Origin of the sequence: Streptomyces sp. NPDC056503, from assembly GCF_042794995.1 — a bacterium.
Lineage (GTDB): Bacteria > Actinomycetota > Actinomycetes > Streptomycetales > Streptomycetaceae > Streptomyces.
The window spans coordinates 1-53,028 of sequence record NZ_JBHTST010000008.1 but is presented as its reverse complement, the minus strand read 5'-3'; the positions used below and the strand labels follow the sequence as shown (position 1 = coordinate 53,028).

The 53,028-nt window shown below is 71.2% G+C and carries 67 protein-coding genes (1 of these 67 only partly in view); 13 read left to right on the top strand and 54 right to left on the bottom strand.

What is annotated here, in order from left to right:
• Positions 1-221 carry the 5' end (the start) of a tRNA (adenosine(37)-N6)-threonylcarbamoyltransferase complex dimerization subunit type 1 TsaB gene (tsaB, locus tag ACFQ8C_RS04270; RefSeq protein WP_383452087.1) on the bottom strand. 439 nt of this gene lie to the left of the window's left edge, so 221 of the gene's 660 nt are visible here — the first part of the coding sequence; its start codon is at positions 219-221; its stop codon lies off the left edge, out of view.
• 145 nt (positions 222-366) lie between these two features.
• Here tsaB and ACFQ8C_RS04265 point away from each other — a divergent pair, with 145 nt between their 5' ends.
• Positions 367-909 (top strand): hypothetical protein, encoded by a 543-nt coding sequence (locus ACFQ8C_RS04265; protein ID WP_383452172.1) that lies wholly within the window; start codon positions 367-369, stop codon positions 907-909.
• Positions 910-930: 21 nt separating this feature from the next.
• Here the strand turns inward: ACFQ8C_RS04265 and ACFQ8C_RS04260 are convergent, their stop codons facing one another.
• From ACFQ8C_RS04260 to ACFQ8C_RS04235, 6 genes are all read right to left on the bottom strand, one after another.
• Positions 931-1,101 carry a hypothetical protein gene (locus tag ACFQ8C_RS04260; protein WP_383452085.1) on the bottom strand — a complete coding sequence of 57 codons (171 nt, stop codon included), beginning with the start codon at positions 1,099-1,101 and terminating at the stop codon, positions 931-933.
• 111 nt (positions 1,102-1,212) lie between these two features.
• The gene (gene tsaE, locus ACFQ8C_RS04255) at positions 1,213-1,713 is read right to left on the bottom strand and encodes a tRNA (adenosine(37)-N6)-threonylcarbamoyltransferase complex ATPase subunit type 1 TsaE (RefSeq protein WP_383452083.1); all 501 of its coding nucleotides are present in this window, start codon (positions 1,711-1,713) and stop codon (positions 1,213-1,215) included.
• A gap of 10 nt (positions 1,714-1,723) precedes the next feature.
• A complete protein-coding gene (locus ACFQ8C_RS04250; RefSeq protein ID WP_383452081.1) occupies positions 1,724-2,860 on the bottom strand; it encodes an alpha/beta fold hydrolase in 1,137 nt (378 codons plus the stop codon).
• A gap of 6 nt (positions 2,861-2,866) precedes the next feature.
• A complete protein-coding gene (alr, locus tag ACFQ8C_RS04245) occupies positions 2,867-4,018 on the bottom strand; it encodes an alanine racemase (protein ID WP_383452079.1) in 1,152 nt (383 codons plus the stop codon).
• Between the two features lie 21 nt (positions 4,019-4,039).
• On the bottom strand, positions 4,040-4,891 hold the full coding sequence (locus ACFQ8C_RS04240) for a L,D-transpeptidase family protein (RefSeq protein ID WP_383452077.1): 852 nt from the start codon (positions 4,889-4,891) through the stop codon (positions 4,040-4,042).
• An 89-nt stretch (positions 4,892-4,980) separates the two neighbouring features.
• Positions 4,981-6,432, bottom strand: a complete 1,452-nt coding sequence (locus tag ACFQ8C_RS04235; RefSeq protein ID WP_383452075.1) for an NAD(P)H-hydrate dehydratase — start codon at positions 6,430-6,432, stop codon at positions 4,981-4,983.
• Between the two features lie 155 nt (positions 6,433-6,587).
• On the opposite strand from ACFQ8C_RS04235, the gene ACFQ8C_RS04230 reads away from it, so the two are divergent.
• Both ACFQ8C_RS04230 and ACFQ8C_RS04225 read left to right on the top strand, forming a co-directional pair.
• Positions 6,588-7,157 (top strand): hypothetical protein, encoded by a 570-nt coding sequence (locus tag ACFQ8C_RS04230; protein WP_383452073.1) that lies wholly within the window; start codon positions 6,588-6,590, stop codon positions 7,155-7,157.
• Complete coding sequence (locus ACFQ8C_RS04225; protein ID WP_383452071.1) at positions 7,154-8,680, top strand: YncE family protein; 1,527 nt, start codon at positions 7,154-7,156, stop codon at positions 8,678-8,680. The genes ACFQ8C_RS04230 and ACFQ8C_RS04225 overlap by 4 nt, the downstream gene beginning before the upstream one ends.
• Before the next feature lie 123 nt (positions 8,681-8,803).
• Here the strand turns inward: ACFQ8C_RS04225 and ACFQ8C_RS04220 are convergent, their stop codons facing one another.
• On the bottom strand, positions 8,804-9,172 hold the full coding sequence (locus ACFQ8C_RS04220; RefSeq protein ID WP_383452069.1) for a holo-ACP synthase: 369 nt from the start codon (positions 9,170-9,172) through the stop codon (positions 8,804-8,806).
• Between the two features lie 8 nt (positions 9,173-9,180).
• The gene (glmS, locus tag ACFQ8C_RS04215) at positions 9,181-11,028 is read right to left on the bottom strand and encodes a glutamine--fructose-6-phosphate transaminase (isomerizing) (RefSeq protein WP_383452067.1); all 1,848 of its coding nucleotides are present in this window, start codon (positions 11,026-11,028) and stop codon (positions 9,181-9,183) included.
• A gap of 130 nt (positions 11,029-11,158) precedes the next feature.
• On the opposite strand from glmS, the gene coaA reads away from it, so the two are divergent.
• Together coaA and ACFQ8C_RS04205 are read left to right on the top strand one after the other, a co-directional pair.
• On the top strand, positions 11,159-12,178 hold the full coding sequence (gene coaA / locus ACFQ8C_RS04210) for a type I pantothenate kinase (protein ID WP_383452065.1): 1,020 nt from the start codon (positions 11,159-11,161) through the stop codon (positions 12,176-12,178).
• Positions 12,179-12,197: 19 nt separating this feature from the next.
• Positions 12,198-13,148 carry a DUF389 domain-containing protein gene (locus ACFQ8C_RS04205; protein ID WP_383452063.1) on the top strand — a complete coding sequence of 317 codons (951 nt, stop codon included), beginning with the start codon at positions 12,198-12,200 and terminating at the stop codon, positions 13,146-13,148.
• Positions 13,149-13,217: 69 nt separating this feature from the next.
• On the opposite strand, the gene glmM is transcribed toward ACFQ8C_RS04205, so the two are convergent.
• The 4 genes from glmM to ACFQ8C_RS04185 all read right to left on the bottom strand — a co-directional run bounded on the left by glmM (position 13,218) and on the right by ACFQ8C_RS04185 (position 16,324).
• Positions 13,218-14,576: a phosphoglucosamine mutase gene (glmM, locus tag ACFQ8C_RS04200; RefSeq protein WP_383452061.1), complete on the bottom strand. Its 1,359-nt coding sequence runs from the start codon at positions 14,574-14,576 to the stop codon at positions 13,218-13,220.
• Between the two features lie 118 nt (positions 14,577-14,694).
• Positions 14,695-15,207, bottom strand: coding sequence for a 30S ribosomal protein S9 (rpsI, locus tag ACFQ8C_RS04195; RefSeq protein WP_030750225.1), 513 nt, complete (start codon positions 15,205-15,207; stop codon positions 14,695-14,697).
• Between the two features lie 44 nt (positions 15,208-15,251).
• Entirely contained in the window at positions 15,252-15,695 is a 444-nt protein-coding gene (gene rplM / locus ACFQ8C_RS04190; protein ID WP_383452059.1) for a 50S ribosomal protein L13, read from the bottom strand.
• A gap of 233 nt (positions 15,696-15,928) precedes the next feature.
• Complete coding sequence (locus tag ACFQ8C_RS04185) at positions 15,929-16,324, bottom strand: winged helix-turn-helix transcriptional regulator (protein WP_383452058.1); 396 nt, start codon at positions 16,322-16,324, stop codon at positions 15,929-15,931.
• A 117-nt stretch (positions 16,325-16,441) separates the two neighbouring features.
• Between ACFQ8C_RS04185 and ACFQ8C_RS04180 the strand changes: the two genes are divergently transcribed.
• On the top strand, positions 16,442-17,380 hold the full coding sequence (locus ACFQ8C_RS04180; RefSeq protein ID WP_383452056.1) for an NADP-dependent oxidoreductase: 939 nt from the start codon (positions 16,442-16,444) through the stop codon (positions 17,378-17,380).
• 84 nt (positions 17,381-17,464) lie between these two features.
• Here ACFQ8C_RS04180 and ACFQ8C_RS04175 read toward each other — a convergent pair whose 3' ends face one another.
• Positions 17,465-19,087 carry an ABC-F family ATP-binding cassette domain-containing protein gene (locus ACFQ8C_RS04175; RefSeq protein ID WP_383452054.1) on the bottom strand — a complete coding sequence of 541 codons (1,623 nt, stop codon included), beginning with the start codon at positions 19,085-19,087 and terminating at the stop codon, positions 17,465-17,467.
• Between the two features lie 56 nt (positions 19,088-19,143).
• Here ACFQ8C_RS04175 and ACFQ8C_RS04170 point away from each other — a divergent pair, with 56 nt between their 5' ends.
• The gene (locus ACFQ8C_RS04170) at positions 19,144-20,196 is read left to right on the top strand and encodes a hypothetical protein (RefSeq protein WP_383452052.1); all 1,053 of its coding nucleotides are present in this window, start codon (positions 19,144-19,146) and stop codon (positions 20,194-20,196) included.
• 12 nt (positions 20,197-20,208) lie between these two features.
• Here the strand turns inward: ACFQ8C_RS04170 and truA are convergent, their stop codons facing one another.
• The 34 genes from truA to gdhA all read right to left on the bottom strand — a co-directional run bounded on the left by truA (position 20,209) and on the right by gdhA (position 40,934).
• A complete protein-coding gene (gene truA / locus ACFQ8C_RS04165) occupies positions 20,209-21,066 on the bottom strand; it encodes a tRNA pseudouridine(38-40) synthase TruA (protein ID WP_383452050.1) in 858 nt (285 codons plus the stop codon).
• Between the two features lie 82 nt (positions 21,067-21,148).
• On the bottom strand, positions 21,149-21,619 hold the full coding sequence (gene rplQ, locus ACFQ8C_RS04160; protein WP_383452048.1) for a 50S ribosomal protein L17: 471 nt from the start codon (positions 21,617-21,619) through the stop codon (positions 21,149-21,151).
• Between the two features lie 170 nt (positions 21,620-21,789).
• Positions 21,790-22,812 carry a DNA-directed RNA polymerase subunit alpha gene (locus ACFQ8C_RS04155; protein ID WP_004946635.1) on the bottom strand — a complete coding sequence of 341 codons (1,023 nt, stop codon included), beginning with the start codon at positions 22,810-22,812 and terminating at the stop codon, positions 21,790-21,792.
• A gap of 154 nt (positions 22,813-22,966) precedes the next feature.
• Positions 22,967-23,371, bottom strand: a complete 405-nt coding sequence (gene rpsK, locus ACFQ8C_RS04150; RefSeq protein ID WP_003956432.1) for a 30S ribosomal protein S11 — start codon at positions 23,369-23,371, stop codon at positions 22,967-22,969.
• Between the two features lie 66 nt (positions 23,372-23,437).
• Positions 23,438-23,818, bottom strand: coding sequence for a 30S ribosomal protein S13 (gene rpsM, locus ACFQ8C_RS04145; RefSeq protein ID WP_030214048.1), 381 nt, complete (start codon positions 23,816-23,818; stop codon positions 23,438-23,440).
• 188 nt (positions 23,819-24,006) lie between these two features.
• A complete protein-coding gene (gene rpmJ, locus ACFQ8C_RS04140; protein WP_003956441.1) occupies positions 24,007-24,120 on the bottom strand; it encodes a 50S ribosomal protein L36 in 114 nt (37 codons plus the stop codon).
• Positions 24,121-24,184: 64 nt separating this feature from the next.
• On the bottom strand, positions 24,185-24,406 hold the full coding sequence (infA, locus tag ACFQ8C_RS04135) for a translation initiation factor IF-1 (RefSeq protein ID WP_003956442.1): 222 nt from the start codon (positions 24,404-24,406) through the stop codon (positions 24,185-24,187).
• Between the two features lie 198 nt (positions 24,407-24,604).
• The gene (gene map, locus ACFQ8C_RS04130) at positions 24,605-25,456 is read right to left on the bottom strand and encodes a type I methionyl aminopeptidase (RefSeq protein WP_383452045.1); all 852 of its coding nucleotides are present in this window, start codon (positions 25,454-25,456) and stop codon (positions 24,605-24,607) included.
• Positions 25,457-25,553: 97 nt separating this feature from the next.
• On the bottom strand, positions 25,554-26,201 hold the full coding sequence (locus tag ACFQ8C_RS04125) for an adenylate kinase (RefSeq protein ID WP_169088492.1): 648 nt from the start codon (positions 26,199-26,201) through the stop codon (positions 25,554-25,556).
• Entirely contained in the window at positions 26,201-27,520 is a 1,320-nt protein-coding gene (gene secY, locus ACFQ8C_RS04120) for a preprotein translocase subunit SecY (protein ID WP_383452043.1), read from the bottom strand. Before secY ends, ACFQ8C_RS04125 begins: the two co-directional genes overlap by 1 nt.
• Positions 27,521-27,735: 215 nt before the next feature.
• On the bottom strand, positions 27,736-28,191 hold the full coding sequence (gene rplO, locus ACFQ8C_RS04115; RefSeq protein ID WP_030494264.1) for a 50S ribosomal protein L15: 456 nt from the start codon (positions 28,189-28,191) through the stop codon (positions 27,736-27,738).
• 2 nt (positions 28,192-28,193) lie between these two features.
• Positions 28,194-28,376 (bottom strand): 50S ribosomal protein L30, encoded by a 183-nt coding sequence (rpmD, locus tag ACFQ8C_RS04110; RefSeq protein WP_005313525.1) that lies wholly within the window; start codon positions 28,374-28,376, stop codon positions 28,194-28,196.
• On the bottom strand, positions 28,376-28,981 hold the full coding sequence (rpsE, locus tag ACFQ8C_RS04105) for a 30S ribosomal protein S5 (RefSeq protein ID WP_030201551.1): 606 nt from the start codon (positions 28,979-28,981) through the stop codon (positions 28,376-28,378). The genes rpmD and rpsE overlap by 1 nt, the downstream gene beginning before the upstream one ends.
• Before the next feature lie 45 nt (positions 28,982-29,026).
• Entirely contained in the window at positions 29,027-29,410 is a 384-nt protein-coding gene (gene rplR, locus ACFQ8C_RS04100) for a 50S ribosomal protein L18 (RefSeq protein ID WP_383452040.1), read from the bottom strand.
• A gap of 3 nt (positions 29,411-29,413) precedes the next feature.
• On the bottom strand, positions 29,414-29,953 hold the full coding sequence (rplF, locus tag ACFQ8C_RS04095; protein WP_383452038.1) for a 50S ribosomal protein L6: 540 nt from the start codon (positions 29,951-29,953) through the stop codon (positions 29,414-29,416).
• Between the two features lie 20 nt (positions 29,954-29,973).
• Entirely contained in the window at positions 29,974-30,372 is a 399-nt protein-coding gene (gene rpsH, locus ACFQ8C_RS04090) for a 30S ribosomal protein S8 (RefSeq protein WP_030759363.1), read from the bottom strand.
• Between the two features lie 223 nt (positions 30,373-30,595).
• Positions 30,596-30,781: a type Z 30S ribosomal protein S14 gene (locus tag ACFQ8C_RS04085; protein WP_003956452.1), complete on the bottom strand. Its 186-nt coding sequence runs from the start codon at positions 30,779-30,781 to the stop codon at positions 30,596-30,598.
• A gap of 5 nt (positions 30,782-30,786) precedes the next feature.
• Positions 30,787-31,344: a 50S ribosomal protein L5 gene (gene rplE / locus ACFQ8C_RS04080; protein WP_383452170.1), complete on the bottom strand. Its 558-nt coding sequence runs from the start codon at positions 31,342-31,344 to the stop codon at positions 30,787-30,789.
• The gene (gene rplX / locus ACFQ8C_RS04075) at positions 31,341-31,652 is read right to left on the bottom strand and encodes a 50S ribosomal protein L24 (RefSeq protein WP_383452036.1); all 312 of its coding nucleotides are present in this window, start codon (positions 31,650-31,652) and stop codon (positions 31,341-31,343) included. The genes rplE and rplX overlap by 4 nt, the downstream gene beginning before the upstream one ends.
• 2 nt (positions 31,653-31,654) lie before the next feature.
• Positions 31,655-32,023 carry a 50S ribosomal protein L14 gene (gene rplN, locus ACFQ8C_RS04070; RefSeq protein WP_003956455.1) on the bottom strand — a complete coding sequence of 123 codons (369 nt, stop codon included), beginning with the start codon at positions 32,021-32,023 and terminating at the stop codon, positions 31,655-31,657.
• 105 nt (positions 32,024-32,128) lie between these two features.
• Positions 32,129-32,410: a 30S ribosomal protein S17 gene (rpsQ, locus tag ACFQ8C_RS04065; protein WP_024755411.1), complete on the bottom strand. Its 282-nt coding sequence runs from the start codon at positions 32,408-32,410 to the stop codon at positions 32,129-32,131.
• Entirely contained in the window at positions 32,410-32,634 is a 225-nt protein-coding gene (gene rpmC, locus ACFQ8C_RS04060) for a 50S ribosomal protein L29 (protein WP_030494258.1), read from the bottom strand. Before rpmC ends, rpsQ begins: the two co-directional genes overlap by 1 nt.
• Positions 32,634-33,053 carry a 50S ribosomal protein L16 gene (gene rplP, locus ACFQ8C_RS04055; protein ID WP_015035580.1) on the bottom strand — a complete coding sequence of 140 codons (420 nt, stop codon included), beginning with the start codon at positions 33,051-33,053 and terminating at the stop codon, positions 32,634-32,636. Before rplP ends, rpmC begins: the two co-directional genes overlap by 1 nt.
• A gap of 5 nt (positions 33,054-33,058) precedes the next feature.
• On the bottom strand, positions 33,059-33,889 hold the full coding sequence (gene rpsC / locus ACFQ8C_RS04050; protein WP_030759375.1) for a 30S ribosomal protein S3: 831 nt from the start codon (positions 33,887-33,889) through the stop codon (positions 33,059-33,061).
• Positions 33,889-34,236: a 50S ribosomal protein L22 gene (rplV, locus tag ACFQ8C_RS04045; RefSeq protein ID WP_004571827.1), complete on the bottom strand. Its 348-nt coding sequence runs from the start codon at positions 34,234-34,236 to the stop codon at positions 33,889-33,891. The genes rpsC and rplV overlap by 1 nt, the downstream gene beginning before the upstream one ends.
• A 44-nt stretch (positions 34,237-34,280) precedes the next feature.
• Entirely contained in the window at positions 34,281-34,562 is a 282-nt protein-coding gene (gene rpsS, locus ACFQ8C_RS04040) for a 30S ribosomal protein S19 (RefSeq protein WP_043230274.1), read from the bottom strand.
• 12 nt (positions 34,563-34,574) lie between these two features.
• The gene (gene rplB, locus ACFQ8C_RS04035) at positions 34,575-35,411 is read right to left on the bottom strand and encodes a 50S ribosomal protein L2 (RefSeq protein ID WP_030318653.1); all 837 of its coding nucleotides are present in this window, start codon (positions 35,409-35,411) and stop codon (positions 34,575-34,577) included.
• 39 nt (positions 35,412-35,450) lie between these two features.
• A complete protein-coding gene (gene rplW, locus ACFQ8C_RS04030; RefSeq protein ID WP_383452033.1) occupies positions 35,451-35,768 on the bottom strand; it encodes a 50S ribosomal protein L23 in 318 nt (105 codons plus the stop codon).
• Complete coding sequence (gene rplD, locus ACFQ8C_RS04025) at positions 35,768-36,418, bottom strand: 50S ribosomal protein L4 (RefSeq protein WP_383452031.1); 651 nt, start codon at positions 36,416-36,418, stop codon at positions 35,768-35,770. The genes rplW and rplD overlap by 1 nt, the downstream gene beginning before the upstream one ends.
• 4 nt (positions 36,419-36,422) lie before the next feature.
• The gene (rplC, locus tag ACFQ8C_RS04020; RefSeq protein ID WP_043230269.1) at positions 36,423-37,067 is read right to left on the bottom strand and encodes a 50S ribosomal protein L3; all 645 of its coding nucleotides are present in this window, start codon (positions 37,065-37,067) and stop codon (positions 36,423-36,425) included.
• A gap of 11 nt (positions 37,068-37,078) precedes the next feature.
• Positions 37,079-37,387 (bottom strand): 30S ribosomal protein S10, encoded by a 309-nt coding sequence (gene rpsJ / locus ACFQ8C_RS04015; protein WP_003948644.1) that lies wholly within the window; start codon positions 37,385-37,387, stop codon positions 37,079-37,081.
• A gap of 435 nt (positions 37,388-37,822) precedes the next feature.
• Entirely contained in the window at positions 37,823-39,067 is a 1,245-nt protein-coding gene (locus tag ACFQ8C_RS04010; protein ID WP_383452028.1) for an RNA polymerase sigma factor, read from the bottom strand.
• Positions 39,064-39,426, bottom strand: coding sequence for a YciI family protein (locus ACFQ8C_RS04005; protein WP_383452026.1), 363 nt, complete (start codon positions 39,424-39,426; stop codon positions 39,064-39,066). Before ACFQ8C_RS04005 ends, ACFQ8C_RS04010 begins: the two co-directional genes overlap by 4 nt.
• A gap of 134 nt (positions 39,427-39,560) precedes the next feature.
• Positions 39,561-40,934 (bottom strand): NADP-specific glutamate dehydrogenase, encoded by a 1,374-nt coding sequence (gdhA, locus tag ACFQ8C_RS04000; RefSeq protein WP_383452024.1) that lies wholly within the window; start codon positions 40,932-40,934, stop codon positions 39,561-39,563.
• Positions 40,935-41,430: 496 nt separating this feature from the next.
• Here gdhA and ACFQ8C_RS03995 point away from each other — a divergent pair, with 496 nt between their 5' ends.
• Positions 41,431-43,368 (top strand): PIG-L family deacetylase, encoded by a 1,938-nt coding sequence (locus ACFQ8C_RS03995; protein ID WP_383452022.1) that lies wholly within the window; start codon positions 41,431-41,433, stop codon positions 43,366-43,368.
• Positions 43,369-43,500: 132 nt separating this feature from the next.
• Here ACFQ8C_RS03995 and tuf read toward each other — a convergent pair whose 3' ends face one another.
• The 5 genes from tuf to ACFQ8C_RS03970 all read right to left on the bottom strand — a co-directional run bounded on the left by tuf (position 43,501) and on the right by ACFQ8C_RS03970 (position 48,967).
• Positions 43,501-44,694 carry an elongation factor Tu gene (gene tuf, locus ACFQ8C_RS03990; protein ID WP_376603358.1) on the bottom strand — a complete coding sequence of 398 codons (1,194 nt, stop codon included), beginning with the start codon at positions 44,692-44,694 and terminating at the stop codon, positions 43,501-43,503.
• 161 nt (positions 44,695-44,855) lie between these two features.
• The gene (gene fusA, locus ACFQ8C_RS03985) at positions 44,856-46,982 is read right to left on the bottom strand and encodes an elongation factor G (RefSeq protein ID WP_189847040.1); all 2,127 of its coding nucleotides are present in this window, start codon (positions 46,980-46,982) and stop codon (positions 44,856-44,858) included.
• Between the two features lie 39 nt (positions 46,983-47,021).
• Complete coding sequence (rpsG, locus tag ACFQ8C_RS03980; RefSeq protein ID WP_030494244.1) at positions 47,022-47,492, bottom strand: 30S ribosomal protein S7; 471 nt, start codon at positions 47,490-47,492, stop codon at positions 47,022-47,024.
• Positions 47,493-47,494: 2 nt separating this feature from the next.
• Positions 47,495-47,866, bottom strand: a complete 372-nt coding sequence (gene rpsL, locus ACFQ8C_RS03975) for a 30S ribosomal protein S12 (protein ID WP_003948652.1) — start codon at positions 47,864-47,866, stop codon at positions 47,495-47,497.
• 651 nt (positions 47,867-48,517) lie between these two features.
• The gene (locus tag ACFQ8C_RS03970) at positions 48,518-48,967 is read right to left on the bottom strand and encodes a helix-turn-helix domain-containing protein (RefSeq protein ID WP_383452018.1); all 450 of its coding nucleotides are present in this window, start codon (positions 48,965-48,967) and stop codon (positions 48,518-48,520) included.
• Between the two features lie 242 nt (positions 48,968-49,209).
• On the opposite strand from ACFQ8C_RS03970, the gene ACFQ8C_RS03965 reads away from it, so the two are divergent.
• From ACFQ8C_RS03965 to ACFQ8C_RS03955, 3 genes are read left to right on the top strand one after another with little or no spacing between them, the layout of a single operon-like run.
• Entirely contained in the window at positions 49,210-49,638 is a 429-nt protein-coding gene (locus ACFQ8C_RS03965) for a WhiB family transcriptional regulator (RefSeq protein ID WP_383452016.1), read from the top strand.
• On the top strand, positions 49,631-50,374 hold the full coding sequence (locus ACFQ8C_RS03960) for a hypothetical protein (RefSeq protein WP_383452014.1): 744 nt from the start codon (positions 49,631-49,633) through the stop codon (positions 50,372-50,374). The genes ACFQ8C_RS03965 and ACFQ8C_RS03960 overlap by 8 nt, the downstream gene beginning before the upstream one ends.
• Positions 50,368-50,571: a hypothetical protein gene (locus tag ACFQ8C_RS03955; protein ID WP_383452012.1), complete on the top strand. Its 204-nt coding sequence runs from the start codon at positions 50,368-50,370 to the stop codon at positions 50,569-50,571. The genes ACFQ8C_RS03960 and ACFQ8C_RS03955 overlap by 7 nt, the downstream gene beginning before the upstream one ends.
• 59 nt (positions 50,572-50,630) lie before the next feature.
• Here ACFQ8C_RS03955 and ACFQ8C_RS03950 read toward each other — a convergent pair whose 3' ends face one another.
• Positions 50,631-51,464, bottom strand: a complete 834-nt coding sequence (locus ACFQ8C_RS03950) for a hypothetical protein (RefSeq protein WP_383452010.1) — start codon at positions 51,462-51,464, stop codon at positions 50,631-50,633.
• Between the two features lie 307 nt (positions 51,465-51,771).
• Between ACFQ8C_RS03950 and ACFQ8C_RS03945 the strand changes: the two genes are divergently transcribed.
• Together ACFQ8C_RS03945 and ACFQ8C_RS03940 are read left to right on the top strand one after the other, a co-directional pair.
• Positions 51,772-52,182, top strand: a complete 411-nt coding sequence (locus ACFQ8C_RS03945; protein WP_383452008.1) for a hypothetical protein — start codon at positions 51,772-51,774, stop codon at positions 52,180-52,182.
• 124 nt (positions 52,183-52,306) lie between these two features.
• Positions 52,307-52,912 (top strand): phage tail protein, encoded by a 606-nt coding sequence (locus ACFQ8C_RS03940; protein ID WP_383452006.1) that lies wholly within the window; start codon positions 52,307-52,309, stop codon positions 52,910-52,912.
• Positions 52,913-53,028 lie beyond the last annotated feature (116 nt).

Genomic DNA, 53,028 nt, shown 5'->3' with positions numbered 1-53,028 from the left:
ACCCGCAGTCCGGTGTACGGGCCGGGGCCGACCCCGACCACGATCCCGGTCACCGCGTCGAGCGCGGCCCCGGCCTCCTTGAGCACCCGGTCGACAGCGGGGAGCAACAGCTCCCCGTGGCGGCGGGCGTCGACTCGGGTCGACTCGGCGACGACGGCCGTGCCGTCGTGCAGGGCGACGGTGACGGCGGGGGTGGCGGTATCCATGGCGAGCAACAGCACGCGAACAGCCTACGGCGCCATGGGCGGGCGATGCGGCGCGCGGCCGCCCGGGGGCCCGGCTGCTACCGTCAGGCGCGACAGCTCGTCAGGCTCGGCACGTACGTACGAAGAGGTGGAGACGGTGGCAAGGAGCAGCTCGGGATTCGTGGCCGGGCTCACCGCGGCGGCCGTCGCCGCGGTCGCCTTCCTCGCCTACCAGGCGTCGGCGAGCGTGCCCGCGGACCTCGCGGAGCCCTCGCGGACCCCCGGCTCGGTCGCCCCGTCGGCCTCGGCGTCGGCCGGGGCGAAGAAGCCGGCGAAGAACCCGCTGACGGTGCCGGGGGCCTCGGGCACGGGCGAGCGCGTGGTGTACGCGCTGAAGGACCGCCGGGTGTGGCTGGTCGACGAGAAGAACAAGGCCGTCCGTACGTTCACGGTGGCGCCGAGCTCGGTGAGCCCGGAGCCGGGGGCGTACGCGGTGACCTCGCGGTCCGGTTCGGTGCGCGGCTCCGACGGGGTGCAGATCGAGCACGTGGTCCGCTTCGCGACGGTCCAGGACGTGACGGTCGGCTTCAGCGCCGCGGTGGACGGCTCGATGCCCGCGCCCGACCCGTCGAGGAAGACCGGCGGCATCCGGATGAAGCGGGCGGACGGCGACGCGATGTGGACCTTCGCGTCGATCGGCGCGAAGGTCGTCGTCGTCTCCTGACGCCCGCCCCACCCGTACGGATTACGCGGCCTCGTCCCTGAGGTCCGGTTCCGGCTGCTCCGCCGCGGGCGCGAGCTCGCGTCCCGGCGGCGTCGAGACGGCGGTGGCCGCGGCGCAGGAGGCCAGCAGCTCGCTCATCGAGACGCGCTCCTCGGCGGTGCGGTCGTCGCGCTCCGGCATCTGCGTCGCCATGCATGCCTCCCGTAGGTTAGGTTCACCTAACCAGCTCGTGCATCCATGTCACCACGGCACGCGGCGGCGGCGCAACATTTTCCCGACATGCTGTCGGAACCTACGTATCCCTCACAGCGAGCCGAGGTCCTCCCCGGTCCATCGCCCGCCGATCCCGCGCAGCACGACCGTGCGCCGGTCGTCGTCGGTGTCGCCGGTGACGCGGTGGATGAGGACGTGCAGCCGGTCGTCGGTCAGCTCCTCGACCTTGCCGTCGCCCCACTCCACGACCACCACGGACTCGGGCAGCGAGACGTCGAGGTCCAGGTCCTCCATCTCGTCGAGCCCGCCGCCGAGCCGGTAGGCGTCCACGTGGACCAGGGCCGGGCCGCCGACGAGCGAGGGGTGGACGCGGGCGATGACGAAGGTCGGCGAGGTGACCGCGCCGCGCACGCCCAGGCCCTCGCCGAGGCCGCGGGTCATCGTGGTCTTCCCGGCGCCCAGCTCGCCGGTGAGCATGACGAGGTCGCCGGGGCGGAGGAGTTTCGCGAGCCGGCGGCCGAGCTCCTGCATGCGCTCGGGGGAGTCGACGGAGACGGTGGCGCCGGAGACGGGCGGGTGCGGTGCTTCCATGCCCGCCAACCTATCCGTTGTCCGGGTCCTCCCCGGAGTCCGACGGGACCGCCCCGGCCCGCGCCAGGAGGCGGACGAGCGCGCCGGTGACGGCGGCGGGCCGCTCCAGCATCACCAGGTGGCCGGCGTCGGGGACGACGACGGCTTCGGCGCCGGGCAGCTCGGCGGCGATGGCCTCGGTGTGCGAGGCGGGGGTGACGAGGTCCCGGTCGCCGGCGAGGGCCAGCGCCGGCAGCCCGCGGAAGACGGCGAGTGCCTCCCGTTTGTCGTGCTCGCCGAAGGCCGGGTAGAACGAGGCGACCACGTCGACGGGGGTCGACTCGATCATCCGCTCGGCGAAGCGCACGACGGCCGGATCGACGTCCCCGGAGGCGAAGGAGTACTTCTTCACCAGCCCGGCGAAGAGGTCGGCGGTGGCCCGCCGCCCCTTCTCGACCAGCTCCGTCTGCGAGCCGAGCGCCCGCAGCACCCCGGGCAGGACCTTGCGGACCGCGTTGACGCCGGCGAGCGGCAGCCCGTACGAGACCTCCTCCAGCCGTCCCGAGGAGGTGCCGACGAGGGCGATGCCGACGACCCGGTCCCGGACCAGCTCCGGATACCGCTCGGCGAGCGCCATCACCGTCATCCCGCCCATCGAGTGCCCGACGAGCACGAGCGGCCCCTCGGGCGCGGCGGCGTCGATGACGGCCTTGAGGTCACGGCCGAGCAGGTCGATGGTGACCGGCCCGTCCTCGCCGCGCCCCGAACGGCCGTGCCCCCGCTGGTCCCAGAAGACGGTGCGGACCCGGCCGCGCAGCGCGGCCCGCTGGTAGTGCCAGGAGTCCTGGTTCAGGCAGAAGCCGTGCGAGAAGACGACGGTGACGGCCCCGGGGCCCCCGGTGGTCCCGTCCGTCTCACCCGCCTCGTCCGTCTCGTCCGTCTCGTACGCGAGGGTCGTGCCGTCGTCGGCGAGCGCCCGGTCCGGCGTGCCGCGCAGGGCGCCGTACGGGCCGGTGGCGTCCAGGGCGAGCCGGGCCTTCCGGCGTACCGAGCGGCTCACGGTCAGCCGCTCCACGGCCACGCCCGCCGCCGCGCCCGCCGCGAGCACGCCCAGCGCGGCCCCGGCCAGGCCGGCGCGCCGCCAGCCGCCCCCGGTCCCCTCCCCCACGGCCGGCTACTCCCCCACGTAGACGCGCGGCACCCGCGCGCCGATCCGGGTGACGATCTCGTACGCGATGGTGTCGGCGGCCTCCGCCCAGTCCTGGGCCGTCGGCTCGCCGTGCTCGCCGGAACCGAAGAGGACGGCCTCGGTGCCGGGCGCGGGCCGGTCGCCGCCGAGGTCGACCACGAACTGGTCCATGGCGACCCGCCCGGCGACCGTGCGGATCTTGCCGTCGACGAGGACCGGCCCCCTGCCCGAGGCGTGCCGGGGGACGCCGTCGGCGTAGCCCACCGGGACCAGGCCGAGGGTGGTCTCGCCGCCGGTGACGTAGTGGTGCCCGTAGGAGACGCCGTGGCCGGCCGGGACCTCCTTCACCAGGGCGACGCTCGCCTTCAGCGACATCACCGGGCGCAGGCCCAGCTCGGCGGAGGTGCCCAGCTCGGGCGCGGGCGAGACGCCGTACATCGCGATGCCGGGCCGGACCAGGTCGAAGTGGGTCTCGGGCAGGGTGAGGGTGGCCGGCGAGTTGGCGAGGTGCCGGACCTCGGGCTCGATCCCCGCCTTCTCCGCGTAGTCGAGCATCGAGCGGAAGACGTCGAGCTGGGCGGCGATGGAGGGGTGGCCCGGTTCGTCCGCGCAGGCGAGGTGCGACCAGAGGCCGGTGACCTTGACCAGCCCCTCCTTCTCGGCCTTCAGGGCCTCGGCGACGAGCGCCGGCCAGTCGGCGGGCTGGCAGCCGTTGCGGCCGAGGCCGGTGTCGGCCTTGAGCTGGACGCGGGCCGTGCCGCCGGTGCGGCGGGCGGCGGCGGTGACCTCGTCGAGGGCCCACCGGCCGCTCACCGCCATGTCGAGCCCGGCCTCGATGCCGGCGTCCCACGGGTCGCCGGGCGTCCACAGCCAGCACAGCACCGGGACGCCGGTGATCCCGGCGGCACGCAGCGCCAGCGCCTCCTGCGGGGTGGCCGTGCCGAGCCACTCCGCGCCCGCGTCGAGGGCGGCGCGGGCGCAGCGCACGGCGCCGTGTCCGTACGCGTCGGCCTTGACCACGGCCATGACCCGGACGTGGGGGGCGACGCGGGCGCGCAGCGCGCGGACGTTGGCGCGCAGCGCCCCGAGGTCGATCTCGGCGCGGGCTCGGCGGGGCGGGAGTGCTGTCTCAGTCATCGCGCCCAGTCTCTCAGGTGGTCACCGCCCCGGCCGCTTGCCCCAGATGTAGACCCGGTCACCCTTGCGGAGGACGGACCACAGCCTCTCCGCGTTCCGGTAGCTCAGGTTCACGCAGCCCCGGCTTCCGGTGGGGGTGGCGATGGCCCCGTAGACGCCGTGGAAGGCCTGGCCGCCGTCGAAGAACTGGGAGAACGGCATCGGCGTGTCGTAGATGGTCGACCAGTGGTCCTTGTGGCGCCAGTAGACGGAGTGCCAGCCGGTGCGGGTGCGGTAGCCGGCCCGGCCGCTGCGGACGTTGACCACGGCGTACGTGATCTTCTTCCCCTTCTGCACCCACATCAGCTCGCGGTCCAGGTCGACGCAGGCGACCGGGTAGGAGCGGACGGGGCACTTCCGGGCGGCGTTGGGGTTCTTGCGGGCGGCGAGGAGTTCGGCGCGGGCCCAGGTGACGGGGCCGGCGTAGCCGCTGGCCGGCTTGATCTTCTGCTGGGTCTGGAAGGCGCGGATGGCCCTGCAGTCGGCGGCGGACTGCTTCCCGTCGGCCTTCAGCCCCAGCAGCCGCTCGACCCGCCGCTGGTACGTCCCCGTCCGGGAGGTGCAGGCGGCCTTGGTGGCGTTGCGCGGGAGGTACTCGACGAGTTCGTCGACCTCCTCCTCCGGTTCGGGGACGGGGATGTCGCCGTCGGGGGCGACCGGCGGCAGGACCTGGTCGAGGGTGTCCATCGGGTACTCGGGGCGGCCGGCACCGGCGATCCCGGGGACGAGGACCTCGGACTCGGGTTCCTCCGCGGACGAGGACGCGGGGGCGGCGGCGGCCAGCAGGGCGGCGGCGAGCAGCGGCGGCAGGATGCGGTTTCTCCATCGGATCACCCGCCCATCCGACCCGTCCGGGACCGGCCCGGCACGCGCTGACCCCCGCCCGGAGCAACGGGGTTGGGCCGACCGGCGGCGCGCCGGGGTCAGGGTTCCCGCACGTCCCGCCAGGCGGCCGGGAGCGCCCCGGCCACCTCCGTCGCGGTGATCGGGCCGCTGCCGCCCGCCGCCCGGCGGGCGGCGAGTCCGTGCAGGTAGGCGGCGCAGGAGGCGGCGTCGACGGCGTCGAGACCGGCGGCGAGGAGGGAGCCGGCCAGACCGGAGAGGACGTCGCCGGAGCCGGCGGTGGCGAGCCAGGGGGTGCCGGTCGGGTTGACCCGGACCGGGCCGGTGCCGCCGGGCCCGCAGACCAGGGTGGTGGAGCCCTTCAGGAGGACGGTGGCGCCGTAGCGGGCGGCGAGTTCGCGGACCGCGGCGAGCCGCCGGGCCTCCACGTCCGCCCGGTCGGTGCCGAGCAGGGCCGCCGCCTCGCCGGCGTGCGGGGTGAGCAGGGTGGGCGCGGACCGCTCCCGTACGGCGTCGGGGTCGAGGGCGCGCAGTCCGTCGGCGTCGACGAGGACGGGCACCCCGGAGGCGAGGGCCCCGGCGACGGCGACCCCGGTGCCGGGCCCGTCGCCGAGGCCGGGGCCGACGACCCAGGCCTGGACGCGGCCGGCCTTGTCCGGCGGCCCCGCGTGCACCAGGGTCTCCGGGTGGGCGGCGATCACCGCCTCGCGCGCGGGGCCCACGTACCGCACGGCCCCGGCGCCGCCGCGCAGGGCGCCCGCGACGGCGAGGACGGCGGCGCCGGGGTAGCGGGCGGAGCCGGCGACGACACCGAGGACGCCCCGCCGGTACTTGTCGCTCTCCGCGCCGGGTTCGGGCAGCATCCGGGCCACGTCCCGGTGCTGGAGCGCCTCGGCGTCGGGCACGGACGGGAGGGTGGCGGCGAGGCCGATGTCCACCAGCCGCAGCGCGCCCGCGTACTCCCGCGCCGGGTCGACGAGCAGCCCGGGCTTGTACGTGCCGAAGGTGACGGTCGCGTCGGCGCGCAGGGCCTCCCCGGCGACCTCGCCGGTGTCGGCGTCGACGCCGCTGGGCAGGTCGACGGCGACGACGACCGCGTCGGAGCCGCGGGCGGCACGGGCGACGGGCACGGCGTCGGGGCGCAGTCCGCCGAGCCCGCCGATGCCGGTGATGCCGTCGAGGACCAGGTCGGCGGCGGCCAGCGCCTCGTACGGGTCCTCGGTGACCCGGCCGCCGGCCGCCCGGAGCGCGGCGAGTCCGGCGCCGTGGGCGCGGGCGCCGAGCAGCACGGCGGTGACCCCGGCGCCGCGCCGGGCGAGCCGGGCGCCGGCGTAGAGGGCGTCGCCGCCGTTGTCGCCGCTGCCGACGAGGAGGACGACCCGGGACCCGTACACCCGTCCCCCGCCCAGCAGCGAGCAGCAGGCGGCGGCGAGTCCGGCGGCGGCCCGCTGCATCAGCGCGCCCTCGGGCAGCCGCGCCATCAGCTCGGCCTCGGCGGCCCGGACGGTCTCCACGTGGTGAGCGGTACGCATGGGCAGCAGTCTGCCCCAGGAACGGGGACCCCGCCCGGAGGGCCGGGCGCGCCGCCTCCCAAGCTCCGTCCGGAAGGCGCGGGTTGACGCCCCCTCACCCTCCAACTTAGGTTTGCCTTACCTAACCAACCCTGCCTCGGAAGGCCGGCTTCGCCATGCGCACCCGCACCCGTACCGCCCTCACCTCCGCCCTCGCCCTCGCCTCCGCGAGCGCCCTCACCCTCGGTCTCGCCTCCTCGGCCTCCGCCGCGACCGCCGGCCGCACCGTGACCGACGGCACCCGCTCCTACACCCTCTCCCTCACCGCCCCCGGCACCGCCGCGGCGACCGGCGCCAACGTCACGGTCACCGGCTCCGGCTACAACCCCGACCAGGGCGTCTACGTCGGCCTCTGCGCCATACCCGCGGGGGTGAACACGGCCGACCCGGCCACCTGGAACAGCAAGCCCACCCCCTGCCTCGGCGGCCAGGACGAGACCGGCACCACCGGCGCCTCCCACTGGGTGAACAGCGACTGGTACTGGATGTCCCCGTCCAACTCCTCCCCCTTCACCGAGGCCGGCGGCCTCGGCTCCTTCTCCGTCCAGATCCACGTCAAGGCGCAGCTCTCCTCCACCGTCACCTGCGGCCAGTCGGGCGTGACCTGCGCGATCGTCACCCGCGCCGACCACTTCGACAGCTCCGACCGCAAGTACGACGTCTACGTCCCGGTGACCTTCCAGTGAGAACGGCCCTTCTGACGGCCGCCGCCGCGCTCGCCCTCACGGGCACGGCGGCGGCCGCCCCCGCCCCCACGGGGCCCCGCCACGAGACGCTCCGCACGATCACCCCGCCGACCGGCGCCGCCCTCGACGCCGAGGTCGACCCGGCCGCCGACCGCCTCTACGTGAGCAGCAGCGACGGCACCGCGCACCACCTCACCGTGTACGACACGGCCACCGGCGCGCCCGTCGGCGACCCGGTGCCGCTGCCCGCCCCGGCGACCGTCCTCGCGCTCGGCCCCGGCGGCGTCCTCCACCTCGGGCTCTCCACCCGGATCGCCGCCTACGACCCGGCGACCCGCACCCTCACCGACGACCGCATCCCGGTCGGCGGCAGCGTCACCCTCCTCGCCGCCGACCCCTCCCAGGGCCGGCTGTACGTCGGCGACCAGGCCGCGAAATCGGTGACGGTCTACTCCACGGCCACCGGCGCGGCCGTCGGCGACCCGGTCGTCCTCCCCTTCCACCCGGCCGGACTCGCCGTGGACACCACCCACCACACCGGTTACGCCACCTACGTCGGCGGCGCCGTGGAGAACGGCACGGTCGTCTACAAGAACGTGCTCAACGCCGTCGACGGCACCACCGGCCGCCTCACCGGCACCATCGGCCTCGGCACCACCGCCCTCGGCTCCATGGGCGTCACCGTCGACCCGACCACCCGCACCGGCTACGTCGCCAACCTGGCGGCCGGCACGGTCTCGGTCGTCGACCTGGCGGCGGAACGCGTCACCGGCACGCTCCCGGTCCCCGGCAACCCGAAAGCCCTGGCGTACGACCCCGGCACCGCCACCCTCTACGCGGCACAGACCGGCACCTCGTCGGTCGCCGTCGTCACCCCGGCGGAGGCCGGGGTCACCGAGACCATCCCGACCGGCGAACGCCCGTCCGCCCTCGCCCTGGACGCCGAGGACCACACGCTCTACACCGTGGCGGGCGGCACGGTCGCCCAGACGGTACGCCGCCCCCCGCCCGAGCCCACCCCGACACCGACACCGACACCGACACCGACCCCTACGCCGACACCGACCGGCGAACCGACCGGGGAGCCCACGGGCGAACCGACCGGAGAACCCACGGGCGAGCCCACCGGACAACCGACCGAAGAGCCCACCGGCCCGCCCTCGCCCACCCCGACCGGCACGTCGGAACCGACCCCGGTCCCGACCGGCACCCCGACCGGCACGGACCCGACCGGGACCGCCTCCCCGACGGCGGCCCCGGAGCCGGACGAGGGCCCGGGGGGCGAGGGCTCCGTCCAGGGCGCCGGAACGGCCCCCTGGACCACCGGCTCGACCACGGGCACGGGTTCGACCACCGGCACGGCCAACGGCACGGGCTCGACCACCGGCACGGCCCTCGCCTCCACCGGCGGCGGCCGCACCCTCCCCCTCACCGTCGCGGCCGTCGCCTTCGCCGCCCTGGGCGGCACCGCGATCGCCCTGGCCAGGCGGCGCCGGCGCACCGAGGAGGGACCGACCCCCTAGCCGGGGCACCGACCCCGCGCGCGGCACTCGCATCCACCGCCGGCCCTGGCAGCCGCGCGCGGCACGGCGCGGGGCCCGGCACCGCCTCCCCGCGGCCGGGCCCCGCTCCCGTACCGCCCCGTGTCACCCCTCCGCGATCACCACCGCCGAGGCGACCCCGGCGTCATGGCTCAGCGAGAGGTGCCAGTGCCGCACGCCCAGTTCGGCCGCGCGGGCCGCGACCGTGCCGCTGACCCGCAGCCGGGGCCGGCCGGTGGACTCGACGTACACCTCGGCGTCCGTCCAGAGCAGGTTGCCCGGCGCGCCGAGCGCCTTGGCCACGGCCTCCTTCGCGGCGAAGCGCGCCGCGAGGGAGGCGGGTCCCCGGCGCTCGCCGCTCGGCAGGAGCAGCTCCTCCCGTACGAAGAGCCGCTCCAGCAGCGCCGGCGTCCGTTCCACCGACGCGGCGAACCGTTCGATCTCCGCCACGTCGATCCCCACCCCGATGATCATTTCTCTCCTCACTCCACCGTCACGGACTTGGCCAGGTTGCGCGGCTGGTCCACCTCGTTGCCCCGCGCGGTGGCCAGCTCGCAGGCGAAGACCTGGAGCGGCACCGTGGAGACGAGCGGCTGCAGCAGCGTGGGCGTGGCGGGGACGCGGACGAGGTGGTCGGCGAAGGGGACGACGGCCTCGTCGCCCTCCTCCGCGATCACGATCGTCCGGGCGCCGCGGGCCCGGATCTCCTGGATGTTGGAGACGATCTTGTCGTGGAGGACCGAGCGCCCCTTGGGCGAGGGCACCACGACGACGACCGGCAGGTCCTCCTCGACGAGGGCGATCGGCCCGTGCTTCAGCTCGCCGGCCGCGAAGCCCTCGGCGTGCATGTACGCCAGCTCCTTCAGCTTCAGCGCGCCTTCGAGGGCCACCGGGTAGCCGACGTGCCGGCCGAGGAAGAGGATCGTGTCCTTGTGGGCGAGGGAGCGGGCGAGGGCCCGTACCGGCTCCATGGTCTCCAGGACCCGCTCGACCTCCTCGCCGATCCGCGCCAGTTCGCGGACGACGGCGTGGATCTCGTCGCCCCACTTGGTCCCGCGCACCTGGCCCAGGTACAGGGCGAGGAGGTAGCAGGCGACGAGCTGCGTGAGGAAGGCCTTCGTCGAGGCGACGGCGACCTCGGGCCCGGCGTGCGTGTACAGCACGGCGTCGGACTCCCGGGGGATGGTCGACCCGTTGGTGTTGCAGACGGCGAGGACCTTGGCGCCCTGTTCGCGGGCGTGCCGCAGCGCCATCAGGGTGTCCATGGTCTCGCCGGACTGGGAGATCGCGATGACGAGCGTCCGCTGCCCGAGGATCGGGTCCCGGTACCGGAACTCGCTGGCCAGCTCGACCTCGCACGGGATCCGGGTCCAGTGCTCGATGGCGTACTTGGCGATGAGCCCGGCGTGGAAGGCGGTGCCGCAGGCGATGATGACGACCTTGTCGGCCTCGCGGAGCACGGCGTCGGGGATCCGCACCTCGTCGAGGGTGAGCCGCCCGTTCGCGTCGATCCGCCCGAGGAGGGTGTCGGCGACGGCCTTCGGCTGCTCGGCGATCTCCTTGAGCATGAAGTGGTCGTAGCCGCCCTTCTCGGCGGCGGAGGCGTCCCAGTCGACGTGGAAGGCGCGGACCTCGGCCGGAGCGCCGTCGAAGTCGGTGACGGTGACCCCGTCCCGGGTCAGCTCGACGACCTGGTCCTGCCCGAGCTCGATGGCGGACCGGGTGTGCGCGATGAAGGCGGACACGTCGGAGGCGAGGAAGTTCTCCCCCTCCCCCACCCCGACGACGAGCGGCGAGTTCCGCCGCGCGCCGACGACCGCCTCGGGCTGGTCGGCGTGGACGGCGACGAGCGTGAAGGCCCCGTCGAGCCGCCGGCACACCAGCCGCATCGCCTCGGCCAGGTCACCGACGGAGGAGAACTCCTCGGCCAGCAGATGGGCGACGACCTCGGTGTCGGTCTCGGAGAGCAGCTCGTGCCCCCGCTCGGCCAGCTCCTCGCGCAGGGCGGCGAAGTTCTCGATGATCCCGTTGTGCACGACGGCGACCCGCCCCGCGTTGTCGAGATGCGGGTGGGCGTTGGCGTCCGTCGGCCCGCCGTGGGTCGCCCACCGCGTGTGCCCGATCCCCACCGATCCCCCGGCCAGCGGCCGGTCGACCAGCTCCTTCTCCAGGTTGACGAGCTTCCCCGCCTTCTTGGCGGCGGCCAGCCCCCCGTCCGCCAGCACGGCGACCCCGGCCGAGTCGTACCCCCGGTACTCCAGCCTCTTCAGCCCCGCGACGACCACATCGAGCGCCGACTGCCCACCGACGTATCCCACGATTCCGCACATGACGGCAGCCTACGGCCGAACCCGGCCCCCGGCCGGTACCCCGCACGGAGTCGGAGCCGCGGTCGTCAAGCGTGCGGTACGTGACCCACCCCACGGCCCACGCCCGGCGTGGACCCGGGACAATGGGCGCGTGATCACTTCGCCGCCACGAAGCGCCAACGCCAACGCCAACGGCAACGGAGCCGGGACCGGGGGTGGCCGCCGGACCCCCGAGGCGACCCCGTACCTCGACCTCACCCGGGCCGAGTGGAGCGCACTGCGCGACAAGACACCGCTCCCCCTCACCGCCGACGAGGTCGAGCGGCTCCAGGGTCTGGGAGACGTCATCGACCTCGACGAGGTGCGGGACGTGTACCTCCCGCTCTCCCGGCTGCTCAACCTGTACGTGCAGGCCACCAGCGGTCTCCGGGGGGCGCTGAACACCTTCCTCGGGGAGAGGGCGGAGCAGCGCGGGACGCCCTTCGTCATAGGGGTGGCCGGTTCGGTCGCGGTCGGGAAGTCGACCGTCGCCCGCCTCCTGGAGGCGCTCCTCGCCCGGTGGCCCGAGCACCCCCGGGTGCAGCGGATCACCACCGACGGCTTCCTCTACCCGATGGAGGAGCTGAAGGCGCGCGGGCTGATGTCGCGGAAGGGGTTCCCCGAGTCGTACGACCGGCGGGCGCTGACGCGGTTCGTCGCCGACGTGAAGGCGGGGAAGGACGAGGTCACCGCACCGGTCTACTCGCACCTCATCTACGACCGGGTGCCGGACGAGCAGCTCGTGGTGCGCCGGCCCGACATCCTGATCGTCGAGGGGCTGAACGTCCTCCAGCCGGCGCTGCCCGGCAAGGACGGGCGGACCCGGGTGGGTCTCGCCGACTACTTCGACTTCTCCGTGTACGTGGACGCGCGGGCGGAGGACATCGAGGGCTGGTACCTCAACCGCTTCCGGAAGCTGCGGGAGACCGCGTTCCAGGACCCGTCCTCGTACTTCCGCCGCTGGACGCAGGTCTCCGAGGAGGAGGCCCTGGACTACGCCCGCACGATGTGGCGGACCGTCAACAAGGTGAACCTGCTGGAGAACGTGGCGCCGACGCGCGGCCGGGCGACGCTCGTGGTCCGCAAGGGTCCCGACCACAAGGTGCAGCGCCTCAGCCTCCGCAAGCTCTGACCTCCGTAAGCTCGGGGGCATGCTGCACCTGCGGATGATCGTTCCCTCGGACCGTACCGAGGCCGTGGTCGGGCTGATCGGGTCGACGGTCGGCACCACCCACGTGGTGGTGCTGCCGGGGGCGGCCCGGGATCCGGCCGGGGACGTCGTGATGTGCGACGTCGCCCGCGAGGCGGGCGACGAACTCCTGCACGGACTGCGCGGGCTGAGGCTCGATCAGGACGGGTCGATCGCCGTCGAGAACATCGACCTGTCGATGTCGGAGCGGGCCGACGCGGCCGAGGAGGCCGCCCCCGGCGAGGGCGCGGACGCGGTGCTCTGGGAGCAGCTGGCGACCGCGACCCACGAGGAGTCGACGCTCTCCTTCACCTATCTGGCCTTCATGCTCCTGGCGACGATGATCGCCGCCTGCGGCGTGGTCCTGGACAACGCGATCCTGATCGTCGGCGCGATGGCGGTGGGCCCCGAGTTCGGGCCGCTCGCCGGGGTGTGCACGGCGATCGTGAAGCGGGCCCCGCGGCTCGCGGTCCGCTCGCTGCTGGCGCTGCTCATCGGCTTCCTCGCCGCGATCCTGGCGACGACCGTCTTCAGCCTCGTCATGGACCGGCTCGGGCTGTTCACCGTGGAGCAGCTGGACGCGGAACGCCCGCAGACCGCCTTCATCTGGCAGCCGGACCCGTTCTCCTTCGTGGTGGCGCTGCTCGCGGGCGCGGCCGGCACCCTCTCGCTGACCTCGTCGAAGGCGGGCGCCCTGGTGGGCGTGGCGATCTCGGTGACGACCGTGCCGGCGGCGGCGAACGCGGCGGTGGCGCTCAGCTACGGGGAGGTCGGCCAGACCTGGGGCTCGGTCCAGCAGCTGCTGCTCAACCTGCTGGGCATCATGCTGGCGGGGACCCTGACGCTGCTGGTGCAGAAGTGGCTGTGGGACACCCAGCGCGGCAAGGTGAAGCGCCGCCTGCGGAGGGGCTGACTCCCCGGGTACGGGAAGGGCCCCGCCGCACCGGAGTGCGCGGGGCCCTTCGCGTACCACCCGAAAGGCCTAGCCCAGCGCGGACTTCACCACGTCGGCGAGGCGCTGCGCGACCGAGCGGGCCTGCTCGATGTCGGCGGCCTCGACCATCACGCGGACCAGCGGCTCGGTGCCGGAGGAGCGGAGCAGCACGCGGCCGGTGGTGCCCAGCTCGCGCTCGGCGTCGGTGACGGCGGCGGCGAGCTCGCCGGAGGTGGTGACGCGGGACTTGTCGACGTCCTTGACGTTGATGAGGATCTGCGGCAGCCGCTCCATGACGGAGGCCAGCTCGGCGAGGGACTTGCCGGTGGCGGCGACCCGGGCGGCCAGCATGAGGCCGGTGAGGGTGCCGTCGCCGGTGGTCGCGTGGTCGAGGACGATCACGTGGCCGGACTGCTCGCCGCCGAGGGCGAAGCCGTGCTCCTTCATGGACTCCAGGACGTAACGGTCGCCGACCGCGGTCTGGACGAGGGTGAGGCCCTCGCGCTCCATGGCGAGCTTGAAGCCCAGGTTGGACATGACGGTGGCGACGACGGTGTCGCCGCGCAGGGTGCCGGCCTCGCGCATGGCGAGGGAGAGCACGGCGAGGATCTGGTCGCCGTCCACCTCCGCGCCGGTGTGGTCGACGGCGAGGCAGCGGTCGGCGTCGCCGTCGTGGGCGATGCCGAGGTCGGCGCCGTGCTCGATGACGGCGGCCTTCAGCAGCTCCAGGTGGGTGGAGCCGCAGCCGTCGTTGATGTTGAGGCCGTCCGGGGCGGCGCCGATGGTGACGACCTGGGCGCCGGCGCGGGTGAAGGCCTCGGGGGAGACCTGGGCGGCGGCGCCGTGGGCCTCGTCGAGGACGACCTTCAGTCCGTCGAGACGGTTGGGCAGCACGCCGAGGAGGTGGGAGACGTAGGTCTCGAAGCCCTCGTGGTAGTCGCGGACGCGGCCGACGCCGGCACCGGTCGGGCGGTCCCAGGGGGCGCCGGTGCGGTGCTCCTCGTAGACGGCCTCGATCTTGTCCTCGAGGTCGTCGGCGAGCTTGTGGCCGCCGCGGGCGAAGAACTTGATGCCGTTGTCGGGCATGGCGTTGTGACTGGCGGAGAGCATCACGCCGAGGTCGGCGCCGAGGACGCCGGTGAGGTGGGCGACGGCCGGGGTCGGGAGGACGCCGACACGCAGGACGTCGACACCGGCGCTGGCGAGGCCGGCGACGACCGCCGCCTCCAGGAACTCTCCGGACGCCCGCGGGTCCCGTCCGACCACGGCCGTCGGCCGATGGCCTTCGAAGGTCCCGGCTTCGGCGAGCACGTGTGCCGCCGCGACCGACAGACCGAGCGCGAGCTCCGCCGTCAGATCCGCGTTGGCAACGCCGCGTACGCCGTCGGTGCCGAAGAGTCGTCCCACAGCTGTCCTCCGAAAATGCGTGCCCAAGACTGAAAAGTGAAGAAGGTTAAGAAAAAACGTACGCCCCGACGGCACGCGCAGTGCGCCGGGGCGTACGTACAAGCAGTGCGGCAGGCGATTAACGCTTGCTGTACTGCGGAGCCTTACGGGCCTTCTTGAGACCGGCCTTCTTCCGCTCGACCGCGCGGTCGTCACGGGAGAGGAAGCCGGCCTTCTTCAGCGCCGGGCGGTTGTTCTCGACGTCGGCCTCGTTGAGGGCACGGGCCACGCCGAGGCGCAGGGCGCCGGCCTGGCCGGAGACACCGCCACCCGCGATGCGGGCGATGACGTCGTAGCGGTTGTCGAGCTCGAGCACCTTGAAGGGCTCGTTGACTTCCTGCTGGTGGACCTTGTTCGGGAAGTAGTCCTCGAGCGTACGCCCGTTGATCTTCCACTTGCCGGTGCCCGGGACGATCCGGACGCGGGCGATGGCGTTCTTGCGACGGCCCAGGCCGGCGGCCGGCTGCGGGTCGCCGAAGCGGGACGCGAGGGACTCGGAGGTGTAGTCACCCTCGACGATCTCGGTCTCGGTGGTGTACTCCTCGACGCCCTCGAACTCGTCGACGGGGGTCTCGGGGGTGGTCTCGGCCACGATGCTCCTCAGATTTCTTTCGTTCTTAGGGGGTGTGGCCGGAACTACTGCGCGACCTGGGTGATCTCGAACGGGACCGGCTGCTGGGCAGCGTGCGGGTGGTTCTCGCCCGCGTAGACCTTCAGCTTCGAGAGCATCTGACGGCCCAGGGTGTTCTTGGGGATCATGCCCTTGATGGCCTTCTCGACGGCCTTCTCGGGGTTCTTGGAGAGCAGCTCGTCGTAACGGACGGAGCGCAGACCACCCGGGAAGCCGGAGTGACGGTAGGCCATCTTCTGGGACTTCTTGTTGCCGGACAGGTGGACCTTGTCGGCGTTGATGATGATGACGAAGTCGCCCATGTCCATGTGGGGGGCGTAGATCGGCTTGTGCTTGCCTCGCAGGAGGTTCGCAGCCGTGGTCGCCAGACGGCCCAGGACGATGTCCTGCGCGTCGATGATGTGCCACTGGCGAGTGACATCGCCGGGCTTGGGGCTGTACGTACGCACTTCGTAGCCTTCGCTTCTTCAGTGGATGGAGTCCAGACACACCTGAAGCGATCATGCAGCTGGGGCCTGCACTGCCGGGACACCGCCCGTATGCGAGCCACTGGTAACTGCTCCAGGGAACCTGCGCAAGGCCCTTCGCGTGAGAACGACGAAGCCAATACGCATAACAAAGCAGAAGCGTACCCGGGCTCCCCCGGGCGGGTCAAAACGCGCCGGGCCGCCCCCACGGGCCCTCACCCCGCGTCGTACGCCTCCCGCGCCGCCGCCACCTCCTCCATGTGCCCGTCCGCCCACTCCTTCACCGCCGCCACCACCGGCAACAACGACACCCCCAGCGGCGTCAGCGCGTAGTCGACCCGGACGGGGACGGAAGGAGTCACCACGCGGCTGACCAGGCCGTCGCGCTCCAGGGCCCGCAGGGTCTGGGTGAGCATCTTCTGGCTGACGCCGGCGACCTTGCGGCTCAGTTCGCCGTAGCGGCGGGGGCCGTCGGCGAGGGCGTTCAGGACGAGGGTGACCCACTTGTCGGAGATCCGGTCGAGGAGCTGCCGGGCGGGGCACTCGGCGAGGTACGCGTCATAGGCGCGGCGCGCCTCCTCGCGGCGCTCGGCGGCGGTACGGGTGGGCACGGGGCACGCTCCCTCCGGTGCGGTACGCACTTCCGGGTACCTGCTTCCCGACGGAGAGTAACTCTCCCTAGGTTCGTGAGAACAGTCACGTACGACCCTCACGAAAGGGCCCGGCCCATGCGCGCGCTCGTCTTCGACTCCTTCGGCGGCCCCGAGGTCCTGCGGATCGCCGAGGTCCCGGTGCCGGCCACCGGCCCCGGACAGGTCCGGATCCGGGTGGAGGCCGCCACCGTCCACCCGGTGGACCTCGCCACCCGCTCCGGCGCCCTCGCCGAGGCCGGACTGATGAGCGGCGGAACCCGCACCGGGCTCGGCTGGGACGTCGCCGGGGTGGTCGAGGAGACCGGCCCCGGCGTCACCGCGGTCCGCCCCGGCGACCGGGTCATCGGCATGAACGACCGGCTCGACGTGCCCCTCGGCACCCAGGCCGAGCACGTCGTCCTGGACGCCCACGCGGTCGCCCCGGCGCCGGCCGGGCTCGACCCGGTGGCCGCCGCGACCCTCCCGCTCGCCGGGCTCACCGCCCTCCAGGCCCTGGACGCACTGGCCCTGCCCGGCGGGGAGACGCTGCTGGTCACGGGCGCGGCGGGCGCGGTCGGCGGGTACGCGGTGCGGCTCGCCGCCGCGCGCGGCCTGCGGGTGGTGGCGACGGCCCGCGCCGCCGACGAGGCGTTCGTACGGGAACGGGGCGCCGCCCACTTCGTCCCCGCGGGCCCGGACCGGCTCGGCGCGGCGGTCCGCGCCCTGGTCCCCGGAGGCGTGGCCGGGGCGCTGGACGCCGCCGTCCTGGGCGCGGCGGCCCTGGACGCGGTCCGCACCGGCGGCGCCTTCGCCGCCCTGGTCGCGGGCGGAGCCCCGTACCCGCTCCGCGGCATCCGGGTCGCCCAGGTCTGGGTCCGCGCGGACCCGGCCGGCCTGACCCGCCTGACGACCCTCGCCGAGGCGGGGGCCCTCACCCCTCGCGTCGCGGACGCCCTCCCCCTGTCGGACGCGGCGAAGGCCCACCACCGGCTGGCCGAAGGCGGCCTCCGCGGCCACCTGGTCCTCCTGCCGTAGGCCGCCCTGGCGCGCCCGAGGGGGCCTGTCCGGCTTCGGACGGCCGCGCCGGACTCCGTCCGCCGGCCGGTCGCCCCGCCGGGATCAGCGCGCCCGCTCCACCCGCCGCTCGTCCCACACCGGCTCCGTCGTCTCGCGGACGACGCCGTCCGAGCCGAAGACCAGGTAGCGGTCGAAGCTCTTGGCGAACCAGCGGTCGTGGGTGACGGCGAGGACCGTGCCCTCGTAGGACTCCAGGCCGTCCTGGAGGGCCTCGGCCGACTCCAGGTCCAGGTTGTCCGTGGGCTCGTCGAGGAGGAGCGCCGTGGTGCCGGCCAGCTCCAGGAGGAGGATCTGGAAGCGGGCCTGCTGGCCGCCGGAGAGCTTGTCGAAGGGCTGGTCGCCCTGTCGTTCCAGCTCGTACCGGCGCAGCATCGACATCGCCGCGCCCCGGTCCTTGGCGTGCTCGGTCCACAGGATGTCGACGAGCGGGCGGCCGGTGAGCTCGGGGTGGGCGTGGGTCTGCGCGAAGTGTCCGGGGACGACCCGCGCGCCCAGCTTCCACAGGCCCGTGTGGGCCACCGACCCGTCCCCGGCCAGCAGGCGCAGGAAGTGCGACTTGCCGGAGCCGTTCGAGCCCAGGACGGCGACCCGCTCCCCGTAGAAGATCTCCAGGGAGAAAGGCTTCATCAGACCGGTGAGCTCAAGGTTCTCGCAGGTCACGGCACGGACGCCGGTACGGCCGCCGCGCAGCCGCATCCGGATGTCCTGCTCGCGCGGCGGCTCCGGCGGCGGGCCGGCCTCCTCGAACTTCCGCAGCCGGGTCTGCGCCGCCGCGTACCGGGACGCCATCTCGTGGCTGACCGCGGCCGCCTGCCGGAGGTTGACGACCAGCTTCTTCAGCTGCGCGTGCTTCTCCTCCCAGCGCCGCTTCAGCTCCTCGAAGCGGGCGAACCGCTCCCGCCGCGCGTCGTGGAAGGTGTCGAAGCCGCCGCCGTGCACCCACACGTCGGACCCGGCGGCCCCGGGCTCCACCGCGATGATCTTCTGCGCGGCCCGGGAGAGCAGCTCCCGGTCGTGGGAGATGAAGAGCACGGTCTTGCGGGTCTCCCGCAGCCGCTCCTCCAGCCACCGCTTGCCCGGCACGTCCAGGTAGTTGTCCGGCTCGTCGAGGAGGAGGACCTCGTCGGAGCCGCGCAGCAGCGACTCCAGGACCAGCCGCTTCTGCTCACCGCCGGAGAGCGTCCGCACCTGGCGGAACTGCGCCTTGTCGTACGGCACGCCCAGCGCGGCCATCGTGCAGATGTCCCACAGCGTCTCCGCCTCGTACCCCTGCACCTCGGCCCAGTCGGCGAGCGCCTGCGCGTACTTCATCTGCGCGGCCTCGTCGTCGACGGTCATGATCAGGTGCTCGGCCTCGTCGACCGCCTTCGCGGCCTCCCGGATCCGCGGGTGCGCCACGGAGACGAGCAGGTCGCGGACGGTGGACTCGTCCCGTACGGAGCCGATGAACTGCGGCATCACGCCGAGCCCGCCGCTGACGGTGACGGAGCCGCCGTGTGGCTGGAGGTCTCCGGCGATCATCCGCAGGAGCGTGGTCTTGCCGGCGCCGTTGGCCCCGACCAGCGCGACGACCGCGCCCTCCCCCACCCTGAAGGAGGCGTCCCCCAACAGGACCCTCCCGTCGGGAAGGTAGTACTCCAGATGCGCGGCCTCGACGTGTCCCATGGGATGCATTGTCGCCGCCCGCGTCGGCCCGGCCCAACCGGTTTAGGATGCGGCGCATGAGCTTTGGGGGACCGCAGTGGCCACAGGAGCCGCAGCAGCAGGGTCAGCAGGGGCAGTCGGGGTACGGATATCCGCCGCAGCAGGGTCAGCAGGGGCAGCAGGGGTACGGATATCCGCCGCAGCAGGGCCCGCACGGACAGCAGCAGCAGGGGCCGTACGGACAGCAGCAGCCGGCCTACGAACAGCAGCAGTGGCAGCAGCGGCCGGACCCCTTCGCGGGCGGGCAGGGCTCCCGGGCGGGCGACGGCACCCCTGACTGGGGCGCCCTCGCGGACGCCTCCGCGGCCGGCGGCCGCCGCAAGCGCAGGCTGCTGGTCGCGGGCGGGATCGTCGCCACGATCGCCGTGGGCGCGGTCGTCGCGACCGCCGTCGTCGCCACGAACAAGAAGAACGACGAGGCCAAGAACGGCGGCCCGACCCCCACGGGATCCGTCACCGCGACGGCCTCCCCCACCCCCGCGCCGACCTTCTCCTCGGTGGCCCCGCCGCCCCCGCCGGACCCGAAGGACTACATCACCGATCCGAAGAAGGACAAGGCGCCGCTGACCGCCGAGGGCCTCTTCCCCGGCAGGAAGCTCACCATGTTCGGCCGCCCGTACCAGAAGGGCGCGACCTCGGCGACGACCAAGTGCGCCTCGGTCACCACGGGCGGGCTCGGCTCGGTCCTGCAGAAGAACGGCTGCGAGCGCGTGCTGCGCGCCACCTACGTCAAGGACGGGGTGGCGATCACCGTCGGCGTGGCCGTCTTCCCCTCCGAGAAGGCGGCCCTGGCCGCGAAGAAGCAGGCCACCGGCGGCATCGCGCCGCTCGCCGGCAAGGGCGTCGGCACGTTCTGCCACGCCACCGTCTGCCTCCGCCGCTCCAACTCGGTCGGCCGCTACGCCTACTTCACGCAGGCCGGCTTCGCCGACGGCACCAAGGTCACCACCAAGGACAAGCCGGTCTTCCAGGCCAGCGACGACCTCGGCACCTTCGTCTTCAACCAGATCTACGCCCGCGGCAGGAGCCAGGCCAAGGCCGCCGCCGCGGCCTCGGCCCCGCCGCAGTAGCCGGGCCCGGGCTCAGCAGCAGCCGGCGACGCCCGGCAGGGTCCGCTTGTTGCGGGCCTCCCGGCTGCGCGCGGCCAGCCGGTCGTCGGCCGGGTAGCCGACCTCTTCGAGGGTGAGGCCGTGCGGACGCACGACGTGGACGGCGGAGTCCCTGACGCCGGCGGCCAGCACCTTCCCCGGCCACTCCACCGGCCGGTGTCCGTCGCCGACGAAGAGCAGGGCGCCGACCAGCGAGCGGACCATGTTGTGGCAGAAGGCGTCGGCCTTGACCGTGGCCTCCATGATCCCGTCGGGCCGCCGCGCCCACCGCAGCTCCTGGAGCGTGCGGATGGTGGTCGCGCCCTCGCGCTTCTTGCAGTACGCGGCGAAGTCGTGCTCACCGACGAGCGCGGCCGCGGCCTCGTTCATGGCGTCCATGTCGAGCGTCCAGTCGTGCCACAGCACATGGCCGCGCAGCAGCGGGTCCACGCCGCCGGGGTGGTCGGTGACCCGGTAGGCGTACCGCCGCCAGATCGCCGAGAAGCGGGCGTTGAAGCCGTCGGGGGCCTCGGTGACGCTCCACACCCGCACATCGTGCGGAAGCCGCCCCGCGAGCCGTCGCAGCAGTTTCTCGCGGTGCTCCTGCCACAGCTCCTCCGGCAGGTCCACGTGGGCCACCTGCCCGCGCGCGTGCACCCCCGCGTCGGTCCGGCCGGCGACGGTCAGCTCGTACGTCTCCGGGGACCGCGTCACGGTCTTCAGCGCGGACTCGATCTCGCCCTGCACGGTCCGCTGCCCGCGGGCCTGCCGGGCCCAGCCGGAGAAGTCCCGGCCGTCGTACGAAAGGTCCAGCCGCACCCGGACGAACCCGGGCTGCACGTCATCACTCACCAGGAAATCCTCTCAGACACACGGGAACGGGCCCGCACCCCAGGGGGTACGGGCCCGTCCGCGAGAAACGTCGCGGGAACGCTTACGCGTCCTTCGCCTCGTCCTCGGTCGCCTCGACCGCGGCGGCCTCGTCGGCCTCCTTGACGGCGCGCTTGGTGGCGGCCTCGGCCTCGTCGACGGTCGCCTTCTTGGCGATCTCGCCCTCGACCAGCTCGATCACGGCCATCGGGGCGTTGTCGCCACGACGGTTGCCGATCTTGGTGATACGGGTGTAACCACCCGGACGCTCCGAGTAGCGCGGGGCGATCTCGGTGAAGAGGGTGTGGACGATGCCCTTGTCGGTGATCGTCTGCAGCACCAGGCGACGGTTGTGGATGTCGCCCTTCTTCGCCTTGGTGATCAGGCGCTCGGCGACCGGACGCAGGCGGCGGGCCTTGGCCTCGGTCGTGGTGATGCGACCGTGCTCGAACAGCGACTTCGCCAGGTTGGCGAGCAGCAGCTTCTCGTGAGCGGCGGAACCGCCGAGGCGGGCACCCTTCGCGGGACGCGGCATGGTGTTTCTCCTTGTGATCTGCACCGGCCGTATGAGGTACCGGTGTCAGTGTCCGAGCGGGCGGTCACCCGTCGGAGACCGGGGCGTACGCCCCGGGAAGGGGCGCGGGGAGCCGTGCGGTCAAAGCACGGCGCACCCGCGCCGAAGTACGGGCCCGAAGGCCCGAGCCCTTAGTACTGCTCGGTCTCGACGAAGCCCGCGTCCGCGTCGTCGTCGGCGCCGAAGGCGTCGGCGGCGGCGGTCGGGTCGAATCCGGGCGGCGAGTCCTTCAGCGCGAGGCCCATACCGGCCAGCTTCGCCTTGACCTCGTCGATCGACTTCGCACCGAAGTTGCGGATGTCGAGCAGGTCGGCCTCGGAGCGCGCCACGAGCTCACCCACGGAGTGGATGCCCTCGCGCTTGAGGCAGTTGTACGAACGGACCGTGAGCTCGAGCTCCTCGATCGGCAGCGCGAGGTCGGCGGCCAGGGCGGCGTCCGTCGGGGACGGGCCCATGTCGATGCCCTCGGCGTCGATGTTCAGCTCGCGGGCGAGACCGAACAGCTCCACCAGGGTCTTGCCGGCGGACGCCATGGCGTCGCGCGGGCGCATGGCCTGCTTGGTCTCGACGTCGACGATGAGCTTGTCGAAGTCGGTGCGCTGCTCGACTCGGGTCGCCTCGACCTTGTAGGTGACCTTGAGAACCGGCGAGTAGATGGAGTCGACCGGGATACGGCCGATCTCCTGGCCCACCTGCTTGTTCTGGACGGCGGAGACGTAGCCGCGACCGCGCTCGACGGTCAGCTCCATCTCCAGCTTGCCCTTGGCGTTCAGGGTCGCCAGGACGAGGTCGGGGTTGTGCACCTCGACACCGGCCGGGGGCGCGATGTCGGCGGCGGTGACCAGACCCGGGCCCTGCTTGCGCAGGTACATCACGACCGGCTCGTCGTGCTCCGAGGAGACGACCAGCTGCTTGATGTTGAGGATGAGGTCGGTGACGTCCTCCTTGACGCCCGGCACGGTGGTGAACTCGTGCAGGACGCCGTCGATGCGGATGCTGGTGACAGCGGCACCGGGGATCGACGACAGGAGGGTGCGGCGGAGCGAGTTGCCGAGGGTGTAGCCGAAGCCCGGCTCCAGCGGCTCGATCACGAACCGGGAGCGGAACTCGTCGACGACCTCTTCGGTCAGCGACGGACGCTGAGCGATAAGCATGTGTGTTCCTTCAGTCGTGGACGCCCACTATTTGACGCCCGACGGGCCACCGGGCGGAGCCCGATGGGGTTACAGCTCGTACTGCAAGGGTACGGGCGGTGCGCCCCGAAAAGGGGGCACACCGCCCGAAAGCCCAGGTCAAGCAGCCCGTGCGTCAGACGCGGCGGCGCTTGGGGGGACGGCAGCCGTTGTGCGGCGTGGGGGTGACGTCCTGGATCGAGCCGACCTCGAGGCCGGTGGCCTGGAGGGAGCGGATCGCGGTCTCACGGCCGGAGCCGGGACCCTTGACGAAGACGTCGACCTTGCGCATGCCGTGCTCCTGCGCGCGGCGGGCGGCCGACTCGGCGGCCATCTGCGCGGCGAAGGGGGTGGACTTGCGCGAGCCCTTGAAGCCGACGTGGCCGGCGGAGGCCCAGGAGATCACGTTGCCGGACGGGTCCGTGATCGAGACGATCGTGTTGTTGAACGTGCTCTTGATGTGCGCGTGGCCGTGAGCGACGTTCTTCTTTTCCTTGCGGCGCACCTTCTTGGCAGCGCCCTGACGACCCTTGGGGGGCATCTCTTACTCCTACGGGAGGTGGTCGGTCCTACAGCGAAGACCGCTTGGTCAAGCGTCCGCTGAGGACTACTTCTTGCCCGGCTTCTTCTTGCCGGCGATGGCGCGACGCGGGCCCTTGCGGGTACGAGCGTTCGTGCTGGTGCGCTGGCCGCGGACGGGCAGGCCACGACGGTGGCGAAGGCCCTGGTAGCAGCCGATCTCGACCTTGCGGCGGATGTCGGCGGCGATCTCGCGGCGGAGGTCACCCTCGGTCTGGAGGTTGGCGTCCACGTACTCGCGGATCTTGACGAGGTCTTCCTCGGCAAGCTCGCGGACACGGGTGGACGGGTTCACGCCGGTCGCGGCGAGGATCTCCTCGGACCGGGTACGCCCGATGCCGAAGACGTAGGTGAGTGCGACCACCACACGCTTTTCGCGCGGGATGTCAACACCGGAAACGCGTGCCATTCAATGGCTCCTGTGTTCTCGGGGGTCTGCTGCAGAACCGTTCCCGGCTGCCGTATGAGGTACAGGTCGGGTCCCCGGCCCCCGCCGGAGGTGCCGTCAACCGCTGCGCGGTCGGACGGGCTCTGCGTATGTACGTGTTGCTATGCGTCGCGCGAAGAACTGCGAAGTTGCAGGTCGGTCGGCGTGCGTCAGCCCTGGCGCTGCTTGTGGCGCAGGTTGTCGCAGATGACCATGACCCGGCCGTGACGGCGGATCACCTTGCACTTGTCGCAGATCTTCTTGACGCTCGGCTTGACCTTCATGGGATGTGAGGTTCTCCGGGTCAGTGCCATCACCCGCGCGCGGAGGCGGGGGTGCGGGCAAGATCTACTTGTACCGGTAGACGATCCGGCCACGCGTCAGGTCGTACGGAGACAGCTCCACGACGACCCGGTCGTCCGGAAGGATACGGATGTAGTGCATCCGCATCTTGCCGGAGATGTGCGCGAGGACCTTGTGACCGTTCTGGAGCTCCACCTTGAACATGGCGTTCGGCAGGGACTCGATCACGGTGCCCTCGATCTCGATGGCACCTTGCTTCTTGGCCACTCTTCGCCCTTCGAATCGGCTACCTTGATCGACTCTCACTCCCCGGTGCGGACACACGGGTACACGAGAGCCGACGCATCAGTCTACGTCAGGCCCCACGAAAAGACGAATCCGGGGAATCTGCCCAACGGAGAAGATCCTTAAGCCAACGGATCCGGCGCCGCGGTGACGCCCAGGACCGGGTCCGGTGGGGTGGACTTACGCCAGCGGGTCCGGCGCCGCGGTGACGCCCAGCTCCGCCAGCTTCGCCTTGCCGCCGTCGACGGCGGTCAGGACGAGGGGGCCCTCCTCCGTCAGCGCCACGCTGTGCTCCCAGTGGGAGGACCAGGTGCCGTCGGCGGAGACGACGGTCCAGTCGTCCGACAGGACCTCGGTGTGCGGCGTACCGAGGGAGACCATGGGCTCGATGGCCAGGCAGAAGCCGGGGACCAGCTTCGGGCCCTTGCCGCGCTTGCGGGAGACGTAGTTCAGGAGGTGCGGGTCCATGTGCATCTCGGTGCCGATGCCGTGGCCGCCGTAGTCCTCGACGATGCCGTACTTGCCGAGGCTGTGGTCGCCGACGGCCGGCCGCGGCTGACGCTTGATGTACGACTCGATCGCCTTCGAGATGTCGACCAGGCGGGCGCCCACCCGCATCGCCGCGATGCCGGCCCACATCGACTCCTCGGTCACCCGGGAGAGCTCGACGAGCTCCGGGGCGTGACCGGTGCCGACGAAGGCGGTGTACGCCGCGTCGCCGTGCCAGCCGTCGACGATCGCGCCGGCGTCGATCGAGATGATGTCGCCGTCCTTGAGGACGGTCTTCTCGTCGGGGATGCCGTGGACGACGACCTCGTTGACCGAGGTGCAGATGGTCGCGGGGAAACCGCCGTACCCGAGGAAGTTCGACTTCGCGCCGTGGTCGGCGATCACCTTGCGGGCGACCTCGTCCAGGTCCTTCGTCGTGGCGCCCGGCACGGCCGCTTCGCGGGTCGCCGCGTGGATGGCGGCGACGACCAGCCCCGCCTCACGCATCTTCGCGATCTGCTCGGGGGTCTTGATCTGCACCATCGTGAGCGGAGCCTTTCCATCGAGTACGGGTAACGGAACAACGATACGGCCGCGGCGCCCGCCAGGGGCACCGCGGCCGTACCGCGTGAGTGTGGGGTTACTTCTTCAGCGCGTCCATCGCACGCGCCGTGACCTCGTCCACCTTGCCGAGCGCCGAGATCGTCACGACCAGGTTCTGCGCCCGGTAGTAGTCGATGATCGGCTCGGTCTGCGTGTGGTAGACCTCCAGCCGGGTGCGGACGGTCTCCTCGGAGTCGTCCGCGCGCTGGTAGAGCTCGCCACCACAGGTGTCGCAGACGCCCGCGGTCTTCGGGGCGTTGTACTCGACGTGGAAGACGTGCGAGGAGTCGTTGCGGCAGATGCGGCGACCCGCGATCCGCTTCACGACCTCGTCCTCGGGGACCTCCAGGTCCAGGACCGCGTCCAGCTGCATGTCGTCGGCCTTCAGGACGACATCCAGGGCCTCGGCCTGGGCCACGTTGCGCGGGAACCCGTCGAGCAGGAAGCCGTTGGCGGCGTCGGCCTGCTCCATGCGGTCCTTGGCCATCCCGATGGTCACCTCGTCCGGGACGAGCTCGCCCCGGTCCATGTAACCCTTCGCCTCCAGGCCCAGCTCCGTGCCCTGCGAGATGTTGGCACGGAACAGGTCACCCGTGGAGATGTGCGGGATGTCCAGGTTCTTGGCAAGAAACGCGGCCTGCGTTCCCTTGCCGGCCCCGGGCGGTCCGACGAGGACGATTCGCATCAGCGGAGGAACCCTTCGTAATTGCGCTGCTGGAGCTGGCTCTCGATCTGCTTCACGGTCTCCAGCCCGACACCCACGATGATGAGGATGCTCGTCCCGCCGAAGGGGAAGTTGGCATTGGCACCGCCGAAGCCTGCCAACGCCATCGTCGGCACAAGAGCGATCAGACCCAAGTACAGCGAGCCCGGCCAAGTGATCCGGTTGAGCACGTAGCTCAGGTACTCGGCAGTAGGTCGACCAGCCCGGATACCCGGGATGAAGCCACCATACTTCTTCATGTTGTCGGCGACTTCCTCGGGGTTGAACGAGATCGCCACGTAGAAGAAGGCGAAGAACACGATCAGGAGGAAGTACGTCGCGATGTAGTAGGGGTGGTCACCCTTGACGAAGTGGGCTTCGATCCAGGTCTTCCAGCCCGCGGTGGAGTTGGAGAACTGGGCGATCAAGGCCGGGATGTAGAGCAGCGACGAGGCGAAGATGACAGGAATCACACCTGCCTGGTTCACCTTCAACGGGATGTAAGTGGACGTACCGCCGTACGACCTGCGGCCGATCATGCGCTTCGCGTACTGCACCGGAATGCGGCGCTGGGCCTGCTCGACGAAGACGACGAGGGCCACCATCACGAAGCCGATGAGGATGACGGTGCCGAACTCGATCCAGCCCTGGGCGAGCTTGCCGCTCTCCTTGATGGCCCACAGCGCGCCCGGGAAGCCGGCGGCGATCGAGATGAACATCAGGATCGACATGCCGTTGCCGATGCCGCGGTCGGTGATGAGCTCACCGAGCCACATGACGATGGCGGTGCCCGCGGTCATGGTGATGACCATGGTGGCGATGGTGAAGATCGAGGGGTCCGGGACGACCTGGTCGGCGACGTTGCAGCCGCTGAAGAGGGCGCCGCTCTTGGCGGTGGCCACGAGACCCGTGCCCTGGAGGATCGCCAGCGCGATCGTCAGGTAGCGGGTGTACTGCGTGATCTTCGCGGTACCGCTCTGGCCCTCCTTCTTGAGGGCTTCCAGTCGCGGGATCACGACGGTGAGCAGCTGCAGGATGATGCTCGCCGTGATGTACGGCATGATGCCGAGCGCGAAGATGGTGATCTGCAGCAGTGCGCCGCCACTGAACATGTTCACCAGGCCGAACAGGCTGTTGTTGCCTTCGCTCGCCTGGTCCACGCACATCTGGACGGCCTCGTAGCTGACGCCGGGGACGGGGACGTGGGCCCCGAGGCGGTACAGCACGACGATCGCCAGCGTGAAGAGCAGCTTCTTGCGCAGGTCGGGCGTCTTGAACGCCCGGGCGAAGCCGGTGAGCACGGTGCCTCCTGCGACCCCCGCGCTATGCGTCAGGGTGACGGTCTTGAGATTCGATAAGGACTGATTGGATCGGTCCCGGCTCCGGCGGTCTATACCGCATGAGCATGGACGGTGCACGCCACCTTACCGGCGACCATGCCCCCCTAGGAACGACCAACCGGGGATGCCCCTTTTGGGAGGCATCCCCGGTCGGATGTTCAGGCCATCGAGTCGTCTCAGACGAGCTCGGTGACGGTGCCGCCGGCGGCGGCGATCTTCTCCTTGGCGGAGCCGGAGACGGCGTCGACCGTCACCTGCAGCGCCACGGAGACCTCGCCGGTGCCGAGCACCTTGACGAGCTGGTTCTTGCGAACCGCACCCTTGGCGACCAGATCGGCCACCGTGACCTCGCCACCCTGCGGGTAGAGCGCGGCCAGCTTGTCCAGGTTCACGACCTGGTACTCGGTGCGGAACGGGTTCTTGAAGCCCTTGAGCTTCGGGAGACGCATGTGGAGGGGCATCTGGCCACCCTCGAAGCGCTCCGGAACCTGGTAACGGGCCTTCGTGCCCTTGGTACCACGACCGGCCGTCTTACCCTTCGACGCCTCACCACGACCCACACGGGTCTTGGCGGTCTTGGCGCCCGGGGCGGGACGGAGGTTGTGGATCTTGAGCGGGTTGTTCTCCGCCATGATCAGTCGACCTCCTCAACCGTCACGAGGTGGCGGACGGTGTGCACCATTCCGCGGAACTCGGGGCGGTCCTCCTTGACGACCACGTCGTTCAGGCGCTTGAGCCCGAGCGAACGCAGCGTGTCGCGGTGGTTCTGCTTGCTACCGATGTACGACTTCGTCTGCGTGATCTTGAGGCGAGCCATTACGCACCCGCTCCCGCACGCGCACGGAGCAGAGCCGCGGGGGCGACGTCCTCGAGCGGCAGACCACGGCGAGCCGCGATCTCCTCGGGACGCTGCAGGCCCTTCAGGGCCTCCACGGTCGCGTGCACGATGTTGATCGCGTTGTCGGAGCCGAGCGACTTCGACAGGATGTCGTGAACGCCGGCGCACTCGAGAACGGCGCGCACCGGGCCACCGGCGATCACACCGGTACCGGGGGAAGCCGGCTTGAGCAGGACGACGCCCGCAGCCTTCTCGCCCTGGATCGGGTGGGGGATGGTGCCCTGGATACGGGGGACCTTGAAGAAGTGCTTCTTGGCCTCCTCAACACCCTTGGCGATGGCGGCCGGCACCTCCTTGGCCTTGCCGTAACCGACACCCACGGTGCCGTCACCGTCACCCACCACGACGAGCGCGGTGAAGCTGAAGCGACGACCACCCTTGACAACCTTGGCGACGCGGTTGATCGCGACTACGCGCTCAACGTACGCGGTCTTCTCGGCGGCGGCAGCGCCACCGTCGCGGCCCTTCCGGTCCCGCCGCTCGCCGCCACCGGCACCGCTACCGCGGCGCTGGGGTCCAGCCATTGGAATACCTCTCTCTGTTACGTCCGTTAGTCCCGGAACCGGGGCTTAGAACTTCAGCCCGGCTTCGCGGGCGGCGTCAGCCAGAGCGGCAATGCGCCCGGCGTACCTGTTGCCACCACGGTCGAACACGACGGCCTCGACACCGGCGGCCTTGGCGCGCTCGGCGACCAGGGCGCCGACCTGCTGGGCCTGCGAGGACTTGGAGCCCTCGCCGCCGCGGACGGAGGCGTCCAGGTGGGACGCCGACGCCACGGTGTGGCCCTTCAGGTCATCGATGACCTGCGCGGTGATGCCGCGGTTGGAGCGCGTCACGACGAGGCGCGGACGCTCCGCCGTACCCGACACGACCTTGCGGATGCGCAGGTGACGACGCGCCTTCGCAGCGCGCTTGTAAGCGTCGCCCTTGGCGATCTTGACACCGTATGCCATGGCTTACTTACCAGCCTTTCCGACCTTGCGGCGGATGACCTCGCCCGCGTACTTGACGCCCTTGGCCTTGTACGGGTCGGGCTTCCGCAGCTTGCGGATGTTCGCGGCGACCTCGCCGACCTTCTGCTTGTCGATGCCCTCGACCGAGAACTTGGTCGGCGACTCGACCTTGAACGAGATGCCCTCGGGCGCCTCGATAAGGATCGGGTGGCTGTAGCCGAGCTGGAACTCCAGGTCGGAGCCCTTCGCGGCCACGCGGTAACCGACACCGCTGATCTCGAGCGCCTTGACGTACCCCTGGGTCACACCGGTGATCATGTTGGCCACCAGCGTGCGGGACAGGCCGTGGAGGGCCTTGTTCTGACGCTCGTCGTTCGGACGGGTGACGTTGAGCACGCCCTCCTCGCCCTTAACGATCTCGATCGGCGCGGCGACGGTGTGGGTCAGGGTGCCCTTGGAACCCTTCACCGTGACCGTGCGGCCCTCGATGGTGACGTCCACGCCGGCGGGAACCGTGATGGGGAGCTTGCCGATTCGCGACATTGCTATTCCTCCGTTCCCGACTACCAGACGTAGGCGAGGACTTCCCCACCCACGCCCTTCTTCTGCGCCTGCTGGCCGGTCAGGAGACCGTGGGACGTGGAGATGATCGCCACGCCCAGGCCGCCGAGGACCTTCGGCAGGTTGGTGGACTTCGCGTAAACCCGGAGGCCCGGCTTCGAGATCCGCTTGATGCCCGCGATGGAGCGCTCACGGTTCGGACCGAACTTCAGGTCGACGACGAGGTTCTTGCCGACCTCGGCGTCCTCGACCTTCCAGCCGGTGATGAAGCCCTCCTGCTGGAGGATTTCCGCGATGTGCGACTTGATCTTGCTGTGCGGCATCGTCACGGTGTCGTGGTACGCCGAGTTCGCGTTACGCAGACGCGTGAGCATGTCTGCGATCGGATCAGTCATGGTCATGAATTGGCCTTCGGCCTCTCTCGCCGGGGTTTCCTGGTGCACCATCCCTCTCCCCGATCCGAGACGGGGCGGGTGCGGTGCGGTGGACCTACGGCGTAGTAAGTCGTAAGGGCGGCGGACGCCCAACCCCACTAGCCTAAGCCATGCGGGGACGGGAGTCCGCCAACCCAATGCTTACCGAGAGACTCCGGTCATTCACCAACGCCCAATGGGCGAAGGGGAATTACCAGGAGCTCTTGGTCACGCCCGGCAGCTCGCCACGGTGAGCCATCTCACGAAGGCACACGCGGCAGAGGCCGAACTTGCGGTACACGGAGTGGGGGCGGCCGCAGCGCTGGCAGCGCGTGTACGCGCGCACACCGAACTTGGGCTTGCGGGCAGCCTTCGCGATGAGAGCCTTCTTCGCCATCTCGCTTACGCCTCCTTGAACGGGAAGCCGAGGTGACGGAGAAGCGCACGGCCCTCGTCGTCGTTGGTCGCCGTGGTCACCACGGTGATGTCCATACCCCGGGTACGGTCGATCTTGTCCTGGTCGATCTCGTGGAACATGACCTGCTCCGTGAGACCGAAGGTGTAGTTGCCACGGCCGTCGAACTGCTTCGGGGACAGGCCGCGGAAGTCGCGGATGCGCGGCAGCGCGAGCGACAGGGTGCGGTCCAGGAACTCCCACATGCGGTCGCCACGGAGCGTGACGTGAGCACCGATCGGCTGACCCTCACGCAGCTTGAACTGCGCGATGGACTTGCGGGCCTTGGTGACGGCCGGCTTCTGACCGGTGATCGTGGTGAGGTCGCGGATCGCGCCCTCGATCAGCTTCGAGTCACGGGCGGCGTCGCCGACACCCATGTTGACCACGATCTTGACGAGGCCGGGGATCTGCATGACGTTCTCGTAGGCGAACTCGTCACGCAGCTTGCCCGCGATCTCCTCGCGGTACTTCGTCTTGAGACGCGGAGTGGTGGTAGCCATCAGATGTCCTCACCCGTCCGCTTGGCAACGCGGATCTTGTTGCCCTCGTCGTCGAAGCGGTAACCGACACGCGTGACGACCTTCTTGCCGTCCTTCTCCACGACCAGCTGGACGTTGGAGACGTGGACCGGAGCCTCGGTCGTCACGATGCCGCCGGCCTGGTTCGGGCCGGCCTTGGTGTGCTTCTTGACCCGGTTGACACCCTCGACCAGAACGCGGGAGTCGGCGGGGAAGGCCGCGATGACCTTGCCCTGCTTGCCCTTGTCCTTACCGGTGATGACCTGGACCAGGTCGCCCTTCTTGATCTTCATGCTTACAGCACCTCCGGCGCGAGCGAGATGATCTTCATGAACTTCTTCTCGCGCAGCTCACGGCCGACCGGGCCGAAGATACGGGTGCCACGAGGGTCGCCGTCGTTCTTGAGAATGACAGCGGCGTTCTCGTCGAAGCGGATGTACGAGCCGTCCTGGCGGCGGCGCTCCTTGACGGTGCGAACGATGACCGCCTTGACGACGTCACCCTTCTTCACGTTGCCACCGGGGATCGCGTCCTTGACGGTGGCGACGATGACGTCACCGATGCCCGCGTAGCGGCGACCCGAACCACCGAGAACACGGATGCAAAGGATCTCCTTGGCACCAGTGTTGTCGGCGACGCGAAGTCGCGACTCCTGCTGGATCACGTCTATCTCCTGATTGTCTGCCGGTTCCCGGCGGGGACCGCTGGTCGATCAGCGGTCCCCGCCGAGCCTGGCGGAACTGTTCCTAGGGGGTCCCCCTAGGAGGGATTACTTGGCCTTCTCGAGGATCTCGACGACGCGCCAGTGCTTCGTCGACGACAGCTTCCGGGTCTCCATCAGGAGGACGCGGTCGCCGATGCCGGCAGCGTTCTGCTCGTCGTGAGCCTTGAGCTTGTTCGTACGGCGGATGACCTTGCCGTACAGCGCGTGCTTGACGCGGTCCTCGACGGCGACGACGACGGTCTTGTCCATCTTGTCGCTGACGACCAGGCCCTCGCGGACCTTGCGAGCGTTGCGCTCGGTCTTCTCAGTCACGTTGCTCTCGCTCATCAGGCGTTCTCCACCGTCTCAATGCCGAGCTCACGCTCTCGCATGAGGGTGTAGATCCGGGCGATGTCCTTACGGACCGCCCGAAGACGGCCGTGGTTCTCGAGCTGACCCGTCGCCGCCTGGAAGCGGAGGTTGAACAGCTCTTCCTTGGCCTCGCGGAGCTTGGCGACAAGCTCCTCGTTGCCCAGCTCGCGCAGCTCGGACGCCTTGGTACCGGCCGACATCACAGCTCACCTGCCTCGCGCTTAACGATCTTGCACTTCATCGGCAGCTTGTGAGCCGCACGAGTCAGAGCCTCACGCGCGATCTTCTCGTTCGGGTAGGACAGCTCGAACATCACCCGACCGGGCTTGACGTTCGCGATCCACCACTCCGGAGAACCCTTACCGGAACCCATGCGGGTCTCGGCAGGCTTCTTCGTGAGCGGGCGGTCCGGGTAGATGTTGATCCAGACCTTGCCGCCACGCTTGATGTGGCGGGTCATCGCGATACGCGCGGCCTCGATCTGACGGTTGGTCACGTACGCCGGCGTGAGGGCCTGAATGCCGTACTCGCCGAACGCGACCTGCGTGCCACCCTTGCTCATGCCCGAGCGCTTGGGGTGGTGCTGCTTGCGGTGCTTGACCCTACGGGGGATCAGCATGTCGGTCAGGCCTCCGTTCCGGTGCTCTCAGCAGCCGGAGCGGCGGCGGCCTCGGCCTTGGGGGCCTCGGCAGCGGGAGCCTGCTGCGGCTTGCGACCGCGACCGCCACGCTCGCCACCGCGGCCACCGCGGCCGGCCGGACGGTCAGCGCCGCCACGGGCCGGGCGGTTGCCCGCACGGGCAGCAGCGTTCTCGGCGCGGACCTCGGCGATGTTCTTGACGTCGCCCTTGTAGATCCAGACCTTCACGCCGATGCGGCCGAAGGTCGTCTTGGCCTCGAAGAAGCCGTACTCGACGTTCGCGCGCAGCGTGTGCAGCGGCACACGACCCTCGCGGTAGAACTCCGAGCGGGACATCTCGGCGCCGCCGAGACGGCCACCACACTGGATCTTGATGCCCTTGGCGCCGGCCTTCATGGCGGACTGCATGCTCTTGCGCATGGCCCGACGGAAGGAGACGCGGGAGGAGAGCTGCTCGGCGACGGCCTGGGCCACGAGCTGAGCATCGACCTCGGGGTTCTTGACCTCGAGGATGTTCAGCTGGACCTGCTTGCCGGTCAGCTTCTCCAGCTGGCCACGGATCTTGTCGGCCTCGGCGCCACGGCGACCGATGACAATGCCCGGACGAGCGGTGTGGATGTCGACGCGGACGCGGTCGCGGGTGCGCTCGATCTCAACCTTCGAGATACCGGCGCGCTCCATGCCGGACGTCAGCATCCGGCGGATGGCGACGTCTTCCTTGACGTAGTCCTTGTACAGCTTGTCGGCGTACCAGCGGGACTTGAAGTCCGTGGTGATGCCGAGCCGGAACCCATGCGGGTTAACCTTCTGGCCCATTACCGGGTTCCTTCCTTGCTGCTGACGACCACGGTGATGTGGCTGGTCCGCTTGCGGATCCGGTAGGCACGGCCCTGGGCACGCGGACGGAACCGCTTCAGGGTCGGGCCCTCGTCGACGTACGCCTCGCTGATGACCAGCGAAGAGGCGTCCGTGTGGTCGTAGTTGTGCGCGGCGTTGGCAATGGCGCTGTCGAGCACCTTGCCGACCGGCACGGAGGCTGCCTGCGGAGCGAATCGCAGAACAGCCTGAGCCTCCGTGGCATCCATGCCACGGATCAGGTCCACCACGCGGCGGGCCTTCATGGGCGTGACGCGGATGTACCGCGCCTGGGCCCTGGCTTCCATGGTTGTCCCTCTCAGTTACTTACGTGTCTGAATGCGATCCGCTACTAGCGGCGCTTCGACTTCCGGTCGTCCTTGACGTGGCCCCGGAAGGTACGCGTCGGCGAGAACTCGCCGAGCTTGTGACCGACCATCGACTCGGTGACGAACACCGGGACGTGGGTCTTGCCGTTGTGCACCGCGATCGTGTGCCCGAGCATCGCCGGGATGATCATGGAGCGACGGGACCAGGTCTTGATGACGTTCTTGGTACCGGCCTCGTTCTGAGCGTCCACCTTCTTGATGAGGTGGCCGTCGACGAAGGGTCCCTTCTTGAGACTGCGCGGCATCTAAACCCGCTCCTAGCGCTTCTTGTTCGTCTTGCGGCGGCGGACGATGTACTTGCTCGAAGCCTTCTTCGGCGAGCGAGTACGACCCTCCTTCTGACCCCACGGGGAGACCGGGTGGCGACCACCGGAGGTCTTGCCCTCACCACCACCGTGCGGGTGGTCGACCGGGTTCATCGCGACACCGCGGACGGTCGGGCGGACGCCCAGCCAACGCTTGCGGCCGGCCTTGCCCCAGTTGATGTTCGACTGCTCGGCGTTGCCGACCTCGCCGATGGTGGCGCGGCAGCGGGCGTCGACCAGACGGATCTCACCGGACGGCATACGAAGGTGGGCCATCGTGCCCTCCTTCGCCAGCAGCTGCACGGAGGCACCCGCGGAGCGGGCGAACTTGGCGCCGCCACCGGGACGGAGCTCGATCGCGTGGATCGTGGTACCGACCGGGATGTTGCGGAGCGCCAGGTTGTTACCGGGCTTGATGTCCGCGCCGGGGCCGTTCTCGACGCGGTCACCCTGCGTCAGACCCTTCGGGGCGATGATGTAGCGCTTCTCGCCGTCCACGTAGTGGAGCAGCGCGATACGCGCGGTGCGGTTCGGGTCGTACTCGATGTGAGCGACCTTGGCCGGCACGCCGTCCTTGTCGTGACGACGGAAGTCGATCACGCGGTAGGCGCGCTTGTGTCCGCCACCCTGGTGGCGAACGGTGATCCGGCCGGTGTTGTTACGGCCGCCCTTGCTGTGCAGGGGGCGGACCAGCGACTTCTCCGGCGTGGACCGCGTGATCTCGACGAAGTCGGCTACGGAGGAGCCACGACGGCCCGGCGTAGTCGGCTTGTACTTGCGGATACCCATTTCTCAGTCCTCGTCCGATATCGGACGACTCGACCGCCGTCAGGCGGTCGGGCCGCCGAAGATGTCGATTCGGTTGCCCTCAGCAAGGGTCACGATGGCGCGCTTGGTGTTGGCGCGCTTGCCGAAACCGCTCTTGGTGCGCTTGCGCTTGCCCTGGCGGTTGATCGTGTTGACCCCGGTGACCTTGACCGAGAAGACCGCCTCGACGGCCTGCTTGATCTGGGTCTTGTTGGAGCCGGGCGCGACGATGAACGTGTACTTGTTCTCGTCGAGCAGGGCGTAGCTCTTCTCGGAGACAACCGGCTTGACGAGGACGTCGCGCGGGTCCGTGAAGGTCTTGCTGGTGATCTCGGCCATCAGGCTTCGTTCCCCTCGTTGTCGTCGGCCTTGGGGCCAGACACGAAGGACTCGAGGGCGGCCTGGGTGAAGACCACGTCGTCGGATCGCATCACGTCGTACGTGTTCAGCTGGCCCGGCTCCAGGATGTGCACCTGGGGCAGGTTGCGGGCGGACAGCCACGCGGCCTCGTCGGCGCGCTCGACGACCAGGAGCAGGTTCTTGCGCTCCGAGATCTTGCCGAACAGCGTCTTGGCGGCCTTGGTGGAGACCGCACCCTCGACCACGCCGGTGACGACGTGGATGCGGGAGTGGTTCGCCCGGTCGGAGAGGGCACCGCGGAGGGCGGCGACCTTCATCTTCTTGGGGGTCCGCTGCGAGTAGTCACGCGGCACGGGACCGTGCACGACGCCACCACCGGCGAACTGCGGGGCGCGGGTCGAACCCTGACGGGCGCGGCCGGTGCCCTTCTGGCGGTAAGGCTTCTTGCCACCACCACGGACCTCGCCACGCGTCTTGACCTTGTGCGTACCCTGACGGGCGGCGGCCAGCTGCGCGACGACGACCTGGTGGATCAGCGGGACGCTGACCTTGGCGTCGAAGATCTCGGCCGGGAGCTCGACGGTCCCGGTCTTGTCGCCGGCAGGCGACAGAATGTCAATGGTGCTCATATCCTCAGGCCCCCTTGGCCGCGGTGCGGACCAGGACGAGGCCGCCGTTCGGACCAGGAACCGCGCCCTTGATGAGCAGCAGGCCCTTCTCCGCGTCAACGGCGTGAACGGTCAGGTTCTGGGTGGTCACGCGCTCGTTGCCCATGCGGCCGGCCATGCGCATGCCCTTGAAGACGCGGCCCGGGGTGGCGCAGCCACCGATCGAACCCGGCTTGCGGTGCACGCGGTGGGCACCGTGGGAGGCCTTGCCACCACGGAAGTTGTGGCGCTTCATGACACCGGCGAAGCCCTTGCCCTTGCTCTTGCCGGTCACGTCGACCTTGATGCCCGCCTCGAAGACCTCGGCGGTGATCTCCTGGCCGAGGGTGTACTCGCTGGCGTCAGCGGTACGCAGCTCGACGAGGTGGCGGCGCGGGGTGACGTCGGCCTTGGCGAAGTGGCCCTTGAGGGGCTTGTTCACCTTGCGCGGGTCGATCTCGCCGAAGGCGATCTGGACCGACTCGTAACCGTCGACGTCGTTCGTACGCACCTGGGTGACGACATTCGGGCCGGCCTTGACGACGGTCACCGGGACGACCCGGTTGTTCTCGTCCCAGACCTGCGTCATGCCGAGCTTCTCGCCCAGGATGCCCTTGATGTTCTTAGCCATCTCGCGCGCCCTCAGAGCTTGATCTCGATGTCGACACCGGCCGGCAGGTCGAGACGCATCAGCGAGTCAACCGTCTTCGGCGTGGGGTCGAGGATGTCGATGAGGCGCTTGTGCGTGCGCATCTCGAAGTGCTCGCGCGAGTCCTTGTACTTGTGCGGCGACTTGATGACGCAGTACACGTTCTTCTCAGTGGGCAGCGGCACCGGGCCCGCGACCGACGCACCAGTGCGGGTCACCGTCTCGACGATCTTCTTCGCCGAGGAGTCGATGACCTCGTGGTCGTAGGCCTTGAGCCGGATGCGGATCTTCTGTCCCGCCATGGCTACTCCGTAGTCCTGTCTTGTCGTAACGCTCCGGAACCCGGCGAGTTCGCGTCCTCCTCCGACCCACGCGGTCGGGCGTGTCGCACTCCCTCTACGAAGAAATCCCGAGGGATTTCCCAACCAAGGGGGTGCGGCCGAAGACCGCGGAACGGGGGTGAACACCCACCGGGCGCCTGGTCGGTACCCCGCTGACACTTCCCGGAAGATTCCCGTACGTCCGCTCCTGAGAAGGGGCGACGAGTACTGTGGGACTCGCTTCCGGTCCTCCCGACGGGAGGCGCGCAGCATCGGCACTCAACCGAGCAACCCCGCTAGTCTGCCATACGGGGCCTGCGGCCCGCCAATCGGGGCGAAGACTGTACCCCACGTCACGTTCACCCACACGCACAGGTCGAACGGACTCCCGACACCCCGGGCGCCCGCCCCGGCGGGTCACCCCAGCCGGCGGGCGCGCTCCGTCAGGTGGCGGCGCTCCGGCCCGCTCGTCGCGTGGCGGGCGGCCTCGCGGTAGGCCGCCGCGGCGGCCGCGGTGTCGCCGGACAGCTCCAGCAGATGGGCCCGGGTGGCCGGCAGCCGGTGGTGGCGGACCAGCCGCTTGTCGGCGGCCAGCGTGTCGAGCAGGTCCAGCCCGGCCCGCGGGCCGTGGACCATCGCCACGGCCACCGCCCGGTTCAGCGTCACCATCGGGTTGGGCCCCGTCCGCTCCAGGAGTTCGTACAGGGCGAGGATCTGGGGCCAGTCGGTCGCCTCCGCGGACTCCGCCTCGTCGTGGACGGCCGCGATGGCCGCCTGGAGCTGGTACGGGCCCACCCGGCCGCGCGGGAGGGTGCGGCTGATCAGGGCGACGCCCTCGGCCAGGAGGGCGCCGTCCCAGCGGGTCCGGTCCTGTTCCGCCAGCGGCACCAGTTCGCCGTGCGGGCCCGTGCGGGCCGGACGGCGGGCGTCGGTGAGCAGCATCAGGGCCAGCAGGCCCGCCGTCTCGGTGTCCTCCGGGACGAGCCGGTGCAGCAGCCTGGCCAGCCGGATCGCCTCCGTGGACAGCTCCGGCGCGGTCAGCTCCTCGCCGCCGCTCGCCGTGTAGCCCTCGTTGAAGACCAGGTACAGCACGTGCCGGACCTCGGCGAGCCGGGCCGCCCGGTCCTCGCCCTCCGGCAGCTCCAGGGTGTCCCCCGCCGCCCGGACGGTCTGCTTGGCGCGGCTGATCCGCTGCGCCATCGTCGCCTCCGGCACCAGGAACGCGGCCGCGATCTGCGCGGTGGTGAGACCGCCGACCGCCCGCAGGGTGAGCGCGATCCGGCTGGGCGACGACAGGTCCCGGTGGCAGCAGAGGAAGAGCAGCGCGAGCGAGTCGTCCGCGGCCCCCTCCCCCGCCTCGTCGGCGGCGGGCGCGAGCAGCTCGGCCGCCGGGGTGGCGAGGGCCACGCTGTCCTCGCGCCGCCGCCGGGCGGCCTCGCTGCGCACCTGGTCGACGTACTTGCGGTGGGCGACGGCCAGCAGCCAGCTTCCCGGGCGCTCCGGCACCCCCTGCTCCGGCCACTGCCGGGCCGCCGCGATCAGCGCCTCCTGGACGGCGTCCTCGCAGCCGTAGAAGTCGCCGTGGCGCCGCACGAGCGCGCCGAGGACCCGCGGGGCGCTCGCCCGCAGCAGCTCCTCGACGCCGGCCGGCTCCGGGCTCACACGTCCGCCGCGGACTCGTGCAGGACCGGCCAGAGCTCGACCGGGTCGACGTCCGCGAAGGGCATGTCGGCGGCGATCCGCTGGGCCCGCTCCAGGGACTCGCAGTCGAGGAGGTAGAAGCTGGCCAGGTACTCCTTGGTCTCCAGGTAGGGGCCGTCGGTGACGGCGGGTGCCCCGGACTCCCTGCGGACCAGCTGGGCGGCGGCCGCGTCGGCGAGGCCGTAGGCGCCCAGGAGTTCGCCGGTCTCGCGGTACCTGCGGTTGAAGGCCTCCTGGCGGGCGATCGCCTCGGGCCACGCCTCGGCCGGGAACGCGTCCCACTTGGCCTGGTTGCCGTAGATCATCGCGACGTACTTCATCTCGGGTGTCCTCCCCGTCCCGCGCGCCCCGGCGGCGCGCTGTCACCCTACGGTCGGAGCCGCCGCGACGATCTCGACATCGCCCGGAGAGATCTTCGGAGAAATCCCTCCGGGCTCCGCCGGGGCGGGAGGGGTCAGATCACGCCCTGCGCCAGCATCGCGTCCGCCACCCGCTCGAAGCCCGCGATGTTGGCGCCCGTCACGTAGTCGCCGGGGGCGCCGTAGCGCTCGGCGGTCTCGTGGCAGGTGCGGTGGATGTCGGTCATGATGCCGGCCAGCTCCTCCTCGACGCGGGCCGCGGACCAGGACGTACGGGAGTGGTTCTGGGCCATCTCCAGGGCGCTGACCGCGACTCCGCCCGCGTTGGCCGCCTTGCCGGGGCCGAAGGCGACGCCGGCCCGCTGGAGGAGGTGGACGGCCCCGGCGGTGGTGGGCATGTTGGCGCCCTCGGCGACGGCCTTCACGCCGTTGCGGACGAGCGCGGCGGCGTCGTCCTCGTCGAGCTCGTTCTGGGTCGCGGACGGCAGGGCGACGTCCGCCGGGACCTCCCAGACCCGGCCGCCCGGCACGAAGCGGGCGGAGGCGCCGCGCCGCTCGGCGTAGTCGGCGACCCGGCCGCGCTCGACCTCCTTGATCTGCTTGAGCAGGGCGAGGTCGATGCCCTTGTCGTCGTAGACGTAGCCGCTGGAGTCGGAGCAGGTCAGCGGGTTGGCGCCGAGGGCGAGCAGCTTCTCGATCGTGTACAGCGCGACGTTCCCGGAGCCGGAGACGACGGCGCTCTGGCCCTCCAGGTCCTCGCCGCGCTCGCGGAGCATGGCGGCGGCGAAGAGCACGCTGCCGTAGCCGGTGGCCTCCGGGCGGATCGCGGAGCCGCCCCAGCCGGTGCCCTTGCCGGTGAGGACGCCGGCCTCCCAGCGGTTGGTGATGCGGCGGTACTGGCCGAAGAGGTAGCCGATCTCGCGGCCGCCGACGCCGATGTCGCCCGCGGGGACGTCGGTGTGCTCGCCCAGGTGGCGGTACAGCTCGGTCATGAAGGACTGGCAGAAGCGCATGACCTCCGCGTCGCTGCGCCCGTGCGGGTCGAAGTCGCTGCCGCCCTTGCCGCCGCCGATGCCGAGGCCGGTGAGGGCGTTCTTGAAGATCTGCTCGAAGCCGAGGAACTTGACGATGCCGAGGTTCACCGAGGGGTGGAAGCGCAGGCCGCCCTTGTAGGGGCCCAGCGCGCTGTTGAACTCGACGCGGAAGCCGCGGTTGACGTGGACGCGGCCCCGGTCGTCCTGCCACGGGACCCGGAAGACGATCTGCCGCTCGGGCTCGACGAGCCGCTCCAGGAGGCCCGGCTCGGCGTACTCGGGGCGGGCGGCGAGGACCGGCGCCAGGGTGTCGAGCACCTCGTGGACGGCCTGGTGGAACTCGGGCTGCGCGGGGTTGCGGTGCTCGATCTCGGCGCGCAGGGCGTCGAGCGCGGAGCGGGCGGCGGTGGTCTCGGCGGTGGGACGGGACGGCACGGAGTACCCCCTTCTGGCGCGGCTCTGGGCGCCAGGGAAGCTGTGCGGAGCTCGGCGCCGTTGCCGAGCGTTGACGGGCGGCGTCCTCGCGCGCCCCCGCACCTGTGGGACCGCCGCCGGGCGAAGTGTTACATCCATGTGAATGCACGCACCAGCAAGCATTCCGGTCCGTCCGGTATGCGAGACGGCGGCGGGCCCCGGGACCGACCCGCCCGCGGAGCGCCCGCCCGTGGGCAACCCCCGCCCCGGGATCCCCGTCTAGTGCTGTGGCCGCAAAGGTTTGCCGGGTCGCGGCGTCCGGTGCGGTGCATCGCAAGGCGAAGGGCCACGACTCGTACGGGACGTACCTGCGTGGTCCGACAACGCGGCGAGGTGCCGTGCCGGGCGTCGCGACCCGGTGAACCTTCGCGGTCACAGCACTAGCCAGGGACCGACCCCGGGGGAAGGGCCATCCGCCGTGCACATACCGTCCCGCCGTACGCTCCTGGCCACGGCCGTGACCACGGCGCTCGTCACGGGCTGCTCCGTACCCGCACCGCGCCGGACCTCCCCGGCCGCGGACCCCGCGCCGGGCAAGCCCTTCGCCGGCGGGGAGCCGCGCCGCGCGTCGCTGCTCCAGATCGTGGCGCACCCCGACGACGACCTGTACTTCATGAACCCGGACGCGCAGCGGCTGCTCGACGCCGGGGTGCCGCTGGTCTCCGTCTACGTGACGGCCGGCGAGCACACCGGCGTCAACCGGATCAAGGGCATGCCGGCGTCCCCGCCGGACCGGGCCGCCTACTCCTCCGCCCGCCGCCAGGGCCTGCGGCAGAGCTACGCCCGGGCGCTCGGCCTGCCGCTCTTCACGCCGTGGCGGCGCGAGGCGCTGGCGCTCGGCGGCGGCCGGACGGCCGAGCGCGCGGTCCTGGAGCACGGCGGGCGCCGGGTGGAGCTGGTCCACCTCGACCTGCCGATGCACACCCCGCGCCGGTACACGGCGCTGCCGTCGCTGTGGGAGGACCGGGGCCTGGAGCTGTCCGCGCACCGCTCGGCGGGCTCTCCGGTCACGCGCCCGGGGCCGTACGACCACGACGGCCTGGTCGCGGCCCTGACCGCGCTGCTGCGCCGCTACCGGCCCACGGTGGTGCACACCCTCGACCCGGACCCGGACGTCCAGCCCGGCTCCGACGCGAACCGCCGCCGGGACTCCGAGCAGCCGGGCTACTCGGACCACGGGGACCACACGGCGGCGGCCTGTTTCGCCTGGGCCGCGCTGGTGCGCTGGGTGGCGGAGGAGATACGGGACGGGGCGCCGGTCCCGGTCTTCACCGCGACCGCCTTCCGCGGCTACTACAACCGCCACTGGCCGAAGAACCTGCCGCCCGGGGTGCTGGCGGGGAAGGCGGCCCGGCTGGTGCCGTACGGCGGCGATCCGTCCTGGGCGTGCGGGAACCCCTCGGGGTGCGGCGACTACGGCGTCGGCGGCGGACGGCCGCTGACCAACCGCAAGGGCTGGGTCCGCTCCACCCACCGCCGCTGGCCGGGCCCCGGGCTCGCGCTCGGGCAGGCGCCGGACGGGCGGCTCGTCGCGTACGGGGTGCTCGGTCTGCGCGCGGTGCGCTTCCGGGAGGGCGCGCCCGGGGCGTGGGGCGGTCCGGAGGACCTGGGCGGCGGCCCGCTGGCGCCGGTGCTGGGCTCCGCGGTGCTGCCGGACGGGCGGGCGCTGCTCTTCGGGGTGCGGTTCGCGGCGCTGGAGGGGCACGGCGGGCCCAACCGGCGGGAGGTGGTCCTCCTGGAGCAGCGCTCCCCCGGCGGGCCGTTCCTGGCCTGGCGGGGCCTCGGCTCCCCGGACCGCGGGTCGGACCGCAGCCGCAGGCTCGGCGCCCCGGTGGCCGTGACGGCGCCGGACGGCCGGGTGCGGCTCTACGTGCGGAACGCGGCGCGGGGCGTCGCCGAGCGGGTCCGCGAGCCGGACGGCGGCTGGGGACCGTGGCGGACCCTTCCGGGGGACGCCGTGGTGCAGGACGGTTTCGCCGTCTCGACGGACGCGGCGGGGCGGACGCACCTGTACGCGGCGGGGCGGGAGTCCGTACGCCACTGGGTGGACGGCCGGGAGGCGCCCGGCGCGCTGCCGCTGTCGGGTTCGACGGTGGCGAGCGCGGACGGCGGGCTCTACCACCGGGCACCGGCCTCGGCGCGGCTGCTCGGACCGGACGGCGAGGACGCGGGCCTGGACGGCTACGGGGAGGTGCGGGCGGCGCGCTCGGCGGCGCTGGGCACGGTGCTGCTCGGCACGGACGCGGAGGGCCGGCCGTGCGTCCGGGCCGGCGGGAGGCTGCGTACCCGGGCGGCGGGACCGGCGGCGGTGGCGGCCGCGCTCCACGTGGGCGACCGCGGGGTGACCGTGGTGGGGCTCGGGCCGGACGGGCGGCCCTGGTCCTGGCGGCCGTGAAGGCCCCGGGCAGCCGTGAAGCCCCCGGGCGGGCGGCGAAGGCCCCGGGTACGCGAGAAGGCCCCGCACCTTCCGGTGCGGGGCCTTCCCTCACTGCTAGCAGCTCGTACGAGCTACCAGGTCAGTCCAAGATCAGGCAGTGATCTTGACGACCTGGCCGGCGCCGACGGTCCGGCCACCCTCACGGATGGCGAACTTGAGGCCCTCCTCCATGGCGATGGGCTGGATCAGCTCAACGCTCATGGCGGTGTTGTCGCCCGGCATGACCATCTCGGTGCCCTCGGGGAGGGTCACGACGCCGGTCACGTCCGTGGTACGGAAGTAGAACTGCGGGCGGTAGTTGTTGAAGAACGGGGTGTGACGGCCACCCTCGTCCTTCGACAGGATGTAGGCCTGGGCCTCGAAGTTCGTGTGAGGCGTGACCGAACCCGGCTTGATGATGACCTGGCCGCGCTCGACGTCCTCGCGCTTGATGCCACGGAGGAGCAGACCGACGTTCTCACCGGCCTGGCCCTCGTCGAGCAGCTTGCGGAACATCTCGATGCCGGTGACCGTGGTGGTGGTCTTCTCCTGCTTGATGCCGATGATGTCAACGGTCTCGTTGACCTTCAGGACACCACGCTCGATGCGACCGGTGACGACGGTGCCACGACCGGTGATCGTGAAGACGTCCTCGATCGGCATCAGGAACGGCTTGTCGACGTCACGCTCGGGCTGCGGGATCGCCTCGTCGACGGCGTGCATGAGGCCGAGAAGCTTCTCGCCCCACTCCTTGTCGCCCTCGAGCGCCTTGAGCGCCGAGACGCGGACGACCGGAAGGTCGTCGCCCGGGAACTCGTACTCGGAGAGGAGCTCACGAACCTCGAGCTCGACGAGCTCCAGGATCTCCTCGTCGTCCACCATGTCGGCCTTGTTCAGGGCGACGACGATGTACGGAACGCCGACCTGGCGGGCCAGGAGCACGTGCTCCTTGGTCTGCGGCATCGGGCCGTCGGTGGCGGCGACCACGAGGATGGCGCCGTCCATCTGCGCGGCACCCGTGATCATGTTCTTGATGTAGTCCGCGTGACCGGGGCAGTCGACGTGGGCGTAGTGACGCGACTCGGTCTGGTACTCGACGTGCGCGATCGAGATCGTGATACCGCGCTGGCGCTCCTCGGGAGCCTTGTCGATCTGGTCGAAGGCCGAGGCCTCGTTCAGGTCCGGGTACGCGTCGTGCAGCACCTTGGTAATGGCGGCCGTGAGGGTCGTCTTACCGTGGTCGATGTGACCGATGGTGCCGATGTTGACGTGCGGCTTAGTCCGCTCGAACTTCGCCTTCGCCACTGGGGTCCTCCTGTGGAGTGGTTCTGAACGCCTTGCTTCATCGGCGCCAGGTGATCTTTGCTGGGGTGCCGTCCGGCAGGGGGTATCCCTCTCGGGACGGCCCCCTACCGGTCGGTGTCAAGCCTAAAGCGTGTGCACGCGGTGCGTTGAACGCGGTGCGTTTACTCGCCCTTGGCCTTCGCGATGATCTCCTCGGCGACGTTCCGCGGAACCTCGGCGTAGGAGTCGAACTGCATCGAGTAGCTTGCGCGACCCGAGGTCTTGCTGCGGAGGTCGCCGACGTAGCCGAACATCTCCGACAGGGGCACGAGGCCCTTCACGATGCGGGCACCGTGACGCTCCTCCATGGCCTGGATCTGGCCACGGCGGGAGTTGATGTCGCCGATGACCTCGCCCATGTAGTCCTCGGGCGTGGTGACCTCGACGGCCATCATCGGCTCAAGGAGCACGGGGGAAGCCTTGCGCGCGGCCTCCTTGAAGGCCTGCGAGCCGGCGATCTTGAACGCGAGCTCGGAGGAGTCGACCTCGTGGTAGCCACCGTCGAGAAGGATGACGCGGACGCCAGTCATCTCGTAGCCGGCCAGGATGCCGAACTGCATGGCCTCCTGCGCACCCGCGTCGACCGAAGGGATGTACTCCTTCGGGATGCGGCCACCGGTGACCTTGTTCACGAACTCGTACGACGCCTCGCCGCCCTCGATGGGCTCGATCGCGATCTGCACCTTGGCGAACTGACCGGTACCACCGGTCTGCTTCTTGTGGGTGTAGTCAAGTCGCTCGACGGCCTTGCGGATCGTCTCGCGGTACGCGACCTGCGGCTTGCCGACGTTCGCCTCGACCTTGAACTCGCGACGCATGCGGTCGACGAGGATGTCGAGGTGGAGCTCGCCCATGCCACCGATGATGGTCTGGCCGGTCTCCTCGTCCGAGTGGACCTGGAAGGAGGGGTCCTCCTCCGCGAGACGCTGGATGGCGACACCCAGCTTCTCCTGGTCACCCTTGGACTTGGGCTCGATCGCGACCTGGATGACCGGCGCCGGGAAGTCCATGGACTCCAGGATGACCGGGTTCTTCTCGTCGCACAGCGTCTCACCGGTGGTGGTCTGCTTCAGGCCCATGACGGCGACGATGTCGCCGGCGCCCACCGAGTCGATCTCCTCACGCTTGTTCGCGTGCATGCGGTAGATCTTGCCGATGCGCTCCTTCTTGCCCTTGACGGAGTTCAGCACCGCGGTGCCGGCCTCCAGGCGACCGGAGTAGATCCGGACGAAGGTGAGCTTGCCGAGGTGCGGGTCGCTCGCGATCTTGAACGCGAGGGCGGCCAGCGGCTCGTCGTCGGACGGCTTGCGCCGGACGACGACCTCGGCGTCCTTGACGTCCTGGCCCTCGATGGCCTCGACGTCGAGGGGCGACGGCAGGTAGCGGACGACGGCGTCGAGCAGGGGCTGGACGCCCTTGTTCTTGAACGCGGTGCCACAGAACACGGGGGTGACCGTGGTCTCGCCGCCCTTGCCGGAGGCGATGGTGATACGACGGATCGCCGCGTAGAGCTGCTCCTCGGTGGGCTCGACGCCCTCGAGGAAGAGCTCCATGAGCTCCTCGTCGTTCTCGGCGACGGCCTCGACGAGCTTGCCGCGGTACTCGTCGGCGAGCTCCTGCTTGTCGGCCGGGATGTCGACGACGTCGTACATCTCGCCCTTGCTCGCCTCGGCGGACCAGACGAGGGCCTTCATCTTCACGAGGTCGATGACGCCCTGGAAGTCGGCCTCGGCACCGATCGGGAGCTGCATGACGATCGGGGTCGCGCCAAGGCGGTTCACGATCATGTCGACACAGCGGAAGAAGTCGGCGCCCGTGCGGTCGAGCTTGTTGACGAAGCAGATACGCGGAACGCCGTAGCGGTCCGCCTGACGCCAGACGGTCTCGGACTGGGGCTCGACACCGGCCACGCCGTCGAACACCGTCACGGCACCGTCGAGCACGCGGAGGGAACGCTCCACCTCGACGGTGAAGTCGACGTGACCCGGCGTGTCGATGATGTTGATCGTGTGGTCGACGTTCTCGAGCGGCCAGTGGCAGGTGGTGGCAGCGGACGTGATCGTGATGCCACGCTCCTGCTCCTGCTCCATCCAGTCCATCGTGGCAGCGCCGTCGTGGACCTCACCGATCTTGTACGAAACGCCGGTGTAGAACAGGATCCGCTCGGTGGTGGTCGTCTTGCCCGCGTCGATGTGGGCCATGATGCCGATGTTGCGCACCTTGGCCAGGTCAAGCGAAGTGGTAGCCATAAGGCTTCAGTCTTCTCTCGGTCTCGATGTGGGTTGCGACTACCAGCGGTAGTGCGCGAAGGCCTTGTTGGACTCGGCCATCTTGTGCGTGTCCTCGCGCTTCTTGACCGAAGCACCCAGGCCGTTCGAGGCGTCCAGGAGCTCGTTCATGAGGCGCTCGGTCATGGTCTTCTCGCGGCGGGCGCGGGAGTAACCGACGAGCCAGCGCAGCGCGAGGGTGGAGGCACGACCGGGCTTGACCTCGATCGGCACCTGGTAGGTGGCGCCACCGACACGGCGGGACTTGACCTCGAGAGCCGGCTTGACGTTCTCGAGGGCGCGCTTCAGCGTGACGACCGGGTCAGCACCGGTCTTCTCGCGCAGGCCCTCCATGGCGCCGTAGACGATGCGCTCGGCGGTGGAGCGCTTGCCGTCCAGCAGGATCTTGTTGATCAGCGAGGTGACAAGAGGAGAACCGTAGACCGGGTCGATGATGACCGGGCGCTTCGGGGCGGGGCCCTTACGAGGCATTCTTACTTCTCCTTCTTGGCGCCGTAGCGGCTGCGGGCCTGCTTGCGGTTCTTGACACCCTGGGTGTCGAGGGAGCCGCGGATGATCTTGTAGCGAACACCCGGCAGGTCCTTCACACGGCCGCCGCGCACGAGCACGATCGAGTGCTCCTGCAGGTTGTGTCCCTCACCCGGGATGTAGGCCGTGACCTCGATGCCGCTGGTCAGACGCACACGCGCGACCTTACGGAGGGCCGAGTTCGGCTTCTTCGGGGTGGTCGTGAACACACGCGTGCAGACGCCACGGCGCTGGGGCGAACCCTCGAGTGCGGGCGTCTTGTTCTTCTCGACCTTGTCCTGCCGGCCCTTCCGGACCAGCTGCTGGATCGTAGGCACTACTTCTCCGGTTTCTGTGTGCCGTAAGTACTACTAACCTGGAACATTCACCGACCCACGCGGTCGGGCGTGTCGGATCCGGTGAACCTCCCGCTGAGCGCGGGAAGGCGCGGATCACGGTGGCCGGTCTCGGACTCACCGTGCGGTTGTGGACACGCACAGGAGCCCAGGCACACCCCAGGCACAAGGCATGAGCGTACCTATCGCACGGACTGCGGTCAAAAGAAATGGAACCCGCCGACCCGGCCGGGAAGATCGTCCGGCTCCCGGAGACACCGGGACCCCCTGGATCGCACCGCCGGGGAGCCCCGGATCGCGCGACGGAGGTCCCCGGGTCACGTGGCGGGATCCCCCGGTCCGCGTGGCGGGATCCCCCGGCCGGGGCGGAGGGATCCGCCCGGCGCGCGGCGGGGTTCCCGGGGGGCGGCGGGGCTCCCCAGGGGGGCGCGCGGCGCGATCGGTCGCGAGCCGCGCACCGGGGACGGCCACGGACCGGGGACGACTACGGACCGGGGACGGCCGCGGACCGGGCACCCGCGCCCGCGCGCCGGATCGGTCGCGGCCCGCGCGCCGGAGCCGCCGCGCGCCGTGCGCCGGGCGCCGGGCCAGTCGCGGGGCGTGCGCCGGGCCGGTCGCGGGACGTGCGCCGGGTCAGTCGCGGGCCGTGCGGCGGGGCTCGGCGCGGGGCTCCTCGGCCTCCTGGGCGGCGTCGGGCTCCAGGAACTGGCTGACCACCTTGACGAAGACGCCCATGCGCTCGTCGGGGACGCCCAGCCAGCGGGCGAAGTCCTCCATGGTGGGCTGCCAGTCGGTCGGCGGCAGGAGGTCCGCCGCCAGCGGCAGCTCCTCCGGCGTGACCCGGCCGGACCGGATGAGCATGTCGCGGACGGAGACCCCGAGGAGCGGGGCGATGCGGCGCATGGTCTCCAGGTCGGGCATGCTCTGCCGCTGCAGGAGGCGGGTCACGGCGGCCCGGTGGACCCCCGCCTCGTCCGCGATGCGGGACTTGCCGCCGCCGCGCGGGCTGTCGATGTCGTATCCACGCCGTCTCATCAGGCCTTCGACCCAGCCGGCGAACTCGTCGAGTCCTTGACTGTTCATCCTCTAACGCTCCCTCATCATCCCCACCCTCCGGGTCCCTCACTCTAGCGTGCTTGCGCGCACGGAATTACGTGCTTTCGGGCACGCAATCGTGTCGAATCGATGGAGACCCCTCCACATCCATAGTTGCGCGCGAGCGCGCAACATGTAAGTCTGCCGATCGCCGCACTCGTCGGCCTCCTGAACCCCAGGGCCCCCACGGGCCCCTGACGTCCCGGTGGCCCGGACCGTGGAGAAACGTCTTGTCCCAGCCCGACCCGACCCCCTGGCAGGCCGCCGCCGCGTGCGCCGGCCTCTCCCCGGCCGTCGTCTTCGCCCGCCGCGAGCGGCAGGCCGCCCCCGCCCTGCGCGCCTGCGCCGGCTGCCCCGTCGCCCGCGAGTGCGAGGCGGCCGTGGCCCCCGCCGAGAGCTACTTCGACGGCGTCTGCGCGGGGCGCCTCTGGCGCAACGGCCGCCCGGTCAAGCCCCGTTCCCCCGCGGGAGCCGCCGGAGCCGCCGGCTCCCCGCGCGCCGGAGCCGCCCCCGTCCCGCCCGGCGCCCGCGCCGCCACCGCACCGCTCGACGCCCGCGCCGCCACCGCACCGCTCGACGCCCGCGCCGTCGCCGCCCAGCTCGACGCCGTCCTCGCGGCCGGCGCCCCGGCCCGTACCGGCGGAGGCGACCGTGACTGAGCACAGCGGCGGCGGCACCGCCGCCGAAGCCGTCCTGCGGGACGTCACCCTCTGGGCCGCCGCCCTCGCCCGCCACTTCCCCGAACTGGCCGAGGAGCTGGCCCCGGTGCGCCGCTCCCCCACCGGCACCGCGCCCGCCGGCCCGCCCCCCGGCACCGGCGAACTGATCCGCCGCGAGCGGCACGAGGCGCTGCTCCTGGAGCAGCGGCACGGGCTCGCCGTGCCCGGCCACGGCGCCGCTCCGATCCGGCTGCACGTCTCCGACTGCATCCGGGACGTCACCGACGGCGTGGTGGAGCTGGAGGAGGCCGTGCACGCCCGGCTGGGCCTGCCCCGGCCGCCGCGCGCCGGGGTGGTCGACCGGCTGCGCCGGGTCGTCGCCCGGCTCGACGCCGTCGCCGCCCACCCGGACCTCGCCCGCCATGTGCGGGACGAGGTGCGGCGGATGGCCCGCCGCTGCGCCCGCACCCTCGGCGAGGCGGAGACCGTGGTGCGGGTGGCCGGTCGCTGCCCCTGGTGCGACTCGGTCTCGCTGCGGGCCTTCCCGGACCGGCGGGCGGTGCTGTGCGTGAACCCCGCCTGCGTGTGCGTCGATCCGGTGTGCGGCTGCCAGGACGACCCGGCCTACCGGCACCTGTGGCGGGAGGACGAGTGGGCGGAGCTGGCGGACGCCTCCGGGGCCCGCGCGGAGGAGATCGAGGCGGCGATGGACGACACGAAGGAGACCTCATGCTGAGCTCGCCCCACCTGCCGGCCCTGATCCCGGGCCCGCTCGCCGCCGAGGAGGCGGGCGTGGCTCCCGCGACCATCCGCAAGTGGGTCCAGCTGGGCCATCTGCGGGCCGTCGGCAAGGCGGGGCGGGCGCAGCTCTTCCGCCTGGAGGACGTCTTCGCGGCGGAGCGGGCGACCCGCCGCCGGCCGCGTACCGCCTGAGCCCCGTTCGCACCCCCGGCGAAGCGCCCCCGTGTCCCCAGGGACACGGGGGCGCTTCGTCATGCCTTCAGGAAGTCGTGCAGCGAGCGGGTCAGTTCCCCGGCGAAGCGGACGCGGGCCGGCTCGTCGAGGCGGTCGAGGGAGAGGTACGGGTTGAGGTCCTCCAGCTCGACCAGGAGGAGGCCGCCGTCCGGGGCCCGGCAGGCGTCGACGCGCTGGATGCCGTGGCGCAGGGTGTTCCAGGCGATGAAGCCGCGCGCGAAGTCGAGGTCGGCCGCGGTGGGTTCGTACGGTGCCAGTTCCCAGCGGCGCTCGGGGTCGGGGGCGTGAAGCGCGTACTGGAAGCGGTCGTCGACGAAGTAGAAGGAGACCTCGTAGCGGAAGTCGATGCGGGGCTGGACGAGCAGTTCCCCGTCCCCGTACGGGAGTCCGGCGAGGTCGGCGCGGGGGACGAACCGCAGCCCTATGGAGTCGGCGCCCGCCTTGGGCTTGACCGCGTACTCCGCCGCGTCGGGCAGGCGGTGCAGATCCTCGGGGCGGTCGACGGTGGGGATGACGGGGTGTCCGCCGGTGGTGAGGTCGACGAGGTACTGCTTGCCGGCCATGTCGCCGCGGCCGTGGACCGGGTTGTAGACGCGGGTACCGAGGGCGGCGGCGCGCTCGCGGAAGTGGTCGTACGCCTCCTGGAAGTGGAGGACCGGGCCGCTGTTGCGGACGACGACGGCGTCGAAGGCGTCCATGAGGGCGGCGGCGTCGCGGGGGTGGCAGAGGGCGAGGTCGAAGGAGGCCCGGAGCCGGGCGGTGAGGTCGATGTCCTCGTCGCAGTAGCGGCGCCCGCGGGCCGGGTAGGCGAGGTCGGTGACGTAGAGCAGGCGGGGACGGTCGGCGGACACGGGCGGCTCCTCGGGGGTCGGAAGGGCCAACCTATCGGCCGACGCCTGTCCGCTGGAAGACGTATACGCAGGTCAGGGCCGCGTCGCCGGGGGTGGTGGCACATCGATCACCGAATTAGTTGCGTGCGCGCACGCTCTCTGTCACAGTTGGCGCAGCGGCGGAGCTGCGCCCGCAGGACGGGCGGCGGCTCCGCCGTCCGCCGTCCGGGAGCGTTCCCGCGCCCCCCGCCCCCTCCCCCCGCGGGAACCCCGGGCGGCGGCCCCTCCCCTCCCTCCCCACCGCCCCTCCCTCCCGAGGAGAACCGTCATGACCACTCCCCCGAGTGCGTTCCCGGACGTCGAGAAGCTGGTCGTCGACGTCCTCAAGGCCGACCCGGCGCTGGCCGGGGCGGTGATCGCCGTCCAGGCCCCCGCCGGCTTCGACGGCACCCAGGCCGCCGTCCTCGTCAACCGCCGCGGCGGCGCCTGGATCGGCGACCTCCACGTCGACATGCCGCTGATCGAGTTCGAGGTGTACGGCCCCACCAAGGAGGCCGCCCACGTCCTCGCCAACGGCGCCAGGCGCGCCCTGCTCGCCACCCTCGGCAAGCAGCTCGGCACCGGCAACGTCGTCCACGACGTGGAGGAGCAGGACGGGCCGCGCTGGCTGCCCGACTACCTCTACCGGGGCGCCCACCGCTACCTCTGCGTGCTGCGCCTCTCCCTGAGCGTCTTCTGACGCCCCGCCGGACCCCGTCCGGCCCCACCGACGAGGCCCCGCCGTCCGGCGGGGCCTTTGCCGTACCCGGGCCCTTCCCTCCGCCCGGGCGCGGCGCCCTCACCATCACAAGGAGAAACCCACCATGGCAGGCAACAACTCCGCCGAGATCCGCGTCGCCGGCTCCGGCAAGCTCTTCGTCGCCACCGCCGGCGCCACCGCCCCGTCCTTCGGCTCCGACCCGGCCACCGACTGGGCCGCGGCCACCTGGACGAACCTCGGCTACACCACCGGCGACGGCGTCACCTTCTCCAAGAAGGACAAGCTGGAGCCGATCGACACCTGGCAGTCGGTCTCCCCGGTGCACTTCGTCTACTCCAGCCGCGACCTCTCGCTGAAGTTCTCGATGCTCCAGTTCAACGAGGAGACGCTGCCGTTCTTCATGGGCGGCGGCAAGGTCGAGGCGGAGCCGGCCGCGGCGACGGAGACGTTCAAGTACGAGATCGCCGAGCGTCCGTACGCGGACGTCCGCGCCCTCGGCCTGGAGTTCACCGACGTCAAGGTCGGCGGCACCGCGGTCACGTACCGCTTCATCATCCCGCGCGGCCAGGTCACCGCCTCCGACGACATCAAGCTGGCCCGCAAGGCGGCGTCCACCCTGGGCATCACCTTCACCGCGATGTCGAACGGCGACGGCAAGCCGCTGGCGACCTTCCTCATGAAGGACAGCCAGTACGGCGCCTCGGCCTGATCCCCCTGGGGGGGGGGGGGGGGGGGCCCCCCCGCCGCCCCCCCCCCCCCCCCCCCCCCCCCCCCCCCCCGCCCCCCCCCCCCCCCCCCCAAAAAACAACCCCCCCCCCCCCCAAC

Excerpts from the sequence above, each read along its gene's own strand:
- ACFQ8C_RS04155 (WP_004946635.1), bottom strand. The coding sequence starts at position 22,812 with ATGCTTATCGCTCAGCGTCCGTCGCTGACCGAAGAGGTCGTCGACGAG.
- rplQ (WP_383452048.1), bottom strand. The coding sequence starts at position 21,619 with ATGCCGCGTCCCGCGAAGGGTGCCCGCCTCGGCGGTTCCGCCGCTCAC.
- ACFQ8C_RS04230 (WP_383452073.1), top strand. The coding sequence starts at position 6,588 with ATGCGCACCCGCACCCGTACCGCCCTCACCTCCGCCCTCGCCCTCGCC.
- rpsS (WP_043230274.1), bottom strand. The coding sequence starts at position 34,562 with ATGCCGCGCAGTCTCAAGAAGGGACCCTTCGTCGACGGCCACCTCATC.
- rplP (WP_015035580.1), bottom strand. The coding sequence starts at position 33,053 with ATGCTGATCCCCCGTAGGGTCAAGCACCGCAAGCAGCACCACCCCAAG.
- rpsJ (WP_003948644.1), bottom strand. The coding sequence starts at position 37,387 with ATGGCGGGACAGAAGATCCGCATCCGGCTCAAGGCCTACGACCACGAG.
- rpsC (WP_030759375.1), bottom strand. The coding sequence starts at position 33,889 with ATGGGCCAGAAGGTTAACCCGCATGGGTTCCGGCTCGGCATCACCACG.
- ACFQ8C_RS04005 (WP_383452026.1), bottom strand. The coding sequence starts at position 39,426 with ATGAAGTACGTCGCGATGATCTACGGCAACCAGGCCAAGTGGGACGCG.
- ACFQ8C_RS04235 (WP_383452075.1), bottom strand. The coding sequence starts at position 6,432 with ATGCGTACCGCTCACCACGTGGAGACCGTCCGGGCCGCCGAGGCCGAG.
- glmS (WP_383452067.1), bottom strand. The coding sequence starts at position 11,028 with ATGTGCGGAATCGTGGGATACGTCGGTGGGCAGTCGGCGCTCGATGTG.
- ACFQ8C_RS04170 (WP_383452052.1), top strand. The coding sequence starts at position 19,144 with ATGAGCTTTGGGGGACCGCAGTGGCCACAGGAGCCGCAGCAGCAGGGT.
- rplD (WP_383452031.1), bottom strand. The coding sequence starts at position 36,418 with ATGAGCACCATTGACATTCTGTCGCCTGCCGGCGACAAGACCGGGACC.
- rpsE (WP_030201551.1), bottom strand. The coding sequence starts at position 28,981 with ATGGCTGGACCCCAGCGCCGCGGTAGCGGTGCCGGTGGCGGCGAGCGG.
- rplW (WP_383452033.1), bottom strand. The coding sequence starts at position 35,768 with ATGGCCGAGATCACCAGCAAGACCTTCACGGACCCGCGCGACGTCCTC.
- rplX (WP_383452036.1), bottom strand. The coding sequence starts at position 31,652 with ATGAAGATCAAGAAGGGCGACCTGGTCCAGGTCATCACCGGTAAGGAC.
- ACFQ8C_RS04205 (WP_383452063.1), top strand. The coding sequence starts at position 12,198 with ATGCTGCACCTGCGGATGATCGTTCCCTCGGACCGTACCGAGGCCGTG.
- rpmC (WP_030494258.1), bottom strand. The coding sequence starts at position 32,634 with ATGTCGGCCGGTACCAAGGCGTCCGAGCTGCGCGAGCTGGGCAACGAG.
- tsaE (WP_383452083.1), bottom strand. The coding sequence starts at position 1,713 with ATGGAAGCACCGCACCCGCCCGTCTCCGGCGCCACCGTCTCCGTCGAC.
- ACFQ8C_RS04220 (WP_383452069.1), bottom strand. The coding sequence starts at position 9,172 with ATGATCATCGGGGTGGGGATCGACGTGGCGGAGATCGAACGGTTCGCC.
- ACFQ8C_RS04260 (WP_383452085.1), bottom strand. The coding sequence starts at position 1,101 with ATGGCGACGCAGATGCCGGAGCGCGACGACCGCACCGCCGAGGAGCGC.
- fusA (WP_189847040.1), bottom strand. The coding sequence starts at position 46,982 with ATGGCTACCACTTCGCTTGACCTGGCCAAGGTGCGCAACATCGGCATC.
- rpsG (WP_030494244.1), bottom strand. The coding sequence starts at position 47,492 with ATGCCTCGTAAGGGCCCCGCCCCGAAGCGCCCGGTCATCATCGACCCG.
- rplO (WP_030494264.1), bottom strand. The coding sequence starts at position 28,191 with ATGGCGGAGAACAACCCGCTCAAGATCCACAACCTCCGTCCCGCCCCG.
- rpsH (WP_030759363.1), bottom strand. The coding sequence starts at position 30,372 with ATGACCATGACTGATCCGATCGCAGACATGCTCACGCGTCTGCGTAAC.
- rpsK (WP_003956432.1), bottom strand. The coding sequence starts at position 23,371 with ATGCCCCCCAAGGGTCGTCAGGGCGCTGCCAAGAAGGTGCGCCGCAAG.
- alr (WP_383452079.1), bottom strand. The coding sequence starts at position 4,018 with ATGACTGAGACAGCACTCCCGCCCCGCCGAGCCCGCGCCGAGATCGAC.
- ACFQ8C_RS04180 (WP_383452056.1), top strand. The coding sequence starts at position 16,442 with ATGCGCGCGCTCGTCTTCGACTCCTTCGGCGGCCCCGAGGTCCTGCGG.
- rplB (WP_030318653.1), bottom strand. The coding sequence starts at position 35,411 with ATGGGTATCCGCAAGTACAAGCCGACTACGCCGGGCCGTCGTGGCTCC.
- ACFQ8C_RS03940 (WP_383452006.1), top strand. The coding sequence starts at position 52,307 with ATGGCAGGCAACAACTCCGCCGAGATCCGCGTCGCCGGCTCCGGCAAG.
- rpsQ (WP_024755411.1), bottom strand. The coding sequence starts at position 32,410 with ATGAGCGAGAGCAACGTGACTGAGAAGACCGAGCGCAACGCTCGCAAG.
- ACFQ8C_RS04125 (WP_169088492.1), bottom strand. The coding sequence starts at position 26,201 with ATGCGAATCGTCCTCGTCGGACCGCCCGGGGCCGGCAAGGGAACGCAG.
- rplF (WP_383452038.1), bottom strand. The coding sequence starts at position 29,953 with ATGTCGCGAATCGGCAAGCTCCCCATCACGGTTCCCGCCGGCGTGGAC.
- rpsM (WP_030214048.1), bottom strand. The coding sequence starts at position 23,818 with ATGGCACGCGTTTCCGGTGTTGACATCCCGCGCGAAAAGCGTGTGGTG.
- ACFQ8C_RS04175 (WP_383452054.1), bottom strand. The coding sequence starts at position 19,087 with ATGGGACACGTCGAGGCCGCGCATCTGGAGTACTACCTTCCCGACGGG.
- rplR (WP_383452040.1), bottom strand. The coding sequence starts at position 29,410 with ATGGCATACGGTGTCAAGATCGCCAAGGGCGACGCTTACAAGCGCGCT.
- rplV (WP_004571827.1), bottom strand. The coding sequence starts at position 34,236 with ATGGAAGCCAGGGCCCAGGCGCGGTACATCCGCGTCACGCCCATGAAG.
- ACFQ8C_RS03955 (WP_383452012.1), top strand. The coding sequence starts at position 50,368 with ATGCTGAGCTCGCCCCACCTGCCGGCCCTGATCCCGGGCCCGCTCGCC.
- rplC (WP_043230269.1), bottom strand. The coding sequence starts at position 37,067 with ATGGCTAAGAACATCAAGGGCATCCTGGGCGAGAAGCTCGGCATGACG.
- rpmD (WP_005313525.1), bottom strand. The coding sequence starts at position 28,376 with ATGGCTCGCCTCAAGATCACGCAGACGAAGTCGTACATCGGTAGCAAG.
- rpmJ (WP_003956441.1), bottom strand. The coding sequence starts at position 24,120 with ATGAAGGTCAAGCCGAGCGTCAAGAAGATCTGCGACAAGTGCAAGGTG.
- map (WP_383452045.1), bottom strand. The coding sequence starts at position 25,456 with ATGGTGCAGATCAAGACCCCCGAGCAGATCGCGAAGATGCGTGAGGCG.
- ACFQ8C_RS03945 (WP_383452008.1), top strand. The coding sequence starts at position 51,772 with ATGACCACTCCCCCGAGTGCGTTCCCGGACGTCGAGAAGCTGGTCGTC.
- ACFQ8C_RS04085 (WP_003956452.1), bottom strand. The coding sequence starts at position 30,781 with ATGGCGAAGAAGGCTCTCATCGCGAAGGCTGCCCGCAAGCCCAAGTTC.
- ACFQ8C_RS03970 (WP_383452018.1), bottom strand. The coding sequence starts at position 48,967 with ATGAACAGTCAAGGACTCGACGAGTTCGCCGGCTGGGTCGAAGGCCTG.